Origin of the sequence: Rhodococcus sp. 06-1474-1B, assembly GCF_002258885.1 — a bacterium.
In the GTDB taxonomy this organism is placed as follows: Bacteria; Actinomycetota; Actinomycetes; order Mycobacteriales; family Mycobacteriaceae; genus Rhodococcoides; species Rhodococcoides fascians.
In genome coordinates this window covers 1-56,078 of the sequence record NZ_NOYR01000001.1, presented here as the reverse complement: position 1 = coordinate 56,078, position 56,078 = coordinate 1, and the positions used below count along the sequence as shown (strand labels likewise).

The window sequence follows — 56,078 nt, the reverse complement described above, 5'->3', positions numbered from 1 at the left end:
GGGCAGGACCGGCGCGGTGCCGGCCGTGGTCGTCGCGGTCAGCGGGGCGACCGAGGCGACGGCCAGACCGGGGGCGTAGCCCTCGAGCACCTTCTGGTACTCGGAGCGCGTCACCGGGATGACCGTGCCGTGGCGCGGCTTGCCGCCGTCGGCGTTCTGCGGCAGGCCCGTGCGGAGCTTCGCTCCGAGCGGCTGCCAGGAGTCGCCGTTCGCGAGGTCTTCGGTGACGAACGGGATGTATTCGGTGGCTCCGGCGCTGGTCGCGGCCGTGACGAGTCCTGCGGGGACGAGGCCTGCCAGAGCAATCACCGAGTTCCGTCGAACCTTGGAATTCGATGCTTTTCTGTGACGACCCACGCGCGCTGTACCTCCTGATTTCCCCGGATGATTTCCGGGGCCCGACCTGATGACCGGGATCGAGGGTACCTGATTCGAGACTGTTCCGTTATCGGGCCGTTACCAGGCGCGGAGGGGTGCGCGGTTTATTGCGGGTCGGTCTCGCCCGACGCGTCGTCGGCCAGGCGTGCGGCCGCTTTCTTGCGCGCCTTCTTCGGTGCGTTGGCGGGTTGACCCGTCGCTTGTTCCAGCAACGCCCTGATGTCGTCGAGTTCGCGGCGCAGATAGTCACGGGTGGCGACTTCACCGACGGCGATACGCAGAGCTGCGAGCTCCCGCGCGAGGAACTCGGTGTCGGCCTTGGTCTGCTGAGCCCGCGACCGATCCTCTTCGAGAGAGACGCGGTCGCGATCGTCCTGCCGATTCTGGGCGAGCAGGATCAACGGCGCGGCGTACGCGGCCTGCGTCGAGAAGGCGAGGTTGAGCAGGATGAAGGGATACGGGTCCCACTGCAGATTGACGGCCACGACGTTGAGGAAGATCCAGACGATGACGATGCCGGTCTGAATCGCCAGATAGCGTCCGGTGCCCAAGAACCTGGCGGCTTTCTCACCCGACTTGCCGAGATCGAAGTCGAAGTTGACGTTGAACAGCCGCGAACCGCGTGGCGTGTCCATTCTTTGGCGTGCTGTTTCTTTCACTGTCCGGCCACTTCCTGATCTCGCCAGTCCTCGGGCAGCAGGTGATCGAGGACGTCGTCCACGGTCACGGCCCCGACCAGGTGGTCCTCGTCGTCGACCACCGGGCCGCAGACGAGGTTGTACGTCGCGAAGTACCGCGTCACCGCGGTCAGGCTGTCCTCGGGGGACAACCGCGGGAGTGCGCTGTCCACGACTCCGCCCACCAGACTCGCCGGGGGTTCTCGCAACAGTTGCTGCAGGTGAACACAGCCCAGATATGGGCCGGTCGGTGTTGCGGTCGGCGGCCGCACCACGAACACCAATGAGGCCAGCGCAGGCGTCAGGTCGGGGTTGCGTACCCGAGCGAGGGCCTCGGCCACCGTCGTCGACGCGGTGAGGATCACGGGCTCGGGCGTCATCAGACCGCCGGCGGTGTCGGGGGAGTGTTCGAGCAGGCGGCGGACCGGCGCGGAGTCCTCTGGATCCATCAGTCGCAGAAGCGATTCCGCTTCGGTCTCGGGTAGCTCGCCGAGGAGGTCGGCGGCGTCGTCGGGGTCCATGGCCTCGAGCACGTCGGCACCGCGGTCGACTCCGAGGTAGTGCATCAGCTCCACCTGATCGTCGTCGGGCAATTCCTGGACGACGTCGGCGAGGCGCTCGTCGTCCAACGCCCGCGCAACTTCCATGCGGCGCTTGACGGGCAGCTCGCGCATCGCATTCGCCACGTCGGCGGCGCGCAGGTCCTCGAACTGCATCAACAGCTGCGCCACACCCTGGTCGGGCATCGACAGTTCGTTCTGCGTGAGCCCCTGCACGTGCTGCCAGTCGACGACGTGGATGGCACCGCGTCGCGCAAGGCGTTGGCGCTGCTTACGCACCGCCACGCGTGCGACCTTCCAGTCTCGAGTTCGGGTGAGCTCGATGCCGAGATCGACGACGACGGAATCGGTGTCGTGCAATTCGTCGAGCTCGGGATCGTCGACGCGGACCTTGGAGTCGAGTATCTGCGCGAACACCAGAATCTCGTTCGCGCGCTGAGTGAATCGGCGCAGACTGACGTTTCCGGTGGTGAGCTGAACGGAGTTGGGCTCGATGCTGGTCACCCGCAGCATCGGCACGAAGATTCTTCGGCGCGTTGCCAATTCGACCACGAGCCCTAGGACTCGCGGCTGTGCCCTGCCCACGCGCATGGAGACCACCACGTCGCGCACTCGCCCGATCGATTCGCCGTCGGGGCCCAGGACGCCGAGGCCGGCGAGCCTGGCCGCGAATACCTTGCTCAGTGCTGCCATGATGGCAAGGTTAGAGGCAGGGCAATACAGCGGGTGAATCAGACAGGGGTAGTGCTTTCGATGGGTGCTTCGGGGTTGCGTCGATCGGTACTGGCCGTTCCGGGCAGTTCGGACAAGATGATCGCCAAGGCCAAGGGCCTGCCTGCCGACGCGATCTTCCTCGATCTCGAGGATGCCGTCGCGCCGATCGCCAAGGTCGAGGCCCGCGCACGCATCGTCGACGCGTTGAACTCCGACGGGTGGGGCGATCAGCTCAAGGTCGTGCGCGTGAACGACTGGACGACGCAGTGGACGTACGGCGACGTCATCGACGTCGTTTCCGGGGCGGGTGGAAATCTCGACGCCATCCTGTTGCCGAAGGTCGAGTGCGCGGCGCACGTGCAGGCATTGGATCTTCTTCTCACTCAACTCGAGAAGGAGCACGGTCTCGACGTCGGGGCCATCGGCATCGAACCGCAGATCGAGAGCGCACGCAGCCTGCGCAACATCGACGAGATCGCAACCGCGAGCCCCCGGGTGCAGACGTTGGTGTTCGGGCCGGCCGACCTGATGGCGAGCGTCAACATGCGCACCCTCGTCGTCGGGGAACAGCCGGTGGGATACGACACCGGCGACGCCTATCACCACATTCTGATGACGATCCTGCTGGCGGCTCGGACGCACGGATTGCAGGCAATCGACGGACCGTACCTGCAGATACGCGATCTCGATGCGTTTCGCCGGGCCGCGGGACGGACGGCCGGCCTCGGGTTCGACGGCAAGTGGGTGCTGCATCCGACGCAGATCGAGGCGGCCAACGAGATCTTCGCGCCACGACAGGACGATTACGACAAGGCCGAGCTGATTCTCGACGCGTACGAGTTCCACACCTCGGCGGCGGGCGGCGCTCGCGGTGCGGTGATGCTCGGCGACGAGATGATCGACGAGGCGAGCCGCAAGATGGCGCTGGTCGTCTCGGCGAAGGGCCGCGCGGCCGGTCTGACACGCACGACGACGTTCGAGCCGCCCACCTCCTGATCCACGCAGTGTTCGCGGGACAGAACAATGGGTGTGACGGTGCCGGAGCGGAGCCTGCAGAAGCGACCGGAAAAGTCCGTTTCGGGGCACAATGGAGTCATGACCAATCCCCTCTCACAGCCGGGCCGCCCAGGGCAAGGACTGCCGACGCCGCCGTCCGGTTGGCCCATCGGTTCCTACCCCACCTACGCCGAGGCGCAGCGCGCCGTCGACTTCCTCTCCGACGAGGAATTCTCGGTACAGGACGTCACCATCGTCGGCGTCGATCTGATGCAGGTCGAACGCGTCCTCGGCCGCCTCACCTGGCCCAAAGTTATTGGTGGAGGCATTGTTTCGGGAGCGTGGCTCGGGGTTTTCCTCGGCCTGGTCCTCGGCATCTTCAGCGAGAACATCTTCGGAGCTCTGCTCATCGGCGTCGGCGGCGGCATCATCTTCGGTTTGATCTCGGCGTCCATTCCGTACGCGGCCACCAAGGGGCAGCGCGATTTCGCGTCGAGCATGCAGTTGGTCGCCGGACGTTACGACGTCATCTGCGAGCCTCGGACGGCGGAGAAAGCGCGGGACCTGCTCGCCAAACTGTCGATTTGATCACAACGGTTGGACGACCAGGCAACCGACAGGTAACGGAATAGCCCCAAATCGCCCTCGAGGCCAGTGAGTTCGGTTACGTTTCTCTCGTGCACGGCAGTGCCGACACAAGGGCTGCGCGAGTAACCGAACGTACGGAGGCGGGACAGTGCCGAGACATCGTGGTCGTAGGCGTGGAAAAGCAACGAGGATAGGGGTGTTGGCGGCAGCGGCTCTGGTGACGAGTCCGTTGCTCGCAGCGTGTGGTTCGTCGGACAGTTCGGTTCCGGTTCTGAGTTTCTACACTGCCGCAGACGGCGCAGAGCAATACGCCGCTGCGGCACAGGTGTGTTCGGACGCCTCCAACGGCCGGTATCGAGTGGAGCAGCGGACACTGCCCAAGAGTGCCAACGATCAGCGCCTGCAGCTCGCGAGGCGTCTCGCCGGAAACGACAAGACGTTGGATTTGATGACGCTCGACGTCGTCTGGACCGCCGAATTCGCCGAGGCCGGATGGGCATTGCCCGTTCCGGACGACCTGTCGGCGAAGCTGCGCGACGGTTCCACTCTGGAAGGCCCGCTCGCCACTGCGGAATGGCAGGACCAGCTCTACGCCGTTCCGCTCAACTCCAATACTCAGTTGCTCTGGTACCGGCCCGACGAGGTGCCGGGCGGCACCCCGCCGCAGACGTGGGATCAGCTGATCGACGTGGCCGAGGCCAACGCGGCCGCCGGTAAGCCCGCTCAGATCGGTGTGCAGGCCAAGCAGTACGAGGGCTTCATGGTCTGGTTCAACTCGCTGCTCGAGAGCGCGGGTGGGTCGGTGGTCGCCGAAGACGGAACGACGGTGACCCTCAACGACACTCCCGAGCACCGCGCCGCCACCGAGAAGGCCCTCGAGATCATCAAGCGGGTGGCCACGGCCGACGGCCGCGATCCATCGGTCTCGCAGAGCGACGAGGCGACAGCTCGACTCGGCATGGAGTCGGGACGGATGGCCTTCCAGGTCAACTACCCGTTCGTGCTTCCCGGCCTGAAGGAGAACGCCGTCGCCGGGGCAGTGTCGTTCCTCGATCTGGCGAATGTGCCTGCCGATCAGCAGGATGCACGCATCGCCGAGGTCTTCCGCAGTGCTCCGTACCCCGAGGTGAACGCGGGGGAGCCCGCCAAGGTCACCATCGGCGGCTTCAACATCGGCGTCGCGAAGACCACTCAGCACGAGGACCTCGCCTGGGAAGCCGTCGAGTGCCTCACCAACCAGGAGAATCAGCGCAACAACGCCGTCAACGGCGGCGTGCCCCCGGTGCTGAAGTCGCTGTACTCCGATCCGGAGTTCCAGGCCGTCTATCCCGCATGGGAAGGGGTGCTCGGTTCCATCGAGTCCGCGGCAGTGCGGCCCGTTTCGCCTGCCTACCAGAGCATTTCGATTCTGTTGACCGATGCCCTCAACCCGCCGCAGAACATCGATCCGGTTGCCGACGTGGACAAGCTCGCAGAACTGGTCAGCAAGGCCGTCAATTCCGAAGGGTTGATTCCATGAGCGATCCCACCGAATCGCAGCCGCAGCCCGCCGATCGGCAGGCGGCTCTGAAGAACATCTCCGACGGTAAGAAAGCCGAACGACGCCTGGGATTGCTCCTCGTCGCACCCGCGGCGATCCTGATGCTCGCGGTCACCGGCTACCCGATCGTGTACGCCTTCTGGCTCAGTCTGCAGAAGTACAACCTCGCGTTCCCCGAGGATCGCCAATTCGTCGGCATCTCCAACTACGTGACCGTGCTGTCCGACGGCTACTGGTGGACGGCATTCGGCGTCACCGCCGGCATCACGATCATCTCGGTGATCATCGAGTTCATCCTCGGTCTGGCAGTGGCTCTGGTCATGCACCGCACCATCTTCGGCCGCGGACTCGTCCGCACCGTGGTGCTCATTCCGTACGGCATCGTGACCGTCGCCGCCGCGTACAGCTGGTACTACGCCTGGACCCCGGGCACCGGTTATCTCGCCAACCTGTTGCCCGACGGCAGCGCGCCGCTCACCGAGCAGTTCCCGTCGCTCGCGATCGTGGTTCTGGCCGAGGTGTGGAAGACGACCCCGTTCATGGCTCTGCTGCTGCTGGCAGGCCTGGCTCTGGTGCCCGACGATCTGCTCAAGGCCGCCGAGGTGGACGGAGCGGGTGGCTGGACGCGCCTGATGCGGATCACCATTCCGTTGATGAAGCCGGCAATTCTCGTCGCGGTGCTCTTCCGCACGCTCGACGCGTTCCGCATCTTCGACAACATCTACGTCCTCACCCGAGGGAGCAACGAGACAGGATCGGTGTCGATTCTCGGTTACAACAACCTGTTCGGCGCGTTCAACCTCGGACTCGGGTCGGCGATCAGCATCCTGATCTTCTTCTGCGTCGCGATCATCGCGTTCGTGTTCATCAAGTTGTTCGGTGCCTCGGCACCGGGATCCGACGACGGAGGCCGCAAGTAATGACCACTGTTACGCCTCGCAAGAAGGTCGGTTGGACGGTCGTCAACGTCCTCGTCCTCCTCTACGCGCTCGTTCCGTTGGCGTGGATCATCAGCCTGTCGTTCAAATCGACGGCCACGATCGCCGACGGAAAGTTCATCCCGCAGTCGTTCACTCTGGAGAACTACAAGGGCATCTTCTCCACCAACCAGTTCACCTCGGCGCTGGTGAACTCCATCGGAATCGGGTTGATCACCACGGTGATCGCCGTCGTGATCGGCACCATGGCCGCGTATGCCGTTGCCCGGCTGGACTTTCCGGGCAAGAAGCTCCTGGTCGGTGCGGCTCTGCTGATCGCGATGTTCCCCCAGATCTCGCTGGTGACACCGTTGTTCGACATCTCGCGCTCGCTCGGTCTGTTCGACACCTGGCCGGGTCTGATCATCCCGTACATCACCTTCGCGTTGCCGTTGGCGATCTACACGCTCTCGGCCTTCTTCCGCGAGATTCCGTGGGAGCTCGAAAAGGCAGCGAAGATGGACGGAGCAACGCCTGCACAGGCTTTCCGCAAGGTCATCGCCCCGCTGGCAGCGCCGGGCATCGTCACCGCATCGATCCTGGTCTTCATCTTCGCCTGGAACGACCTCCTGCTCGCCATCTCGCTGACGGCGACGGAACGTTCGGTCACCGTCCCGGCGGCCATCTCGCAGTTCACCGGTAGCTCTCAGTTCGAGGAGCCCACGGGATCGATCGCGGCAGCCGCCGTCGTCATCACCATCCCGATCATCATTTTTGTGCTCTTCTTCCAACGACGTATCGTGGCGGGCTTGACGTCCGGCGCAGTGAAGGGATAACCGTCATGGCCGAAATCGTTCTCGACAAAGTCACCAAGCTCTACCCGGACGGCGCCGCTGCCGTCAGCGACGTCGACATCACCATCGCCGACGGCGAATTCATCATCCTCGTCGGACCGTCCGGCTGCGGAAAGTCCACCACGCTCAACATGATCGCCGGGCTGGAGGACATCTCGTCGGGTGAGCTGCGGATCGCGGGGGAGCGCGTCAACGAGAAGGCACCGAAGGATCGCGACATCGCGATGGTGTTCCAGTCCTACGCGCTGTACCCGCACATGACGGTCCGGCAGAACATTGCCTTCCCGCTGACGCTCGCCAAGCTCTCGAAGACCGAGATCAACAACAAGGTCGAAGAGGCTGCCAAGATCCTCGATCTCAGTCAGCACCTCGACCGGAAGCCCGCCAACCTCTCCGGTGGTCAGCGACAGCGAGTTGCCATGGGCCGCGCCATCGTTCGCACCCCCAAGGCCTTCCTGATGGACGAGCCGCTGTCCAACCTCGACGCCAAGCTGCGAGTCCAGACGCGCGCCGAGATCTCGCGGCTGCAGAAGCGCCTGGGCACCACCACCGTCTACGTCACGCACGATCAGACCGAGGCCATGACCCTCGGCGACCGCGTCGTGGTGTTGCGCGGCGGGCTGGTGCAGCAGATCGGTTCTCCGCAGGAGCTCTACGACAAGCCGCGAAACCTGTTCGTGGGCGGCTTCATCGGATCGCCCTCGATGAATTTCGTTCCGGGACAGCTCACCTCGAACGGAGTGTCCACGGCCCTCGGCGACATCGAGATCCCGCTCGAGCGAATGGACGCGATCAAGGCCAAGAACCCGGGCCGCGAGGTGGTCGTCGGTATCCGTCCCGAGCACTTCGAGGACGCGGCACTGATCGACGGCTACCAGAAGATGAGCGGTGCCACCTTCACCGCAACCGTCGACGTGCTCGAGTCCATGGGCAGCGACAAGTACGTCTACTTCACGCTGAAGGGTGCCAAGGTCGAGTCCAGCGAACTCCAGGAGCTGGCCGCCGATGCCGGCATCGCCGATCTCGGTGGCGCACAGGTGGTTGCGCGTCTGGCAGCCGAATCCAAGGCCGCCGAGGGTGGTCAGGTGGAACTGTGGTTCGACCCGGGCAAGATCTCGGTGTTCGACCAGGCGTCGGGTGCGAACCTGACAATCTGAGCGGCTGCGCCGCATGTGAGCGGAACTTCGTAGCCTACTACGAAGTTCCACTCACATGCCGCAGGCTCTACAGTGGCACGTTCGACGTGGTGTTCGGTTCGGACTCGGCAACCCGCACCGATTGCCGCGCTGCCGGGGTGCTTCTGATGGCCAGGGCTGCCGCGGCGACGACGGCGCAGGCCACGGCACCGGCGACGAAGGCTGCGGTGTACGCGCTCTCGCGGGCCACGTTTGTGCCGTCGATGGTGAACATCGCCAGCACGGTGGACAATGACGCACTCGCGATCGACGTGCCGACGGTGCGCACGATCGAGTTGACGCTGTTGGCCACGCCGGTGTCCGCCGCGCTGACCTCGGCCATGAGCAGGTTGGGCAGGGCCGCGAACGCGAGGCTGACGAACGTGTTGATGACGATGCCCGCGGTGATGAGCTGCCAGGTGTGATCGTGGGCCACCGCGACGAACGCAAATCCGAGAACGCCGACCACCGCACCGCCGACGAGGACTCGGCGCGGCCCGAACGATCCGATGAGGCGACCGCTGATCACCGCGGCCACCACTCCTACCGCAGCACCGGGCAGCAGGTACACGACACTCGCTTCGAGAACGTTGGCGGTGAATCCGTAGCCGGCGACGGCACGTGGGGTCTGCACGAAGTAGGAGCAGGCCAGGAAGTTGGCGAACATTCCGACGCCGACGAACAGGGTGGCGACGTTGGTGGCCAGCAGTGGCCCGTGAGTGAGCATGCGGGGTGCGACGAGCGGGGCATCGATGCGTTTCTCGAAGATCCACCAGACTGTTCCCAGCAGCACGCCCGCGACAGCGCATCCGATGGTGGCCACCGAACCCCAGCCCCACGTGCGGCCCTGGGTGAGGGCCAGGAACAGCAGCAGGAGTGTGCCCGCCAGAAGCACGGCACCCCACCAGTCGACCGACCCGCTGCCGCTACGCGGTCGGGCCGGGACACCGAACCACGCGATGCCGAGTGCAACCACGACGATGGCGACGGTGAGCCAGAAGACGCGGTGGTAGTCGGCACCGTTGGCCGTGAGCAGCCCCGTCAGCACCAATCCGAAGCCGCCGCCCACGCCGAGAGTGCCGGACAGGATCGACATCGAGCCGACGAGTGCGCGCGGTGGCATCTCGTCGCGCAACACCGCCAGGGCGATGGGGAACAGGGCGTACGAGACACCCTGCAGAATGCGGCCGACCAGCAGCCAGGTCAGTGAATCGGTCAACGCTGCCAGCAGCGACCCCGCCAGCACGACGGTCAGGACGCCGATGAGCACGGGGCGTTTGCCGTGCAGGTCGGCGAGTCGGCCGATGACGGGGGTGGCGATGACCGCGGCCAACAGGTTCGCCGTCAGCACCCACCCGGCAGCGGTGGTGCTGACGCCCAGTTGGGTGCCGATGGTGCCCACGATGGGAACGACCATCGTCTGCAGGACGGCGAGGGTCATGACGATGAAACAGAGTCCTGGCAGCAGCGTGCGGCGGGTGGACATGGAAGAGCTACCTCGTTACCTATGACAACCGATAATACGAACCGATCGAACTAAAATGTTGAACGCATCTAATTAATTATCGGGTACCGGTTTCCCCGGTGTGAGCCGAGGTGCCTCGGAGGAGCTACTGCGTCCGGTTGGGCTTCCCCAGGGCCTTCTGCCGGAGTTCACTGACGATCTCGTCGTTCCAGACGTGCTCGCGCACCAGCCGATAGCGCTCACGGCTCATCCACAGATAGGCCTCGGCATCGGTGCGGTCTTCGAGAATCTCGGCCGCCCGGACCATGCGGACCACCGGCAGGTACTCCTCACCGAACCAGCGTCGTGCGACCGTTCCGCGGTCGACGAACTCCCCGAGTTCCTGCATCAGCCGAAATCCCCAGGCCTCCACCGACTCGCTCAGTTGCGCGTAATCGAACGGGTCGGTGACCTGTACCGCCTCGCGTGCGCGTCCCACCAGGGGCACCCGACTCAGGAAGATGCGGCGATGATCCTTGATCAACAGATCGCCGCGCCGGGTGATGCCCTCGGGGGAGATACGCGTGATGATCTCGGTGACGACGGCGTCGATCGTCGTGCGATGCATCGCGAACGCAATCGACACCCGGTGATGCCCGTCGACGACGAAGTGCATGCCGCCGATGCGGTACACCTGGATCGGCGGCATCGCTTCACCGCGGCGCTGCGCCGCCGCCAACCGCTGCCAGCGTTCCCTGATCCGCGCCGAGGTCGGCCTGAAGAACCTGTCGAAGTCCCGGGTGCGGTCGACACTTCCGACGATGGTCTCGACGCGAATGACCTGCAGACCCAGGTGCCGTTCACCGACCTTGCCGAGGGCAGCGACCACCTCGTCGAACGGCAGGATGGTGTTGACGTCGTCGGGTTGACGCCGCAGCCACCCGACGAGTCTCGCCACGTCGGCGCGTCGACGCTGGCGGGTGAAGTCGTTCTCCGCGTCGGCGGCCGGAAATCCGGTGTCACGTGCCATGTCTGCGCCTCACGATCCTCGGTGCTTCGACGTGCTGTCGCTGCCCACCCGGTTCGACGTCGAGCAGGGTGTATCCGACGGTGTTGATCACCGCCGCCCCGTGCAGGGCCAGATCGTCCGGGGTGTGGCCGTGTGGATGAATGTGGCCGTGCAACAACAACTGTGGGGAGAGCCGACGCGTCACCTCGTCCAGGCAGTCGAAGCCGACGTGTGCCGGGTCGGTGTCGTCGCCGACTCCCAGGGGTGGGCTGTGAGTGAGCAGAATGTCCACCGGCCGTACGTCCTTGCGGACGTTGCGATTCCACGCGAATGTTCGAGTGAGGGTGCGTGAGCGTCTGCGCTGCTGACGTTGCGTCCATTGATTGGGGCCACCGTTGTAGCGGATCGACCCGCCGAGACCGGCGATACGCAGACCGGCAGCGGACACGATCCGCCGGTCGACGTTGATCGCACCCACCGGCCCCGGCCAGGTGGCAGGCAGCCCGGCGCGCATCCAGCCGGCCTTCCCGGCCGAATAACCCGTCAGGTCCGCGTCGTGATTGCCGGGCACGAACACGCACGGAGCGTTCAACGCGTCGGTCAGATACTCGAGGTAATCGAACGGAAGGTCACCCGCGCCGAGAATCAGATCGACGCCGAGCGACTTCACCTGCGGACTCCACAGAGATTCGATCGTTTCGTCGGACACAGCGAGAACGGATACCACGGGTACGACGGTACCCACCTCGTCCGCGGTGGCACCTCCGAACGGACTTCTCGGGCACCGGTGGTGTTGGATGGGTCTCGTGAGCGAGAGTGTCATTACCGCGGTACGCGCACACCTGGTGACCGAGATCGGCGACGACAACCCGTCGTCCGCGTCCGTGACGTTCCTCGGCCTGGAGTCACTGGACGTGCTGCGATTCGGAGCGGACTCCGAGGTGGTGCGGTACGTCAGCCTCGGCTGCTCGCGTCATCCCATGGCAGACCCGAACGACATGGTCGCCGATCCGTCCCGTGGCCCTCGCGCCGAACTGGTACTGACCCTTCGCGGTGGCGCAGGCGTGGCGTCGGGCGTCCACAAGAGCTTGGCCGTGCTCGCGGCCTCGCCTGCGGTGGAGGGCGTCGTGCTGGTGGAGGACGCCCTGCTCGATCTCGGTGAGCCGCTGTGGACAAATGCCCCGTTCACGGCCGTGCTGCTCGGGCCGAGCGACATCGCGGACCTGCCGCTGCCGGAGCCTTTCGATCCGGTTCATTTTTTCGCCGCGGTGCCGTTGACCGGAACCGAGGCCGCCTGGGTGCGGTTACGCGGGGCGGATGCGTTGCGCGAGGCCTGGAAGGAAGCGGGGATCGACGTTCGAGACCCCAACCGGTCCGCAGCCAGTCTCTGATCGGGCGCTCCTGCGCACAGGGTGTCGACTTCCGGTGGCTACCCGCTTCTGTCGGAGTTCGTCCCTGGCTGTAGATCTCAGGCGCAGGATCTACAGCCAGTTGTTCTTGTGGAACGTTCGCCACAGACCGACGCACACGCAGGCGACGATCGCGACGATCGTGTGATACCCATAGGTCCAGTGCAGCTCGGGCATGTTGTCGAAGTTCATGCCGTAGATGCCGGCAACCATGGTCGGCACCGCCGCGATCGCCACCCAGGACGAGATCTTGCGCATGTCGAGGTTCTGCTGCATCGTCACCCGAGCCAGGGCGGCGTCGACGAGCGAGCTGAGTACCTCGTCGTATTCGGAGATACGTTCGGCGACGGTGGTGTGATGGTCCTGCACGTCACGGAGGTACCGCCGGACGGACTTCGGAACACTGGGCTCCTGGACCAGCCGTGCGAGCGGCGTCGACAGTGGTGTCACCGACCGGCGTAGTTCCACGACCTCTCGCTTGAGCAGATAGATGTTCTCGATCGGCACGTGGTGATGCGGAGAGAAGACTTCCTCCTCCATGCCGTCGACGTCCCTCTCGATCGAGTCGGTGACGGCCAGGTACTCGTCGACGACGTGGTCGGCCACGGCGTGCAGCACCGCCGACGGGCCGAGTGCGAGCTGCTCCGGATTGTCCTCGAGGCGCTGGCGCACGCCGGCCAATCCGGAGTGTTCGCCGTGTCGGACGGTGATCACGAAATCTCGACCGACCATCACCATGATCTCGCCGCTCTCGACGATCTCGTTCGCCGTCGTCACCGACTCGTGTTCGACGTACTTGACCGTGCGCAGGACGAGGAATGCGACGTCGTCGTATCGCTCGAGCTTGGGCCGCTGATGCGCGTGCACGGTGTCCTCGACCATCAACTCGTGCAGGTCGTAACACTGAGCGATCGCGTTCATCTGACGGTCGTCCGGCGCATGCAGGCCCACCCAGACGAACCCCTCGCCGCGGGCTCGTACTTCGGCGATCGCCGACGTGTGAGTGAACCGGCCGGGTAGTCGGGAGCCGTCGACGTAGACAGCGCAGTCGACGATGGCGCGCGCCGTCGGCACCGGTATTCGTGGACTCGAATCGGGAACGGTCTTGTTTCCTCGTCGGTGCAGCGAGGGCAGTGAGGGACGCGGTGGAAGGGACGGCATGGCGGGCAATCGTACGCCAGGAAAACGACAGAACAGTGGGCCCGGAACATCACGGCGGTACGCCTGGGACACTGTTCTGGTGCTCATCGATCTCCACACCCACTCGACAGCGTCCGACGGTACCGACAGCCCGGCCGAGCTGGTTCGCGCTGCGTCGGCAGCGGGCCTGTCGGTGGTGGCGCTCACCGATCACGACACCACGGCGGGATGGGACGAGGCCGCTGCCGCATCGCCCGCCGGCCTGACGCTCGTGCGCGGCATGGAACTGTCGTGCACCGGTCGTGGGGAGGACGGCACGCCCGTCCCGGTGCACCTGCTGGCGTACCTGTTCGACCCCGAGAACGAGGCATTCGCCGCCGAGCGTGCACGACTGCGCGGTGAGCGGGTGACCCGGCTGCGGGCCATTGCCGAGAACATGGCCGCGGACGGCCTACCCATCGATCCCGACGCGGTTCTCGCCTCGGCCGGGGAGGCCGCCGGTCGTCCCCATTTGGGCCAGGCTCTGATCGAGGCCGGCTACGTCTCGGACATGGACGCGGCGTTCGCCGGTCCGCTGGCAACGGGTGGCAAGTATTACGTGGGCAAGGTCGACACTCCACTCGACGTCGCCGTCGAGATGATCGCCGCCGCAGGCGGCGTCAGCGTGCTCGCGCATGCCCGGGCCCGCAAGCGCGGACGCATCCTGGATCTGGACCACATCCGAGAACTCACCCCGCTCGGGCTCGGCGGTGTGGAAGTCCACCACATGGACCACTCGCCGGAGGACACCGTGGTGATGGCCGAGTTGGCCGCGGAGTTGGACCTCATCGTCACCGGGTCCTCGGATTATCACGGCACCAACAAGACCGTGAAGCTGGGCGAGTACACCACCGACCCGGAGCAGTACGACCGACTGATCGCGGCGGCCCGGTCATGAACTTCGACGTGACGCTGTACCTGACGGTTCTGATCACGCTGTTCGTGATCATGGATCCACCGGGCGCGATTCCGGTGTTCTTGTCCCTGGTGGGACGCAAGAGCAAGGAAGTGCGCAACAAGGCCGCATGGCAGGCACCCGCGGTCTCGCTCACCGTCATCTCGGTGTTCGCGATCGGCGGCCAGGCCATTCTGAGCTACCTGCACATCGGCATTCCGGCACTGCAGGGCGCGGGTGGACTTCTGCTCCTGCTCATCGCGCTGTCGTTGCTCACCGGTAAGGGCGCGGGCGGCGACGCGGCGGCCGAGGACGTCAACGTCGCACTCGTGCCGCTGGGAACGCCGTTGATGGCGGGCCCCGGAGCCATCGCCGCGGTGATCGTCTACGTCAGTCAGGCCGACGGCAACGCGAGCTCGTTGCTCGCAATTGCCTTGGGCATCATCACGATTCACGTCCTGTTCTTCGTGATTCTACGATTCTCCACCGTCCTCATCCGGCTGCTCGGCGAAGGCGGCATTTCGCTGCTGGCGCGCATCGCAGGCCTGTTGCTCGCCGCCATCGCAGTGCAGTTGATCGCGGACTCCGTCCGCGGATTCGTGGCCGGAGCATGAGCGGGGCCGGAGCGGGCGCCGGACTGCGCTTCCTGCGCGGGCTCAGCGGCATCGTCACCGCCGGACTGCTGGTGCTGGCGATCGGCGTCGGCGTCACCCAATATCTCGGTCAGTCCCGCGGCTACCCGGGACCGGGCGCGCTGTCGGTCACCGTGCACATCGTTGCCGCTGTCGTCGCCATCGCAGCGCAGCGGATCGCCGATCACCGACGCGGATTCACCGCATTCCTCGGAGCGATCGTGGTCTTCGTGGTCACCGGTCTCGTCCTGTGGACCCAATGGTGGCAGTAGTTCACGCTGGTTTCTGACTCTGTGGTCAGGTCGGTGGGCGGTATGGCACACTTGGGCCGTTACAGCGATGCGGCTACAGCCCATCGTTGACTGTGCAGGCACACCCGCCGCACGTGCGAGACGCGCTTTTCGGCAGTCGGCAGCCAGTACTGGCGCCCTCCGGTAGTCCGCGACCCTTTCGAGCATCAATCACTTCGTAGACACGTGTTGCCTCGTCGAGGCCGACAGTGCGAGGAGCTTTCACCGTGACGGCAGTCGAAGACACCACAGGAACACCATCGGCAGTTGCGGCCGCGATCACCGACGACGAGATCTTCGCCGGGCATCTCGGCGGCAAGCTTTCGGTCCAGTTGGCCGCGCCGCTCGAGACCCAGCGCGATCTCTCGATCGCGTACACCCCGGGAGTGGCCCAGGTCAGCCGTGCCATCGCCGCCGACCCGGCGCTGGCCAAGCGCTACACCTGGACCGACCGGCTGGTCGCCGTCATCTCCGACGGTTCCGCGGTGCTCGGCCTGGGCGATATCGGTCCGCGCGCGTCGTTGCCGGTGATGGAGGGCAAGGCGGCGCTGTTCAAGAAGTTCGCCGGCCTCGATTCCATCCCGATCGTGCTCGATACCCACGATGTCGACGAGATCGTCGAGACGATCGTGCGGATGCGACACAGTTTCGGAGCCGTCAACCTCGAAGACATCTCCGCCCCGCGGTGTTTCGAGGTGGAACGACGCGTCGTCGAGGCACTGGACTGCCCCGTGATGCACGACGACCAACACGGCACGGCCATCGTCGTCCTTGCGGCGCTGACGGGTGCTGCACGGGTACAGGGCCGGGACCTGGCCGGGCTCCGAGTGGTCGTCTCGGGCGCAGGCGCTGCAGGCGTTGCGTGCGCGAACATGCTGCTCGCCGCCGGCATCTCCGACGTCGTGGTCCTCGACTCCAAGGGCGTCGTCTCGGCCGATCGCGGTGACCTCACCGGCGTCAAGGCCGACCTCGCTGCGCGAACCAACCCTCGTGGACTGAGCGGGGGACCGGGCGATGCGCTGGCCGGAGCCGACGTGTTCCTCGGACTGTCCGCAGGCAAGGTGGACGAGAACGTCATCGCCTCGATGGCCCCCGAGTCCATCGTGTTCGCGCTCTCGAACCCGGATCCGGAGATCCACCCCGAGGTGGCCAGGAAGTACGCGGCCATCGTCGCGACCGGACGCAGCGATTTCCCCAATCAGATCAACAACGTTCTGGCCTTCCCCGGTGTGTTCAAGGGCGCGCTCGACGCCGGCGCACGCCGCATCACCGAAGGCATGAAGCTCGCCGCTGCCGAGGCAATCCTCTCGGTTCTCGGCGACGAGTTGGCCGCGGACAGAATCGTCCCGAGCCCGCTCGATCCTCGCGTCGCCCCGGCCGTTGCGGACGCAGTTGCGGCAGCAGCGCGAGCCGAGGGCGTCGCGTAGGAAAACAGAAAAAGCACCCCGAACCCCGCCCTATCCGGGCCGGTGGTTCGGGGTGCTTTTAGTTTGCGTGAGTCGTCGTCAGACTTTTGCCAGTCCGGTCGGCATGCGCCGGAGGCGACCGGTTCCCGGCACCGACGTCCACACCGCTAGGGCGAGAAGGCCGTCGACGACGAGTGTGAGCAGCGCGACGAGGATCGCCCCGACCAGAACCCGGCCGTAGTCGTAGAGCGCGAGACCGTCGAAGATGTAGCGACCCAGCCCGCCCAGGTTGACGTACGCCGCAACGGTCGCGGTCGCGATGATCTGCAGGGTGGTGTTCCGTAGTCCGCCGAGGATCAGTGGCAGTGCATTGGGGATCTCTACCCGCAGCAGCACCTGTGATTCGGTCATTCCCATTGCCCGGGCGGCGTCGACCACGTGAGCATCGACGTTGGCTATTCCCGAGTAGGTGCCCGCCAGCAGCGGTGGTATCCCGAGCAGGACCAGCGCGATGATCGGCGGGATCAGACCCAACCCGATCACCAGGACCAGGAACACCAACACACCCAGAGTCGGCAGTGAGCGCAGAGCGTTGACCAGTCCGACGACCACCGCTTCGCCGCGGCGCAGGTGACCGATGATCAGTCCGATGGGAATCGCGACAGCGGCCGAAAGCACAACGGCCAACAGCGAATACCACATGTGCTCGAGCAGTCGAGCACCGATTCCCGTCGGCCCGGCCCAGTTGGCACCGTCGAGGATGTACGAGAACGCTTCGGAGAACAGATTCATGCGCGCGCCTTCCTCGTCGACGAGCTGCCCTGCCGGGTCCAGGGCGTGAGTCGACGGCCCACCAGGTACAGGGCGGCGTCGAAGATCAACGCCAAGAACACGATCGAGATGATGCCGGCGAAGATCTGATCGGGATAGTCACGTTGGTAGCCCTGGGTGAACAGCTGGCCGAGACCACCGATACCGATCACCGAACCCACCGAGACCAACGAGATGTTGGTGACCGTGACAACTCGAATATTGGCGATGAGCACCGGCAAGGACAGCGGTAGCTCGACGGTCACCGCCCGCCGTAACGACGAAAACCCCATGGCCTGAGCCGAATCGACGACGGCGAACGGAACCGAATCGAGTGCCTCCGGAACCGCGCGAACGAGCAGAGCCGTGGAGTACACCGTCAGTGCGATCACCACGTTCAGCGGATCGAGCACAGGCAGTCCCACGACAGCAGGAATGGTGACGAACAGTGCCAGTGACGGCAACGTGAACGCAATGCTGGCCACCGTCAACGTGATTCGGCGGACCCACCGCGTGTTGCGAATCAGGGTGCCGACCGGAACCGCGATGAGCAGTCCGATGAGCAGCGGCACGAGCGAAAGATACAGATGTGTCTTCGTGTACCCGAGTACGACGCCGAAGTTGTCGAACAGCCAGGTCACTGTGCGTCGTTCCCGGTCGCGCCGAAGTGGTGGCGATTGCGCTCCTCGTCCTCCGACTTGCGCTGTACGGCCAGGTTTTCGAGAATCTCCGCACCGTCGACGCTACCCACGGCGGCACCGGTCGAATCGACGGCGACGCCGATTCCCGACGGAGACGAGATCGCCGAGTCGAGCGCCTGCCGTAGATCCCCGCCCTCGAGGAACAGCGACCCACCGGCCGCGGTGCTCTCGTCCAGGCTGCCGCCGCCGCGTACCTTCTCGACGCCGGTGGCGTCGATCCAGCCGAGGGGACGACGCTGGGAGTCCACGACCAGAACCCACTGCCCCTGGTCGAGTCTCAGGGTACTCATCTCGTCCTCGGTCGCGGTATGGATCGGATGCATCGTCACCGACTGCGCGGAGCGGAAAGACAGGCCTCGGTAGCCGCGGTCGCGGCCGACGAACGACGCCACGAACGACGTCGCCGGTGCCGCGAGCACGGTCTCGGGCTTGTCGTATTGCTGCAGGCGACCCTGCGGTCCGAAGACCGCGATGTGGTCGCCCAGCCGCACGGCCTCGTCGATGTCGTGCGTGACGAACACGATCGTCTTCTTCAGATCGGCCTGCAGCCTGAGCATCTCGGTCTGCAGATCCTCACGCACCACCGGATCGACGGCGCTGAAGGGTTCGTCCATCAACAGAATCGGTGGGTCCGCGGCGAGCGCGCGGGCAACCCCGACGCGCTGTTGCTGACCGCCGGACAGTTGCGCCGGGTAGCGGGACGCGAGAGCGGGATCCAGGCCCACTCGTTCCAGTACCTCGAGCGCCGCCTTGCGGGCCGCGCGCCGGGATTGACCGTTGAGGACCGGAACCGTCGCGACATTGTCGACGACGGAACGGTGGGGCAGCAGCCCGGCACTCTGGATGACGTAACCGATTCCCCGGCGCAGCTTCACCGCGTCGGTGTCGGCGATGTTGCGGCCGTCGACCGTGATGACACCCGAGGTGGGCGCGATCATCCGGTTGATCATCCGCATCGACGTCGTCTTGCCGCAGCCGGACGGCCCCACGAACACGGTGAACGAGTGTGGCTGGATCACCAGGTCCAACGAGTCGACTGCCGTGGTGCCGTCCGGGTACGTCTTGGTGATGTTCTCGAAGGTGATCATCAGCTGACCGGCTGGTCCAGACCCTTGTCCTTGACCCACGCCGTTGCCGCCGCAGCCGGTTCGACCTTCTGGTCGCCGGACACCGAGGTGTTCAGTGCGATGAGCTCTTCGGTGGTGATCTGCGCCGAGACGGCGTCGAGAACCTGAGTGAGCTTGTCGGACTGCTTGGACGTCCGCAGCACCGGGATGACGTTCTGAGCGGCGAAATTGTTCTCCGGGTCTTCGAGAACCACGAGATCGTTCTGCGCGATGGCAGGCGAGGTGGTGAAGATGTCCGCCGCGACGACCTGGCCCGACACGAGTGCCTCGACCGTGGCCGGTCCGCCGCCGTCGGAGATGGGCACGTAGTTACCGGGGGAGATGTCCAGGCCGTACTTCGCTTTCAGGCCCGGCAGTCCGCCGACGCGCTCCTGGAATTCCGGCGTGCCTGCGAACGTCACCTCCGAGGAGAACGGTGCGAGATCCCCGACGGTCTTCAGATTGCGCTCGGTTGCGGTCGCGCGGGTGACGACGACGGCATCCTTGTCCTCGCCGGGTGCCTGGGCCGTCACCGAGAGGTCGTCGCCGAGTGCAGCGGGCAGTGCCGCCAGCACGTCCTCGGACGAGGTGGCCGTGGCAGATTCGTCCAAGTACTGGAGCAGGTTGCCCGTGTAATCGGGAATCAGGTCGATCGAGCCGTCGCGGACGGCGGGAATGTACGCCTCGCGGCTACCGATGTTGAGCTTGGTGCTCACCTCGAAACCGTTGGCGCGCAATGCTTCTGCGTAGATGTTCGCGACGGTCTCGGACTCCGGGAAGTTGGCCGAGCCGACGATGATCGAGTTCGTGTCGTCGTTGCTCTCGCCGCCTCCGCTCGAGAGCGGATCCGAATTTCCGCCGCAGGCGGTCAGTGCGGTGACCGACAGGGCGAGCGCGGCAACGGCCGCCACTGCCTTCGGGGCGGAGAACGCGCGCGTGATTCGGGAGGTGGTCATGGTGTCCTTCCATCGGTTCGGGCACAGACGAAGCCCCAACTCCGACGGGTGCCGCCCGATCACCGGGGACACCGCCGAACCAGGACTCGGGCTGCTCGGGATGGTAGTCGACGTCGCCGTGCCCATAAGGTTGGTTCGACTACCCTCTCGTTCGCATCTGTGCCCCGCGGTCGGGATCGGTAAACCCCACGGGCAGTGAACAGGAGAAAATGAGAGTGCGTTCGTCGATTCTGGCAGCGGCCCTCGCGGTCACTATTGCAGGTTCCGTCGGTGGGTGCAGTGCGGCCGACCGGGCCGTACCCGGGCACATGCCCGTCGTCGTCGGAGCCGGGAATTCCGACCTCTCCCGGTTGCTCGCACAGATCTACGCGGGAGGACTCCGGTCGACGGGAGCCGAGGTCTCCGTCGCCGAGAACCTGGGGGATCGGACGGCGTACCTCGCGGCGCTGGACCGCGGCGAGGTATCGATGATTCCCGACCTGACCGGGGACCTGTTGCGCACCTTCGACGCCCTGGCCGGGGCAACCGAAGCAGAGGACGTGTTCACCGAACTGAACCGATCGCTGCCCGCCGGACTGTCGGTGGGAGACTACGCAACCGCCGAGGATCGATTGGCCCTTGCTCTCGCTCCAGACGCGACCTCGGACGAGGGCACGACAGTCACAGAATTTCTTCGTCGGGACGATGTGACAGTCGGCACGGTCGATGGCCAAGTCGACCCGATGGACGTCATGAATGCGCCGCGGACGGCTCCGGCCCTCACCAGGGCCCGTTTCTCCGAGTTCATGGTCTACCCGGATGCGCAGTTCGCCGTCGACGACCTGAATTCCGGCGCGGTGGATGCTCTCGCGATTCGGACTGCATCGTTCGGTCCGCTGGCCAAGGATCTGACGACTCTGCCCGACGACGATCACGTGTATCCGGCGCAGAACGTCGTTCCGCTGTACCGCACCGGTGTGTTGGACGAGAGTGCGGTGAAGTCGTTCTCGGTGGTGGCGGGGGAGCTGACGACAGCGGACCTCGCCGACATGATCGGCGAGGTCCGTGGCGGTGCTGCGTCAGGCGATGTCGCCGGCCGCTGGCTCGGCGAGCACAGCCTCTGACCCGTCGGACTTCTGCTCTGCTCTGAGCATGCGGCCCAGGTACGAGCCCATGTGATGGACGGCTTCGGCTGCTTCACGCAGGATCGACGCCTGCAGGTGCGCCACGTGCCAGAGCTTCTTGTACTCGATGTACTCGAGTTCGACGCCGGACAGGCGCAGCTTGTCCGCGAACGCGGTGATCTGCGGATAGAGCACCTCGTCCGTCCCGACGTGCATGACGACCGGTGGCAGCTCGTCCAGGTTGCCCTGGAGCGGCGCGAAGCCCTGATCCAGCGGGTCACCCGCCCCCAGATACGCGTCGGCCGAGGAGTTCGACCACCCGGTGTTGACGACCAGGTCGCGCGGCTTGACCGCGTCGCGTGCGCCCGGATCGACCCACGGTGAGATCAATCCGAGAGCTGCGGGCCTCGCGCCGTCGTCCACCAGCCGCCTCGCCGTCGCGACGGTCAGTCCGCCGCCGGCCGAATCACCGGCGATGGCGATGCGATCCGGGGTGAAGCCGTGCAACCGCACGAGTTCCCGGAACGCCGCCACGGCGTCGTCGAGCGCGGCCGGGTACGGGTTCTCCGGAGCCAGTCGGTAATCGAGCACGTACACCGCGCTGGCCGACTCACGTGCGAGATGGGCGGCAAGAGAACGGTGGGTGTTGATCGAACCGATCGTGAACGCGCCCCCGTGGAGGTACAGGATCGCGGTGTCGCGTTCGGTGGCTCCCACGGTGATGCGCTCGGCCCGCCTGCCCGCAAGCGTCAACTTCTGTGCGACGGTCCCGTGCGGGAGCGTCTGCACCGGAGCCGCAGCCTCGAGAACGGCTCGCTGCGCCCGGAAGGACAGGCGCGGATTCAGCGCGAGGCGGTAAAACGGTTTGAGCGCCGCCGCGACGATCGGCAGGGGAACGTAGAAGGCTTTCACGACGCGACCCGTCTACTTCTTGGTGCGCGGCAGCGCACGCTTGGACACTGCAGCGATGAGGCCCTGGTACCGCGAACCGGTGATGCGTTGCAGCAGATCGAGGGCGATGGCGTCGGAGCCGATGAGCACGCGGCCCCTGCCCTTCTCGACGCCCTTGAGAATGGTCTTGGCCGCGTCGATCGGGGTGGTCTTCGCCAACTTGCTGTCGAAGAACTTCGCGACGTCGGCCTGGTTGAAATTCTCGGCGACGGTGGCGTTGCGGGCGATGGCGGTCTTGATGCCGCCGGGGTGCACCACGGTGACCTTCACCGGTGCCTTGGAGATCAACATCTCCATGCGCAGCGACTCGCTGAACCCGCGGACGGCGAACTTCGCCGCGTTGTACGCGGACTGCGACGGCATGGCCAACAGGCCGAACAGACTGGAGATGTTGATGATGTGGCCATCGCCGGAGGCCTGGATGTGCGGAAGAAATGCCTTGGTGCCGTTGACGACGCCCCAGAAATCGACGTCGACGATGCGTTCGATGTCCTTGAACGAGGACTTCTCCACGTCACCGTGGTAAGCGATGCCTGCGTTGTTGTAGATCTGGTTGACCTTGCCGAAATGCGCGACGACGGCCTCGGCGTAGTCGAGCACGGTCTCGCGCTGCGAGACGTCGAGGAAATCGGATTTCACCTCGGCTCCGAGTGCTTCGACGCGGCGCACCGTCTCGTCGAGTCCGGCGGTGTCGACGTCGGACAGCGCGAGCTTGGCTCCGCGTCCGGCCAGCTCGAGGGCCAGGGCCCGGCCGATTCCCGAACCCGCGCCGGTGACGACGGCTACCTTGCCTGTGAATGTGCTCATCGTGCGGACACCTTGTCTGTGTTGTTGCCGGCGGCCGTGCTCGCCGACGCAGCGGAGGTCAGATCTGCAGTTGCGACGCTACGGTACGCATCGAGATCGAAATGCTTGGTCTGGCGACGGAACTCGAACGTGAACCCGGGCCACAGGGTGGTGTTGTTTCCGTGCTTGTCCAGATACCAGCTGGCGCAGCCGCCGTTCATCCAGACGCTCTTGGCGAGCTGGTCCTGCAGGGTCACGTTGTACTCGTCCTGCACGTCCTTGCGCACTTCGATGGTGCCGATGTCGTGCTTGTCGATGGTGTTCAAGGCGTCGACCAGGTAGTTGATCTGCGACTCGATCATGAACACCATCGAGGTGTGCCCGAGGCCGGTGTTGGGGCCGACGAGGAAGAACATGTTCGGGAAGTTCGCAACCGCAGCGCCCTTGTAGCCCTGCTGTCCGCCGTCGTCGAACGTCTGCGCCAGCGTACGGCCGTCCTTGCCGACGATGCCCTGGTATGCAGGCGAATCGGTGACGTGGAAGCCGGTGGCGACGACGAGTGCGTCGATCGCGCGCTCGGTGCCGTCCTTGGTGACGATCGATCCCTTGCGGATCTCGGCGATGCCGTCGGTCACGAGGTCGACGTTGCTCTGCGCGAGAGCGGGGTAGTACGCGTTGGAGATCAACATGCGCTTGCAGCCGATGCGGAAGTTCGGGGTCACCTTCGCGCGCAGCGCCTTGTCCTTGATCTGCGTACGCAGATGGTTTTCCGACGCCCACTGCAGCGGCTTCATGAACGCGGGGTTCTTCGCCAGTCCGACGACCTGGGTCTCACGCATCGCATAGATGCCGGCGCGGGCGAGGCGCTGGAAGCCGGGCACGTGCTTGAAGGCGAAGCGCTCGAGCTTGGTGTACGGGCGATCGGCGCGAGGCAGGATCCACGGCGCGGTGCGCTGGTAGACGTCGAGGTGCTCCACCTGACCTGCGATGGCGGGGACGATCTGGATCGCCGACGCGCCGGTCCCGATGACGGCGACGCGCTTACCGGCGAGCGAGACGTCGTGGTTCCACTGAGCGGAGTGGAAGACGTCGCCCTCGAAATCGTGAATTCCCTTGATATCGGGCAGGTTCGGCTCACACAGTGCGCCGACGGCCGAGACGACGATCTTGGCGGTGTAGTTGCCGGTGGTCGTCTCGACGTCCCAGCGGCTGGTGGAGGCGTTCCATCGCGCCGACGTCACGTCCGTGCCGAAGACGTGCTTGTCCATGACGCCGTACTTGCGCGCAACTCCGGCGATGTACTTCTGGATCTCGGGCTGGGTGGAGAACGAACGAGTCCACTCCGGGTTCAGCGCGAACGAGTACGAGTACAGATGCGAGGGCACGTCGCAGGCTGCACCGGGGTAGGTGTTGTCGCGCCAGGTACCGCCCACATCGTGGCCGCGTTCGACGACGACGAAATTCTTCTTGCCTGCCTTGGTCAGCTTGATCGCTGCTCCGAGCCCGGCGAAACCACTGCCGATGATCAGCGTATCGACGTGACGCGGCGACGTTGCGCGGTCCGAAGTATCTGTTACGGGAAGACTCATGTAGAGCAGACTAGAAGCTTACTGAGTGTGAGTCAATAGTTATTGACTACTATTCAATAGGATGATTGCATGGCGGATGTGAACCGCGCTGGAGTATCGACGACGAAAAGGACCAGACTCAGTCCGCAGCAACGACGAGCGCAGCTGATCGAGCTCGGCACCGAGATGCTCGCCGATCGGCCACTCGAACAGATCTCCGTCGAGGACATCGCCGATCAGGCCGGAGTCTCCCGAGGTCTACTGTTCCACTACTTCGCGTCCAAGCAGGACTTTCACCTCGAAATAGTCCGCGAGGCGTCGCGGTCGATGATCGAACGGACCGCACCCGACCCCGACCTCGAACCCTTCGAGATTCTGCGCGACTCCATCGCCAACTACGTCGACTACGTCAGCGAGAAACGCGACACCTTCATCTCCCTGCTCCGCGGCACGGCAAGCGGAGACCCCCAGATGCGCGAGGTGTTCGAGCAGACCCGCACCACCATGGCCGATCGCACTCTCGTCCAACTCGCTCAACTCGACGTCGATGTCACCCCCACCATCGACCTCGCCGTGCGCGGGTGGATCGCCTTCGTCGAAGAAGCCACCATCACCTGGCTCAGAAATCCACAGATCACCCGCGACGAGTTGATCGACCTGAACGTCAACGCCCTACCTGCTGTCGCCCTGGCCCCGGGAATGATCTCCGCGCTGCTGGGAGCCGACGCCGACGCCGACGCCTGAGCCCCGCCCCAGTGTGCGTCCCCCCGGTTGGACGTCCTCCCCGGTTGCAGGTCCTCCCCAGTTGCAGGTCCTCCCCAGTTGCAGGTCCTCCCCAGTTGCAGGTCCTCCCCAGTTGGGATCAATGTCCCTTTGTTGCAGTCTGACCGACTGAATCCCGCATTCATCCGAAGTGCGGCCGAGGCCACAGCCGAATGAATGCGGCTCTGTTGCAGTCTGACCGACTGAATCCCACATTGATCCCAACCCGGGTGCGCACAGAAACGACGAAAGCGGCCCACCCCCGAAGGAGTGGGCCGCTTGTCGCTGTCGGAGATTCTAGTCTTCGCCGACCTTGTTGAAGGCCTCGTCGATGATTTCGAGTTGCTCGACGGCGTGCACCTTGCTCGATCCCGAGGACGGTGCGGACATGGCGCGACGGGAAATGCGCTTGATGCCGACCAGCTTTTCGGGCATGAGTTCGGGCAGTGCGAGACCGAAGAACGGCCAGGCACCCTGGTTCGCAGGCTCTTCCTGAACCCAGCGGAATTCCGTTGCGTTCGGGTAGCTCTCGAGTGCTTCCCGGATTCGACGCGTCGGCACGGGGTAGAGCTGCTCGATTCGGACGATGGCGACGTCGTCGCGGTTGTCCTTCTGCTTGCGAGCGAGGAGCTCGTAGTAGAGCTTGCCGCTGACCATCAGCACGCGCTTGACCTTGCTGCGGTCGCCGGTGCCGGTGTCGTAGGTGGGCTCGTCGAACACCGAGTGGAACTTGCCGTCGGTGAAGTCCTCGATGTTGCTCACTGCTGCCTTGTTGCGCAGCATCGACTTCGGGGTGAAGACGATCAGCGGGCGACGGATTCCGTCACGCGCATGCCTACGCAGCAGGTGGAAGTAGTTCGCGGGGGTCGAGGGGAGTGCGACGGTCATAGATCCTTCGGCGCACAGCGTCAGGAAGCGTTCGATGCGTCCGGACGTGTGGTCCGGGCCCTGACCCTCGTGGCCGTGCGGGAGCAGCAGCACGACGTCGGAGAGCTGTCCCCACTTGGCTTCACCGGACGAGATGAACTCGTCGATGATGGACTGGGCACCGTTGACGAAGTCGCCGAACTGCGCTTCCCACATCACCAGTGCGTCCGGGTTGCCCACGGAGTAGCCGTACTCGAAGCCGACGGCCGCGAACTCGCTCAGTGCGGAGTCGTAGACCATGAACTTGCCGGGATTGTCGCTGCCGATGTTCTGCAGCGGCGTGTACTCGGAACCGGTCTTGCGGTCGATGATCACCGAGTGCCGCTGCGTGAACGTGCCGCGGCGGGTGTCCTGGCCCGAGAAACGAATGTTGCGTCCCTCGTCCACGAGCGAGCCGAGTGCGAGCAGTTCGCCGAAGGCCCAGTCGACCTTGCCCTCGTACGCCATTTCCCGACGCTTCTCGAGCACCGGCTTGACGCGGGGGTGCACGTTGAATCCCTCGGGAATGTCGAGGTGCGCATCACCGATGCGGTGCAGGACGGCCTTGTCGACGGCGGTGGTGAGCTTGGTCGGCAACTGCTGGTCGAGTTCGACCGATTCGCTGGGCTCCGGGGTGTACTTCTCGAGTTCGCGTACCTCGTTGAAGACGCGTTCGAGCTGACCCTGGTAGTCGCGGAGCGCGTCCTCGGCTTCCTTGAGCGAGATGTCGCCACGGCCGATGAGCGATTCGGTGTAGCTCTTGCGGACGCTGCGCTTGGTGTCGATGACGTCGTACATCGCCGGCTGGGTCATCGAGGGGTCGTCGCCCTCGTTGTGTCCGCGACGGCGGTAGCAGATCATGTCGATGACGACGTCTTTGTGGAACTTCTGACGGAAGTCCACTGCCAGCTGAGCCACCCAGGCACATGCCTCGGGGTCGTCGCCGTTGACGTGGAAGATCGGCGCGGCGATCATCTTGGCCACGTCGGTGCAGTACTCGGACGAGCGCGAGAACTCCGGCGAGGTGGTGAAGCCGACCTGGTTGTTGACGACGATGTGCACGGTTCCGCCGGTGCGGTAGCCACGCAGATCGGACAGGTTCAGCGTTTCCGCGACGACGCCCTGGCCTGCGAAGGCCGCATCGCCGTGCAGCATCAGCGGCAGCACGGAGTAACCGCCCTGGCCGGTGCCCTTGTCAAGCAGGTCCTGCTTGGCCCGGACGAGGCCTTCGAGGACGGGGTCGACGGCTTCGAGGTGCGACGGGTTCGCCGTGAGCGAGACCTTGATGTCGTTGTCGCCGAACATCTGGATGTACGTGCCCTCGGCGCCGAGGTGGTACTTCACGTCACCGGAGCCGTGTGCGGCAGCCGGGTTCATGTTGCCCTCGAACTCGGTGAAGATCTTCGAGTACGGCTTGCCGACGATGTTGGCCAGCACGTTCAGGCGGCCGCGGTGCGGCATGCCGATGACGACCTCGTCGAGGGCGTACTCGGCGCTCTGGTCGATGACGGAGTCCATCATCGGGATGACCGACTCGGCACCTTCGAGCGAGAAGCGCTTCTGTCCGACGTACTTGGTCTGCAGGAACGTCTCGAAGGCCTCGGCTGCGTTGAGCTTGCTGAGGATGTACTTCTGTTGCGCCACAGTCGGTTTGACGTGCTTGGCTTCGACGCGTTCCTGCAGCCACGAGACCTGCTCGGTCTCGAGGATGTGGGTGTACTCGACGCCGACGTGGCGGCAGTACGAGTCGCGCAGGACGCTGAGCACGTCGCGCAGCTTCATCTTGTCCTTGCCGTGGAATCCGCCGACCTTGAACTCGCGGTCGAGATCCCACAGCGTCAGGTCGTGGCTGATCACGTCGAGGTCCGGATGCATCCGGAACTTGTCCTTGGTGAACTGCAACGGGTCGGTGTCGGCCATCAGGTGACCGCGGTTGCGGTACGCCGCGATGAGCTCGAGCACGCGGGTGTTCTTGTCGACGGTGCCCTCGGGCAGATCCTTGCGCCAGCGGATCGGCTCGTACGGGATCTTGAGCGAATGGAACAGCTCGTCGTAGAACTCGTCGCTGATCAGCAGATTGTGGATCGTCTTGAGGAAGTCGCCCGACTCCGCACCCTGAATGATGCGGTGGTCGTACGTCGAGGTCAGCGTCATGAGCTTGCCGACGCCGAACTCGGCGAGACGCTCGTCGCTGGCACCCTGGAATTCCGCCGGGTACTCCATGGCACCGGCACCGATGATGGCACCCTGGCCGTTCATCAGGCGCGGGACGGAGTGGACGGTGCCGATTCCGCCGGGGTTGGTCAGCGAGATCGTGACGCCCTGGAAGTCCTCGCCGGTGAGCTTGCCGTCGCGGGCACGCCGGACGATGTCCTCGTACGCGTTGTAGAACTGCGTGAACGTGAAGTCCTGCGTGTTCTTGATGGCCGCGACGACGAGGGAACGGTTGCCGTCCTTGCCGGGAAGGTCGATCGCCAGACCGAGGTTGATCGACGCCGGAGTGACGGCGTTGGGCTTGCCGTCGACCTCGGCGAAGTGGCGGTTCATGTTCGGGAACGCCTTGACGGCCTGCACGATGGCGTAGCCGAGCAGGTGCGTGAACGAGATCTTGCCGCCGCGGGTACGCGCGAGGTGGTTGTTGATGACGAGGCGATTGTCGACCATGAGCTTGGCCGGGATGGCTCGCACGCTGGTAGCTGTCGGAATCTGCAGCGAAGCGGACATGTTCTTGGCAACCGCTGCAGCTGCGCCGCGCAGAATCTTGCTCGACTCTTCACCGAATTCGGCAGCGGCGGGCTTGGCCGGGGCTGGCTTCTTCTCGGCCGGCTTGGCCGGGGCCGACTTCGCCGGAGCAGGCTTGGTTTCAGCAGCCTTGGGAGCTGCGGCCTTCGCGGGGGCTTCGGTCTTCTTGGGAGCTTCGGTTTTCGGGGCTTCGGTCTTCGCGGCCGAGGCGGCGGGCTTCGTAGGAGGCGCGGGTGCTGCGGGAGGAGCGGACTTGGCCGAGCTGCCGTTCGAGGCCGAGCCGTTGGAACCGGACTTACCGTTGGAGATGGGGTTCTCGTCGATCACGGCTTCGGGGTCGTAATCGGTGAGGAACTCGTGCCAGCTCGCGTCGACGGAGGACGGGTCCTGCTTGAACCGCTGGTACATCTCGTCGACCAGCCATTGATTTTGTCCGAATTGGGTAGTAGAGCTGCTGCTCACGGCAGTAGTTCGCCTCGTTTCTGTCTTCGTTCCCGATCAGCGCGCGTACGACTCCAGGCTAGACCTCCGGTCGAGATCGCGTGCGTCCGGGACGTAGCTGTGATATGTACTCACCGGTAACCATCGGCCTCGTTGTCGATGACCCCGTTGACTATCGAATTATTCCCCCGGTTCGTTTCGGCTGCAGCCCACAATGTGGCGTAGAAGCCGTCCCGTTTGCGAAGTTCGGAATGTCGTCCGACTTCCACGATACGACCACCGTCGACGACCACGATCAAATCCGCTCGTGCGGCGGTGGCCAATCGGTGCGCGACGACCACTGCGGTGCGGGTTCGCGCAACGGCGTTGCTGGCTTCGAGGACCTTGCGTTCGGTGGCCGGATCGAGGGTCGCGGTCGCTTCGTCGAGCAGGAGTAGATCGGGATCCACCAGTTCGGCGCGGGCCAGTGCGATCAGCTGTCGCTGGCCGGCCGACAACCCTTGGCCGCGTTCGCCGACAGGTTGCTGCATACCGCCGCGAAGTGCAGCGATGGTGTCGAGGGCCCCGACCGAGCGTGCCGCGTTCTCGATGTCGGCCCGGCTGGCGTCGGGCCTGCCGTACGCGATGTTCGACGCGATGGTTCCGGTGAACAGGTGGGCTTCCTGCGGTACGACGCCCAGCCGGTGGCGGTAGTCGGACAACCGGTAGTCGCGGAGGTCGTGGCCACCTACGCGTACCGATCCCGAGGTCGGGTCGTAGAACCGAGCGAGCAGCTTCACGACGGTGGATTTGCCTGCTCCGGTGCGGCCGACCAATGCGACGGTGGTGCCGGCCGGGATGCTGAGAGATACCTCACTGAGCGCGTCGGAGTGAGCTCCGGCATACCGAAAGCTGACGTCGACGAGGTCGATGTCGGCGTGCAGGCGATCGCCGACGACTGCACCGGACCCGGTCGCTGTCGCTGTTTCGATCGAACTCGTCGTGCGTAAGAGGTCTCCGATTCGGCCGACGCCGACGCGGGCCTGCTGGTAGCCGTCGAATACTTGCGAGAGTTGCTGGATCGGGCCGAAGAGGAGTCCGAGGTACAACACGAACGCCACCAGGGTGCCCGCGGTGGCGGTGCCCGTGGCGATCTGATGCGCACCGACGAAGACGACGACGGCCAACGCGACATCCGAGAGCAGTGTGATGAACGGGAAGAACACCGAGATCGCGGTCTGCGATCGCATGCGGCTCGCTCGGTAGCGGTTGCTGCGTTCGGCGAAGCGGGAGGCTGCGTACTCCTCACGTCGGTATGCCTGCGCTGCGCGCAGTCCGGTGACGTTCTCCTGGAAATCGGCGTTGACGATGGAGATGCGTTCGCGCGAGGTCGAGTACGCAGCCGAGGAGATGCGTCGGAAGACGACGGTTGCGACGGCGAGCGGCGGCACGACCGCCAGGGCGACCAGCCCGAGTGTCGTATCCGTGACGAGCAGTGCGATCGCGATGCCGACGACGGTCAGCACGCTGACCACGGCCGTGGACGCGCCGGTCTGGATGAACGACGACAGCGCATCGACGTCGGTGGTCATTCGCGTCATGATGCGCCCGGACAGCTCGCGCTCGTAGTAGTCCAGCCCGAGTCTCTGAATGTGCGCGTAGCTGCGTACTCGCAATCCGAACAGCACCCGCTCGCCGGCTCGTGCGGTGAGCACGGTCGTCGCGCAGACCACGAACCAGCTGGCAGCAGCCAGGGCGACGCCTATCGATGTTGCGATCCACAGGGTGGCGGAGTCCCCGCGGGCCACGCCGCTGTCCACCGCGTACCGAACGAGTGAAGGGAAGGCGATGGAGGCGATCGAGTCGAGCGCCAGCAGCACCACGACACCTGCCAGCAGCAGCCGGACAGGACTCAGCAGTCGTGAGAGCCGGAATTCCGGGTCGGGTCGACGCAACTGTTGTCCCGATCCGCCTGGTTCCTCCGTTGCCGGTGGCAGGGCTGCCACCGCGTCGGAGATGGCCTGCGTCGGTGCCAACGAGCCGAATGCGCCGGCCATCGCTGCGCCGTGGGTGCCTCCGCCTCCGGCACCTGCGGGCGGCATCGCGCCACCGGGGTTCGATGCGGCTTCCAGACCATCGTCCGGCCAGAGCATCGCCGCCGACGGTTCCGTGCGCGCTTCTGGTGCGGCGTCGCTGTGTTCGTTCTCGTCTCCGCCGGCGAGGAGAGCGCGGAACAATGGGCAGCGCTCGTCGAGTTCGTCGACTGTGCCGGTGTCGATGATGCGTCCACCGTCGAGGACGGCTACTCGGTCGGCCAACGTCAGTGTCGATCGGCGGTGTGCGAGGACGAGGGTCGCCCGGGTACGCACGCCGCGCAGTGCGTCGAAGATGGCGGCCTCGGTCTCGGCGTCGACGGCGGAGGTGGCGTCGTCGAGGACGAGAATCCGCGGCTTGACCAACAGGGCGCGAGCCAGGGCGATGCGTTGGCGTTGCCCGCCCGAGAGGGTGAGGCCGCGTTCGCCGACGAGACTGTCGTAGCCCTCGGGCAGAGCGTCGATGAAGGTCGAGGCCTGAGCCAGCCGAGCCGCGTGTTCGATCTCCTCCGCGCTTGCTTCGGGCCTGCCGAGCGCGATGTTGGCGGCGATGGTGTCGGAGAACAGAAACGGCTCGTCGAAGACCAACGACACCGCTTCGCGCAGTGACGCGGAATCCAGGTCGTCGATGTCGATGGACGTGTCCCCGGAGGTCACCGCGATCCGGCCGCGAGTAGGGCGATAGAAGCGGGGGAGCAGCAGGGAGAGCGCGGTCTTTCCCGAGCCCGCGTGTCCCACGACGGCCACCGTCTCGCCGGGGGCGATGCTCAGGTCGAGGCCGTCGAGGACGGTGCGCTCTGCCTCGAATCCGAACGTGACGCCGGTGAGGTGGACGCCGAGGGGGCCGTCGGGCAGTGCGATGGGGTGCGCCGGTTCCGGTGCGGTCGGCTCGGTGTCGACCACCTCGTAGACGCGCTCGACGGCCGCGCGGGAGAGCTGCGCCATGATCACCACCGACGACACGGTTCGGGTGACGGCGGACAGCGTGGCCACGTAGGTGGCGAAGGCGAGAAAGGTGCCGATGGTGATGTGGCCGTGCAGTGCCAACCAGCCGCCGAGAGCGATGACGCCGACCAGTCCGAGCTGAGGAATGGTTGCCATGGTCGGTGCGAACCGTGAATTGATGCGGGCCGAGCGCATGCGTTCGGCGAACAGCCTGCGCCCGAGAGCTTCGATGCGATCCACCGCACGCGCTTCCTGCCCGAAGCCCTTGACCACCCGGACTCCGGTGACGGTCTCCTCCACGTGCTGGGCCAGATCGGCGGCGCGCTGTTGTGCGGACCAGGTGGCAGCGAAGAGGGTGGGTCGCATTCGGTAGACGACGACGCTGACCGCGGGAACGATGACGACCGCGACAAGGGTGAGCAGCGGTGAGAGGTAGGCCATCACGACCAGGGCCAGGACGAACTGCAGAATTGCCCCGGCCGACAGCGGCACCATGGCGAGCAGACCCTGCACCAACTGCAGGTCGGTGATCGATCTCGACACGACCTGGCCGGTTCGGATTTCGTCCTGCTTGCGACCGTCGAGCCGCTGCAGCGATGCCAGCAGGTCCATCCGCAGATCGTGTTGAACATCGATCGACAGGCGACCGGCGAGCATGCGCCGACCGAACTGGCAGGCGAATCGCAGAGCACCCAGCAGTGCGATGGCTATCGCGACTCCGGCGATCACGTCGTTCTTGCCTGCGCTGGCGTCGTCGATCGCGAGGCGCGTCAGCAGCGGAAACGAGATGTCGATGAGGGCGGCGATCATCGTCACGCCCAGTGCGCCGAGTGCCGTCCGCCGGTGCAACATGCACTGCGCGAGCAGACGTCTGATCCAGCCACGCCGTGTGATCGACGACGCGGTGATCGACGACGCGGTGGTCGGCCGGGAGTCGGTGGGTACGCCGGACGAGCCGGGGTCGGTTTCCAGCAGACGGGTACTGCCCGTATTGCTGCCCGACCCTGCTCGATCCTTCACGTATTCGCTGTGTGCCATCGATTCACACGGTAGACCCGGCTACCGACAGCAGGATCGGGCGAACATCCCCACCGATGCGGTGGTCAGTCGATGTCCCGGGTACGGGCGAGGAACCAACCGCCACCGGTGAGGATCACGGCCCACAGGGCAAGTCCGAGCGGAGCCCACGGCCACGACGCGAGGTCGCCCGCATCGTCCAATTGTGTCGCTGCCATCGTCGGCAATGTCAGGTTCGACGGCAGCGCGGTTGCCACCGGTCCGAAACCGACTCCGAACAGAATCAGGGACAGCAGTCCTTCACCGAACGGCAGCCAGGCGACGAGCACGATGGCGGCCCAGGTCGGGGATTTGAGCAGCAACCCCAGCCCGGCTCCGATGAGCGACCACAGCACCACGGCGAGCAAGCACGACGCGACGACGCCGATGAAAGCGCCGTCGAGGACGATTGTTCGTTGGCTGAAGATCAGCAGACACACCAGGCTCGCCAGGAGCACGACGAGGCCGTACCCCAGGCCGAACAGGGCGGTGACGATGAGTTTGGCGGCAATGACGCCGTCCCTGCCGCGGGCCGTCAGGAAGCTGGTGGTGATGGTCTTGTGTCGAAACTCGGTTCCGGCGTTGACCGCGCCGAAGATGCCGGCGAACAGGATGGCGGCACCCGCGGCGACGTACAGGCCGATGGAGGCGACACCGCCGGCGATCTGAAGATCTTCCTCGAACTCGCCCAGCTGGTTCGCGATCACCGAGGTGATGACGGACGCGAACACGCCGACAACGATCGGTGCGATCGCCAGCGCCCACCAGAACTTCAGTGTGGTGACCTTGCGGATCTCTGATGTCAACAGCGCGTTCATCGCGAACCCCCGGTCCAGTTCTGCGGTGGTCCGTAGTTCTGTGGCGGCGGTGAGTACCCCTGGTTGTGACCAGGCGGCGGCCCGTATCCAGGCGGTGGTCCGTATCCCGGCGGCGGTCCGTACACAGTGGGTTGGACGGGTGCTGCGGTGTACTGACCGGCGGTCATCGACAGGAACACCTGCTCGAGGTCGACGTGTTCGCTGGTGGTGCCGAAGACCGTGACCCCAGCGTCGGCCGCGATGCGCGTGACGGTGGCAGCGTCGGCACCCGCGACGCCGATGCGGCCGTCGGGCAGCAGTTGGGTGTCGGTGAGTCCGGTGGACGCCAATGCCAGGGCTAGTTTCGCCGGGTCGGACGCGGCGACGAGCACGCGGCTCGGGCGGGTGGATCGCAGCTGAGCGATGGATCCCTGGTACATCAGGGTGCCGGCGCTGACGATGACGAGAGTGTCGACGGTCTGCTCGATCTCGCGCAGGATGTGGCTCGATACCAGGACGGTTCTCCCCGATGCCGCGAACGCTTTGAGGAAGTCTCGAAGCCAGGCGATCCCCTCGGGATCGAGGCCGTTCGCGGGTTCGTCGAGTACGAGGATCTCGGGATCGCCGAGTAGAGCTGTTGCCAAGGTCAGTCGCTGACGCATGCCGAGAGAGAACCCGCCTGCTGCGCGGTGTGCGGCGTCGCCCAGACCGACGAGGTTCAGGACGTCGAGGGCGCGGCTGTCGGGTACCCCGATCGCCGCGGTGTAGATCTTCAGGTGGTGCTCGGCGCTGCGTTTGGGGTGCAAACTCAGCGAGTCGAGAACGGCCCCGACGGTACGGGCCGGGTGGGTCGCCGTACGAAACGGAACGCCGTTGACGAGGCCGACGCCCGAGGTCGGGGCGACGAGGCCGAGCAGCATCCGCAGTGTAGTGGACTTGCCGGAGCCGTTCGGCCCGAGAAAGCCGGTGACGGTTCCGCGTGGAACGACGAAGCTCAGGTCCGAGACCGCGCGAACGGTACCGAATTGTTTCGTCAGAGCCTGCGCTTCCAGCGCCGGAGCCGAGTAGCTGGTCATCTGTGCGGTGTCCCCCTGGCCGTCGGTGCACCTCGTGTGCCGGTTGCTTGGCGGCAACCGGTACACGAGGTTACGGGGTGGAACCGACGGGCGGGATGACCCCGGTTTCAGCGATGCAACGCCGCAGCGATCTCCCGGTACGTCTCGAGCGGGTCGGCGTCGTCGGGCAGCGCGTGCAGCGTCACGTGCGACGCGCCGGCGGTGAGGTGTTCGTCGAGTCGAGCAGCGATGGCGTCGGCATCGCCGTGTGCGACGAGCGCGTCGATCAGTCGGTCACTGCCGCCGTCGCCGATTTCCTCGTCCGAGTAGCCGAGCCGGTTCAGATTGTTGGTGTAGTTGCGCAGATGCAGGTAGGGATTGTTCACCGGTGGCCGACCGATCGCGCGTGCCTTCTCCGGATCGGTCTCGAGCACCACCTTGTGCTCGGGAGCGAGAATCTTGTTCGGCCCCACTGCTTCTCGGGCTTCACGGGTGTGTTCGGGAGTGGTCAGATAGGGGTGCGCGCCTGCGGTACGGCTCGCGGCCAGCGCGAGCACCTTGGGGCCGAGCGCGGCGAGGACCCGACGCTTCATCGGGACTCCGGCCTCGTCGAGGTCGTCGAGGTAGCTCACCAATGCGTCGTACGGCTTCTGATACTCCTGGGTGGCCTCGGGGTGACCGGCACCGATGCCCAGGACGAACCGTCCGGGGTGCTTGCTCTCGATGCGGTGATACGACGCGGCGACGTCGGCGGCTGCATCGGACCAGATGTTGACGATGCCGGTGGCGACGACGATGGTGTCGGTGGCGTCGAGGATCTCCTCGGTGGTCGTCAGGTCTGCGGGCGGGGATCCGCCGAGCCAGATGGTCCCGTAGCCGAAGGACTCGATGGCGCGGGACAACTCCGGCGTGAACGCCGAGTGCAGTCGCCAGACGCCGTACTTGCCGAGTTCAGGTGTGGAAGTCATGTTCGAAGTCAACGCAGCAGCCTCTCGAAGATTCCGAACATTCTCATTCGTCCGGTTCGATGATGCGATTTTCCGGGAACCGTGCGGGCGGCGGGCCGAAGGCGTCACGGGCGTTCTTGATGACGCCTTTGCCGACCACTCGGTTGCCCGCGCCGCCGATCGCCGCGCCGATTCCGGCGGGAAGCATCTTGCCGACCAGCAGTGCGCTGCGCTTGGCCAGGTATTTGGTGACGAACTTCTTCACCAGCGATTTGTTCATGCTGGCCATCGAGCCGCCCGGAATGCGTGAGGTGATGAGCGGGCCCCAGTTCTTGGCTGTCTTGCCCACTGTTCGTTGAACGATCTGCATGCCCGATTCGCCCAGTGCCACCGAGAGCACCAGCGCGCGTCGCTGCTGGTGATTCTCGACGGGAATGCCGTGCACGGACGCGACCGACAGCGTCAGCAGAGCCGACGACTCGATGAAGAACGCGGTCTCGGCACCGACGGCGGCGAGCGATGCGACCGTACCGATTCCGGGGACCGCCGCTGCGCCTCCCACTGCCGATCCGCTGCCGGTGACCGCCAGCAGGAATCGCTTCTCGAGCCGTTCGATGATCTGGGCCGGGGTGTCGTACGGGTGTGCTCGACGCACGTGCGCGACGTATTTGTCGACGGCGGGTCCCTGTAGGCGGCTGGCGTTGTCCAGGATGTTGACCAGGGCCCGTTCGAGCTTGCCTCCGCTCGAGATCTCGACCTGAGCGTCGTCCTTCTTGCCTGCCATCGATACCTCTTTCGGTTGCGAGCGTCGGTGACGCTGGTCGGGGGAGTTACCCGCGAATTCCTCGTTGCACACGTTCGGGGCAATTTAGACTGGTGGCGTGCAGATTCCTCCGAGCGAGGTGGTGTCCGGTGGCGCGCGCCGCGTCGGGGTGCGGGCATGTTCGAGACTCTGTCGAGCGGCGTTGCCGGTGACGGTCCGCGCGTCCGACGAGGAAGGTATGACGTCATGACGACACACGTTTGGCCCACTCTGAAGTACGAGAACGCACGCGACGCAATTCGGTTCATCGTCGACGTGTTGGGATTCGAGGAGTGCGCGGTTCACGGCGAAGGCGACCGCGTCGATCATGCGGAACTGCGCTGGCCGGACGGTGGCGGGGTGATGCTGGGCAGTGTTCGCGACGGGAGTGCCATCGGCGAACTGCCGCCGGGTGTCGGGTCGATCTACATCGTCACCGACGACCCCGACGGCATCCACGATCGCGTCGTCGCGGCGGGCGGCACCGTCACGCAGGGCCTGCGCGAGGAGGACTACGGCAGCCGCGGCTTCACCTGCCGCGACGCCGAGGGGGTCTACTGGAGCTTCGGTACCTACGCCGGGGCATAGCCGTACCTGTCGGACCCAGTGGTTGTCAGACCCAGTGCTCGGGCGGGACCAGTTCGTCCGGCTTCGGCGGCTGCGGCGCGGTGCCGTCGCCGAAGGGCGATCCGCCGAGTGATTCACGTCCGTGCGGTTCGAGCCAGCCGGCCAGATCGGGCCCGTTCGGCACGATGCCCGACGGATTGATGTCGGTGTGCACCTCGTAGTAGTGCCGCTTGATGTGATCGAAGTCGACGGTGTCACCGAATCCGGGAGTCTGGAACAGGTCGCGTGCGTAGTTCCACAGCACTGGCATCTCGGTGAGCTTGCTGCGGTTGCACTTGAAGTGGCCGTGATAGACGGGATCGAAACGGACGAGGGTGGTGAACAGTCGCACGTCGGCCTCGGTGATGTGCTCGCCGACGAGATACCGCCGGGTGGACAGCCGTTCGACGAGCCAGTCGAGGCGAGCGAACAGGCGGTCGTACGCCTTCTCGTAGGCCTCTTGCGAGCCGGCGAATCCGCAGCGGTAGACGCCGTTGTTCACATCCTTGAACACCAGATCGGCCACCTCGTCGATCTCGCCGCGGAGCGCCTCCGGGTACAGATCGGGCGCGCCCTCGCGGTGGTACTGCGTCCACTCGGTGCTGAGGTCGAGGGTGATCTGTGGGTAGTCGTTGGTGACGACCTGGCCGGTGGGAACATCGACGATCGCCGGCACGGTGATGCCTCGTTCGTAGTCCGGGAACCGTGCGAAGTATGCGTCCTGCAGCCGAGGGATCTGTAGAACCGAGTCGACGCCGCCCGGCTCTTCCTGGAAGTTCCAGCTGCGCGGGTCGTGGGTCGGACCCGGAATGCCAAGGGACAGAACATCTTCGAGTCCGAGGAGTCGACGCACGATGATGGATCGATGGGCCCACGGGCAGGCCCGCGCCGCGATCAACCGGTAACGCCCGGGCTCCACCGGGTATCCGTCCCGGCCGTCGGCGGTGATGCGCGTCGGGATGTAGTTGGTATCGCGCTTGAATTCCTCGCCCGGCTTCACGTAGGTGGCGTCCTCGGCCATGATCGAACTCCTCACATCGGTCGGTCTCACGAAACGCTACCCAGTCCGGACCGGATTCAAGCGCCTAGGTTCGACGCACGGCGGTGTGGCAGGCGCCGATCTCCACGTAGTCGAGCCGGGCGGCAAGGCGTCGAGCGGTCGTGTTCTCCGGTCGCGCTCGCCACTGCGGTATCAGGCCGTCGTCGATGGCATCGTTGGTCGCGAGCCGCCCGACGACCGAGGCGTGTCCGTGTCGTCGGTGGTCCGGGTCGGTGAGAACGCGCATGTCGGCCAGGATCATATTTTCTTCCGAGTACCCGGCCGAGGCCAGGGATCGCGCCGAATCCGCGGGTCGGTCGTCTCCGAGCAAAGTGAACCAGTGCCGCGACACCGGCTCGCCGAATGCCTCCGTCACGTCGGCCTCGCTGCAGTGCTCCGCCAGAGCGCGGGCGTGCTCTGCGTGGTGGGAGATCAGCGGATCGTGGACGTCGATGGTGTGGCCGATCTCGGATCCGTAGGCCAGCGTGTGGGAGTCGATATCGTACTGCTCGACGCGATCGCCCAGCAGCGTCGACAACCACGTCCGACCGGTGTCTGCCTGGCCCTCGATGCCGCGTGCGGCGTCCACGGCCCAGGACGGCCCGACGATCAGAGTGGTCTGCGCCAGTCGGAGTACGACGATGTTCTCGGTGTCGGTCCGATGTTCGACGCGGTCCGCGGTGGTATCGAGGGCACGGTCGTCCAACGACAGCCGTCGGCACCAGGCGAGTCGGACGATGTCGAGTCGGTGGGGATCGAATCGGTCGGCATCGTAGGCAGGCAATTCCACGGTTCGACAGTAGCGACGGCACCGGAACCGACGGGCTGCGGCAGCTGTGGCGGCATTTCTGTTTCACCGTCCCAAAGCAATCTTTCGAACTTTTTCGCCCCCGGTGTTTCGCTCAGCGCCAATAGATGGCAGACTCGGTTTTGAGATTAGAGCTTCGACGTGAAGATCTAGCTCGCTTACAGAAGGTTTACAGAATGACGCAGGGCAGTGTGAAGTGGTTCAACGGCGAAAAGGGCTTCGGCTTCATCGAGCAGGATGGTGGCGGACCGGACGTTTTCGTTCATTACTCGGAGATTCAGGGTAGCGGCTTCAAGTCGCTCGACGAGGGCCAGCGCGTGGAGTTCGAGGTGGGCCAGGGTCAGAAGGGCCCCCAGGCTACCGGCGTCCGCGCCATCTGATTCAAGCTTCGTAACCCGATTTCTCCTGGTGGACTGAAACTCTAGACTTTTTCAGCACCAGAAACTCGGTGACAAGGCCGGATACACGGAAGTAATTCCGAGTATCCGGCCTTCGTCTGTTCGGTGAGGGCATCGACCGCGGTCGGTGCCCATTCTGCGTCGAAAGACGCCTTTGTCCTCTGGTGGGCGCATTGTCCGGGTTGCTCCGAGGCTACCGCCGGCCCTATATTCCAGTTGGAATAATTCGCGCGGGATAGGTGACAGGGGGATCGATGCGAGCTGGAACCGTCAATCCGCTGGGCGTCTCGATTCTGGCTCTGCTCTCGGAGGGCCCGATGCATCCCTACGAGATGTATCAATTGCTGCTCTCCCGCAAGGAAGATCGAATCGTCAAGATTCGCCCGGGTTCGCTCTATCACGCGGTCGCACGTCTGCACGAGCAGGAACTGGTCGACGAGGTCGGAACCGACCGGGGTGGCAACCGTCCGGAGCGCACCACCTATCGGATCACCTCGGCCGGACGGCACGTGCTGACCGATCGGCTGACCGAAATTCTGAGAACCCCGGTGCGTGAATACCCGCAGTTCGTCCTCGGCCTGTCCGAAATGCACAACCTACCCGCATCCGACGCGACCGCCCTGTTGCGGGAGCGAATCGTGGACCTGACCGCGGACATCGACGAACTGTCGGGCTATCAACAGCTCGCAGCAGATCGCCAGATATCCGAAATCTATTGGGCCGGAATTGATTACATTCACCACATGCTGCGCGCAGAAGTGCAGTGGCTGACGCGCTACCTCGATCGGATCGACAGCGGCGAGCTCGACTGGCCGCATCACATCTCCGCACATCACACGAACCCGACTTCGGGGATAGGGAGCGCTACATGAATTCCGTCGAGACTGCCCCGTCGCAGCACGAGATCAGACCGTGGCCGGCGCTGTGGGCACTGTGCTTGGGCTTCTTCATGATCCTGGTGGACACGACGATCGTCGCGGTCGCGCAACCTGCGATCCTCACCGGGCTGAACACCGACATCAACAACGTCATCTGGGTCACCAGCGCGTATCTCCTCGCCTACGCCGTTCCACTGCTGGTCACGGGCCGATTGGGTGACAAGTTCGGTCCGCGGAATCTGTACATCGCCGGCCTGGTGCTGTTCACTCTCGCATCGGTGTGGTGTGGACTGTCGGGATCGATCGAGATGCTCATCGCGGCGCGCGCGGTTCAAGGTCTCGGCGCGGCGATGATCACCCCGCAGACGATGGCGGTGATCACTCGTGTGTTCCCGGCGGAGAAGCGTGGAACGGCAATGGGGGCATGGGGCGCCGTCGCAGGCGTCGCTACGCTCGTCGGGCCGATTCTCGGCGGTGTGCTGGTCGACTCGCTCGGCTGGGAATGGATCTTCTTCATCAACGTGCCGGTGGGCATTCTCGCAATTGCGTTGGCGCTGAAGTTCGTTCCGGTGCTGCCGACCCACGATCACAAGTTCGATCTGCTGGGCGTTGCGCTCAGCGCTGTCGGACTCTTCTGCATCGTCTTCGGTATCCAGGAAGGTCAGAAGTACGACTGGGGTACCGGCGTGTGGATCCTCATCGGTGTCGGTCTGCTGGTCTTCGCGGGGTTCGTCTACTGGCAGTCCGTGAATACCAGCGAGCCGCTGGTGCCCTTGGCCCTGTTCCGCGACCGCAACTTCTCGCTGTCCAATATCGGTATCGCCGCAATGGGTTTCGCGATGTCCGGCATGATGCTGCCGATCATGTTCTACGCGCAGAGCGTCACCGGTCTGACGCCCACCCGGTCGGCACTGCTGTTCGTTCCGATGGCGCTGCTGACCGGACTGCTCGCACCCAATATCGGCAAGCTCGTCGACAAGACGCATCCGCGGTACATCGCCGGATCGGGACTGTTCATCCTCGCCGCGTCGCTGCTGTGGTTCGCATACGAGATGACGCCCACGACGGCCATCTGGAAGTTGCTGCTCCCCGTCGCTGCAATGGGTGTGGCGAATGCGTTGATCTGGTCTCCGTTGGCAGCGACGGCCACTCGCAATCTTCCGATGAGCCAGGCGGGTGCAGGTTCGGGAATTTACAACACCACCCGCATGATCGGGTCCGTGCTCGGCAGCGCGGGCATCGGCGCGCTCATTCAATCGCGCTTGGCCGCCGAACTACCTACCGGTGGATCGGCTTCGGGGGCAAACGAATTCGCCGGCCGAGTGCCCGAGATGCTGCGTGACGACTTCACCACCGCGATGGCGCAGTCGCTGATCCTCCCCGCCGTCGTGCTCCTGGTCGGCATGATCGCGGTCTGCTTCTACGCCCGGCCCGCGTTCGAGAAACCCATGTGAGTGGAACCTCGACCCCTGCTACGAAGTTCCACTCACATGCGGCGAAGCCGCTCTCATATGGAGGTCGGCCTGTCAACGACGGCATGGTGAAGCGGTGGCACGCACCGTCGTGTGTGCCACCGCTTCCTGTTGCCGGGATGGTGATCGATGCGAGTGGGAGGTGAGCGTGTCGTAGTGTTCGACGCGTCGTCAACTCTCATATACGCGGGTTGGTTACCGCAGGACGGACTGTTTCGGCTGGAGTGGATCGCAAGTCTATGAGTCGAGCGTGATCCCAACGCGCAGTTGAGGATTGCTCATAGGCGGCTAGCGGGTCACTCCCAGACGCTCGGCCACATCCCACGTCGTCGTCGACCGTTCATTCCGGACATCTATCCCGACGCAGATCGCTACTTCGGCGTCGGAGCTTCAGTCATTCCTCGAGCGTGGCCAACGACCAGCACCAGCCGGCCAGCTCTCGTGCGATCCCGGCATTGGCGACCACCGCACGTTTACCGCGTTCGTCGAAATGTTCCCACCGTGCGTGCAGGCACCGGTTCGCTTGATGCCCTCGCGCTTTGGCTTTGGGAGTCGACGCCTTCCACCGTGCCACCAGTTCACGCCCCGGCCGATACGGCTTGCGATGATGCCAGGCAGCCTCGACCAGCAGTCGGCGTACGTGAGCATTGCCGGTTTTGCTGACACCGCCCTGCGACCGGGATTCACCGGAAGAATGCTCGGTCGGGATCAACCCGACGAACGCACCGATCGAGCGGCCGGTCAACCGGTCCCACTCACCGATCTCCGTCGCCAGACCGAACGCTGTCAACGTCGCCACCCCACGAAGGCACCCCAGCCGGGTCACCACCGGAGTGAACGACGAATGCGCAGCCATGTCCGATGGCGGTATCGAGACGATTCCGGCGTTCGGTGGTGGCGATGACGGTGTCGTAGGTGATCTGCAGTGCACGTGAATCAAACCGCTGGCGACGTAACCACAGATCGTGGGCTGCGGTCCAGGGTTTGCCGCCGCTGTAGATGATCCCTTGACGCAGCAGCACATGTGTCAGGCGATGCTGTGCGGACACCAGATCGCCGCGGCAGTCCTCCCTCGCTCGCACCAGATCACGAGCGGACTCCTGCTCGGTACTCGGAATCAGAACCGGCACAATAGAACTTAAATGAAGCAACCGGGCCAAATGCCGGGCATCACGGGCATCGGTCTTGATGCGGTCACCAGGGGGACGCTGAATTCTCGACGGTGCCGCCACCACACAATCGACACCGGCGGCCAACAGAAAACGGGCCAGACCGAAACCGGTCGGGCCCGCCTCGTAGACGACATGCACCAATCCTGGCAGCGAACGAATCCACTCCAGGATTTCTTTGTGATCAGGCGACATGCGACGCTCGAACAACTCGCCCGTCTCGCCATCCAAACCGCACGCCACCACCGATCGTGCGTGCACATCCAAACCAACACTCGTACGATGATTCTTCACTGGGGCCTCCCACATCTGTGGCTCTACCGGCCAGGACCCACTCCTGTCGGCAACCCACGCTTACATGCGGAGGGGCCCCAGCCAAGACCTCCATACCGTCTACAGCCCCAGATCCCGGCCGATCAGTTCCTTCATGATTTCGTTCGATCCGGCCCAGATCTTGGTCACGCGAGCGTCTTTCCACGCGCGGGCGGCGCGGTATTCGTTCATGAAGCCGTAGCCGCCGTGCAGCTGGACGCAGTGGTCGAGGATTTCGTTCTGCACCTGCGAGCTCCACCACTTGGCCTTGGCTGCATCGATGGCCGTCAGCTCGCCCTGGCCGTGGGCGACGATGCAGTTGTCGATGTATGCCTGTGCCACATCGAGTTTGGTGACGAGCTCGGCGAGCAGAAACTTGTTCCACTGCAGCGAGCCGATCTGCTGACCGAATGCCTTGCGGTCCTTGGCGTACTGCAGCGTCTCTTCGAGAATGGGCCGTACGTGTCCGAGGTTGGCCACCGAGCAGCTGATGCGTTCCTGGGGGAGCAGCTGCATCATGTGGATGAAGCCGCCGTCGAATTCGCCGATCATGTTGGCGCTGGGTACTCGCACGTTCTCGAAGAACAGTTCCGCGGTGTCGGATTCGGGCTGGCCGACCTTGTCGAGTTTGCGGCCGCGGGTGAATCCTTCGGTTCCGTTCTCGACGGCGAACAGCGTGATGCCCTTCGCCTTCTTCTCGGGCGTGGTGCGCGTGGCGACGATGACGAGGTCGGCGGAATTACCGTTGGTGATGAACGTCTTCGAGCCGTTGATGATGAAGTCGTCGCCGTCCTTGACGGCGGTGGTCTTCAGCGCGGCGAGGTCCGAGCCGCCGGAAGGTTCCGTCATGGCGATGGCGGTGAGGATCTCGCCGCTGCAGAACCCGGGCAGCCAGCGCTTCTTCTGCTCCTCGGTGGTGAGCTTGACGAGGTAGGGCGCGACGATGTCGACGTGGATACCGAAGCACGACGCCACCGCGGCACTCGAGCGAGCGAGTTCCTCACCGAGGACGGCGTTGAATCGGTAGTCCTCGGCTCCGCTGCCGCCGTATTCCTCGGGTACTTCGAGGCCGAGGAATCCGTTGCGTCCTGCTTCGAGCCAGATTTCACGGTCGATGTATCGCTGTTCGACCAGCTTCTCCTCCACCGGCGTGATGGTCCTGGTGACGAACTCGCGTACCGATGCGCGGAAGTCGTCGTGGTCGGACTCGAACAGGCTGCGCTTCACTTACTTGTTCCTCTCGGTAACGGCTAATACGCGAACAATACTCGTTGGTAACAACGCCCCGGAACGCGTGTGGCACTATGCGAGGATGGCTGACGCACCTACCTCGCTCGTTCGATCGACCACTGCGGCCGGTGCCGAGGTCGCTGTCCTGACCTTCGATCACGGCCCCCTCAACCTGTTCGATCAGGCGATGTTCGACGCGGTGGCCGCGAATGTCGCCGATCTGGCCGCGAATCCGCCGCGTGCGGTGCTGCTGCGTGCCGAGGGCAAGGTCAACTCCGCGGGCGTCGACGTGCACGTGTTCGAGGGATTGTCTGCGGCCGAAGGCGCCGATCTGTGGCGTGGTTTGTTCGCCGGCATCATTCATCCGCTCGAGGCGTTGCCGTGCCCGGTGATCTACGCCGCGCACGGTTTGACGCTCACCGCGGCGTTCGAGATCTCGCTGGCCTGCGACATCGTTCTCGCCGGGCCCAAGGCCAAGTTCGGTCTGGTCGAGACCGTGGTCGGATTGACGCCGTCGATGGGCGGACCGCAGCGTTTGGCCGAGCGGGCAGGGTCGGGTCGGGCACGTGAATTCGTCATGACCGGTGATCTGTACGACGCCCAGACGTTGAAAGAGTGGGGCGTGGTCAATCAAATCCACGACGACGTCGATGCCGCGGCGCTCGCGTTGACTCACCGACTGGCCGACGGCCCTACCGTCGCCCATGCGGCGACGAAACAGATTGTGGCGGCGTGGCGTTCGGGCGGGGTGGCGCATGCGGACGAGATCACGTCGGAGGTGTCGGGCGCATTGTTCGAGACCGAGGATCTGCGCGGTGCGGTGACGAGCTTCCTCGAGGTCGGCCCGGGTAAGGCGACGTACACCGGCAAGTAGAATCGTATGAGTGAGTAACGATCAACTGGCCGAACTGCACCTGCACATCGAAGGGTCGCTCGAACCGCCGCTGATCTTCGATCTCGCCGAGCGCAACGCAATCACGCTGCCGTACAACGATATCGACGAACTGCAGGCGAAGTACGAGTTCACCGACCTGCAGTCCTTCCTCGATCTGTACTACGCGAACATGGCCGTGTTACGCACCGCCGAGGACTTCGCTGATCTGGCGCGCGCGTACTTCCGCCGCACCGCGCAGGCCGGGGTGACGCATGCGGAGATCTTTTTCGATCCACAGGCGCACACCGAGCGCGGTGTACCGCTCCAGGCCGTCGTCGAGGGATTGGCCGACGCCTGCGCGACCAGTGAGCGCGAATTCGGCGTCACCAGCGGGTTGATCGCGTCGATCCTGCGAGACAAGCCGGTGCTGCACGCCAACCAATTGCTCGACGACCTGTTGGCGATGAAGGCACCGATCATCGGCCTCGGTCTCGACTCCGCCGAGGTCGGCTACCCGCCGTCGCTGTTCGTCGACGTGTTCGCCAAGGCACGCGCCGAGGGCCTGCACGTGGTCGCCCACGCCGGTGAGGAAGGCCCGCCCGACTACATCTGGCAGGCACTGGATCTGCTGAAGGTGGAGCGCATCGATCACGGCGTCCGGTGCCTGGAAGACGAGGCGCTGGTGAACCGACTTGTCGAGGAACAGATTCCGCTCACCGTCTGCCCGTTGTCCAACGTTCGGCTCAAGGTGATCGACGACGTCGCGCAGTTGCCGCTACGGCAGATGCTCGAACGTGGGTTGTCGGTGTCGATCAATTCCGACGACCCCGCTTATTTCGGCGGGTACGTCGACGACAACTTCGTCGCGCTGGAAGAGGGCATGGGTCTGACCGCGGACGAGCGGAAGCAGTTGGCGGAGAACTCGGTTCGCGCCAGCTTTCTTTGCGACAACCTGAATCAGTTCGCCGTCACCGAGATCTTCGGGTAGCCGGTTGCTCCGTCGGGGACGGTGTCTGCAGTCTTGTTGGTCTGCAGCTCCCCGGCGGAGTTGGTAGCCCGGGCGCGGATCGCGTGCTGTCCCGTCGGCAGGTCGAGCTCGATCATCCACTGCCTCCACGTGTCCTTGGAGTACTCCTCGGACAGGGTTGCCGGCACCCAATCGCCCTCGTCCACTTGTACTTCGACGGCTTCGATGCCGGTGTGCTGATCCCAGGCGACGCCCGCGAACACGGTCTTTCCCGCGGACACGGAGCTGCCCGAGCGCGGGGTGTCGATGCGGGCAGCGGTCTTGATCGGACCGAGTACGCCCCAGCCGCGGTCGGTCCAGTATGCCGTCACCTTGTCGAATCGGGTGATCTCGATGTCGGTGACCCACTTGGTGGCCGAGACGTATCCGTACAGACCGGGGACGACGAGCCGGGCCGGGTAACCGTGCTCCACGGGTAGCGGGTCGCCGTTCATCCCGACGGCCAACAGTGCGTCCCGGCCGTCGAGCAGTACCTCGAGGGGAGTGCCTGCGGTGAAGGCGTCGCTGCTAGACGACAGGGCCATGTCGGCGTCGGGGGAGATCCCCGCTTCTTCGAGGATGTCCTTCAGTGGGTAGCCGATCCACGTCGCGTTGCCGACGAGGTCGCCGCCGACGATGTTGGACACGCACGTCAACGTGACTGTTTTCTCCACCGCCTGACGCTGCGCCAGATCGGCGAACGTCAACTCGATCTCGCGGTCCACCATGCCGTGGATCCGCAGCGACCACGTATCCGACGCCACGCGTGGCACGACCAACGCGGTGTCGATGCGGTAGAAGTCCTCGTTCGGGGTGATGTACGACGCGAGGCCGTCGATCTTCAGGTCCGCCCCCGCCGGTATCGGCGTTTGTGGCGTCGGGGTCGGGAGCATGAAGCCGAGTCGATCGGCGGTGACCGCTCGCGCCGAGGTGAGCATTCGTCCGGCGGTCCCTGCGACGACTCCGAGTACTGCGGCACCGGCGGCGAGGGTCAGAAAACTGCGTCGGTTCATCCCGTCGGTCGCCGGGGTGGCGGATCCGATGAGGGCGTGCAGCACGACGATGCCGACGATGACGCCGCCGATGGTCGGGACTGCATAGAACACCGTCGCGTCGGGTCGGGTCACCGCGGCGAGGACGCCGATTACGCCCAAGGCGGCGAACACCGCGGCCCCGATCGGTTTGCGAGCGATTCCTGCCGCGGCGGCGATAGCACCGATGACCACGGCCATACCGATGAACAGGGCGAGCTTGTCGGAGGTGCCGAACGTGTCGATGGCCCATTCACGGACCGGCGCCGGACTGTTGTCGACCGCCGAGGAGCCGACGGCGGTCAGTGGTGACGAGTTCGGTCCGATGGGGACGGCGATCAATTCGCCGACGCCGAGGACGACTCCGGCGGCGATGATGCCGGACAGCGCGCGTTTTCCTGTGCTCACCGAGTCCAATGTAAGCGAACTCGTCGTGCGCGGTATTTCGTAGCAGGGTACGAGATACCGCTCACGACAGCAGGTGGTCCAGGTAGTCGTTGCGGAACAGCTGCGTCGGGTCGAGGGAATCGCGGATGCGCAGGAAGTCGTCGAAGTGCTCGTAGGAATCACGCAGCTCGGCGCTGCCGAGAGAGTGCAGTTTGCCCCAGTGCGGCCGACCCCCGACGCTGCGGCAGATGGCTTCGACAGCGTCGAAGTACTCGCGGTGATCACGCCGGTGGTACTGGTGTACGGCGATGTAGGCCGTCGGGCGTCCATAGGCCGTGGAGAGCCAGATGTCGTCGGCGGCGGCAAATCGTACTTCGACGGGGAACGCGATGGATATCGAAGACTGCTCGAGCCAGCGATCCACCTCGCGGAGCACCCAGGCGATCTCGGAGACGGGCACGGCGTATTCCATCTCGACGAACTTGACCGTCCGCGACGACGCGAACACCCGGTACGAGCGGTCGGTGTACTCGCGAGCCGACAGCGCTCGGGCCGAGACCGCGTTCACCCTGGGAATCAACGCAGGCACTCGCGTCACCAGTCGGTTGAGGCCCTCGAAGACCGTGTTGGACAGCAGTTCGTCGTCGAGATACGAGCGCACCTTGCCCAGCGGACGCAGATCGGTGTCACCGGGCAGGCGGGTGTTGCGTTTGGTGAGCACACGATCGGTGTGCGGAAACCAATAGAACTCGAAATGGTCGACGCCGGCGACGGTGGCATCGAGGTCGCGCAGCGTCGCCGTCAGCGTCGACGGCGTCTCGACGGCCTGCAGCGCGAACGCCGCGACGCAGTTCAACGTCACACGCGTGATGACGCCGAGAGCGCCGAGACCGATGCGGGCCGCGTCGAACAGTTCGGTGTTCTCGTCTCGGGAGCACTGCACCGACTGTCCGTCCGCGGTCATCAGCTCCAGCGCGTGCACCTGGGTGGCGATGCCGCCGAACCGGGCACCGGTTCCGTGAGTGCCCGTCGAGATGGCCCCGGCGACGGACTGCTCGTCGATGTCGCCCAGATTGGTCATCGCCAGACCGAGCTCCCACAACCGCGCCGACAACTCTCGGAGTCGGATGCCGGCCAGTACCGTCACCTGGGCAGATCCGTCGTCGTCGCGTTCGACGGATTCGATACCGCTCAGCGCATCCAAGCCGATCTGGATACCGTCGGTGACGGCAATGGGAGTGAAGGAATGCCCTGCCCCGACGCAGCGCACCGGCAGAGACCGTTCGGCGGCATCGCGCAGAATCGCACGCAGCTCCTCGACCGACGAGGGCTCGGCTCGACGCGCCGGGAATGCATGTTGATTTCCCGCCCAGTTCTGCCACGACCGCTCGATCATCGAATCACTATCTCGCAGCGCGCTCCCCTGGGGCAATCCAAGGCACAGATGTCGACCGCGACCTAGTATCGGGTCATGCAATCGAGGCTGCCCGCCGACGTGCGCCGCGCACAACTGGTGCAGTCGGCAATCGACGTCGCCGAGCGGGTCGGTATCGAGTCGCTCACCGTTCGGGCGCTGTCGGAATATGCCGACGTCACCAAAGGCATCGTGCAATACCACTTCGAGACCAAGCAGGATCTGGTGATCGCGATGGGCGAGCACCTCATCGTCGACGTCACCGAGATACTGCACGCCGCGTTGGACAGCGCGGTCGGAACACACGAACTACCCGGTGTTCGGGGGCTGCGCGAGCTGGTGCACAGCGGGCTGAGCGCGGTGTGGCTGCTGATCGAGAAATCGCATGGTCGGCAGCTGTTGGCGTACGAGATCAAGACGTATCTGTTGCGGCATCGCGCACTGGGTTCGGCCACGGCCGCCGAGATCGCCAGCGGGCAGTATCGAATCCGGGATTCCGAGGCGCAGCTGTTCTTCGAGAATTGTTCCGACCACACCGGCACGCGGTGGCTCGAACCAGTGGAGTCGATCGCCCGCTTCGGGATGGCGACTCTCGACGGTTTGGTCCTGCGGTGGTTGGTCGACGGCGACGATCTCGAAGTGTTGGCCCAGATCGACGACCTGTCCGGGCTGATCGCCGCGAAGGCAGAAGATCGCTGAGTGGAAAACCGCTCGACGGGACTTCTCGGCTGCGGAGTGTTTGACTGTGTCGGCCCGGCAACGACGACGAAGGAATGTGCCGAATGAGTTCGATCGCCGGTGACACCACCACCGCTACGACCCCGCTGTCCCGCATTGTCGCAGCCACCGAGGGTCTCGAATCTCCTTCGGCAGCAGTCGATCTGACAGCTCTCGATGCCAATGCTGCAGCACTGCGCGCACGCGCGAACGGTGTACCGATCAGGATCGCCAGCAAGTCGGTGCGGTGCCGAGCCGTGTTGAATCGGGTCCTCGCGGCGCAGGGTGTATCCGGAGTGATGGCCTATTCGCTGCGCGAAGCGATCTGGTTGGCGCAGTCCGGCGTCGACGACATTCTGATGGGGTACCCGACGGTCGATCGAACAGCACTCGCCGAGGTGGTCAACGACCGCGTGCTGTCGGGACGCATCACGTTGATGGTCGACGACGTCGCGCAACTGGACCTCGTCCGAGACGCCGCTCGGAGCGACCTGCTCAAGCCCCGCATCTGTATCGACGTGGACGCATCGTTGCGGGTGGGGCCGCTGCACATCGGGGTCAGGCGCTCTCCGCTTCGGGATCCCGAGCAGGTAGCGCAGTTCGCCCGTCAGGCTCGCTCGCGGGGGTTCCGGGTGGTGGGGTTGATGTTCTACGAGGCGCAGATCGCCGGTGTTCCCGACGCCAACATCGCAGTCGAGCTGATGAAGTCGCTGTCGTCTCGCGAGATCGGTGCGCGGAGAACAGCAGTGGTGGACGCCGTGACCGCGGCGATCGGGCCGCTCGAGATCGTCAACAGCGGTGGTACCGGGTCGATCGATTTCTCTGCCGCGGATCCGGCCGTCACCGAGGTCACCGCGGGCTCCGGTCTGTTCGCGCCGACCCTGTTCGATCGGTATCGCGCGTTCTCGGCAGAACCCTCGCTGTTCTTCGCACTGCCGGTGGTGCGCAAGCCGACTCCGCGGATCGCCACCGCGTTCGGCGGCGGCTACATCGCGTCGGGCCCGGCATCCTGGTCGCGGTCACCCCGACCTGTCGGCTGGTCCAGAAGGGCAGCGGGCGTTGTCACGTCGGGCCTGAAACTGCTGCGCAACGAGGGCGCGGGGGAGGTGCAGACCCCGGTGAGCGGGGCCGAGGAGGTACGCATCGGCGATCGAATCTGGTTCCGCCACGCCAAGGCCGGGGAGTTGTGCGAGCGGTTCGACACTCTGGCTCTGGTGCATTCCGACGGATCGGTCGACGCCGTTCCCACCTACCGCGGCGAGGGTATGGCGTTCGGCTGACGTGCGTTCTCGCACAGCCGCATGAACGTGCCGAGCGTGACGAGTCCGTCCGGGGTCGACGGCAGATAGTGGGTCAGCGCGCGCGAGCGCACCAGGATCGCGGCCCACTGGCCGCGGGAGATGGCGACGTTGAGTCTGTTGCGCGACAACAGGAATCCCATTCCGCGGGGCACGTCCTCGATGGCCGACGCTGCCATGGAGATGAGGACCACGGGCGCTTGACGGCCCTGGAATTTGTCGACGGTTCCCACCGACACCTCGTCGAGCCCGGCGGCTGCGAGTTGCTCGACGATGACGGCGACCTGCGCGTTGTAGGCCGCGACCACCAGAAAGTCGGACTGCTGCATCGGGCGCGGGTCGCTGCCGTGTGCGGGGTCCACCCACGGCCGACCGAGCAACGACCGGACCCGCGTGACGATCTCGTCGGCTTCCTCGATCGAGTCGGTGGAATTGCCGTGGTGGTCCAGAAGGGCGACGTGCAGGCCCGGTTCCAGACCCGACAGCGAACGTGACTGTGTCACATCCTTGTTCGATTCGAGCTTGCCCTCGTACGACAGCGTCGACACCGGCGCGCACAGATCCGGATGCATCCGCCACGTCGTCGCCAGGAAGTAGCCGCAGTCGGCGGGCAGGGTGGCGTGCCCGGTCGTCAGCCATCCGAGGGCCGATTCGTCGACGGGCTCGGGGTGGGTGCCCTGACTGACCTGGGGGAGCTGCGCCGGGTCGCCGAGAAGCAGCAGATTGCGCGCCGATACCGAGACGGCGATGGTGTTGGCGAGGGAGAACTGACCGGCCTCGTCGACGACGAGTAGATCGAGGGAGCCGGGTGGAATTCGGCCGGGGTTGGAGAAATCCCAGGCGGTGCCGCCGATGACGCAGCCCTCGTCGGCCTCGGTGACGAAGTGCGAGTATCCGGTGATGTCCACGACGGTGTGTGCGGTCGGGGCCTTCTTGCCCACCTTCGAGGCGTCGACCCCGGCCCCGACGATGGTGTCGAGAAGGTTGTTCACCACGTGATGCGACTGGCCGACCACTCCGATCCGCCAATGATGTGTGTTCACCAGGTGTTCGATGACGCGCGCCGCCGTGTAGGTCTTCCCGGTGCCGGGCGGGCCCTGCACCGCCACGTACGAATTGTCGAGATCGAGCAGCGCGGCCGTGATCGCATGTGCGTAGTCGTTGTCGTGGACCACGGGAAGGCCGGCACCGGAACGGGTTCGAGGCGTCGAGCGCGTCAGCAGATCGGCGACGGCCGTACGCGGTAGTTCCGGCAACCCGCCGAGAACCTCGGTCGCGACGGAGACGATCGCCTGCTCGAGATGCTTGGTGTTCGGGGGCGGCTCGGGCGCGGTGGCAACCGGGAAATCGGTGTACTCCTCCACGCCCTTGCGTAGATTCTCCTGTACGACAACCACATCCAGGGTTCCCTCGTACCCGGTCTGCACGATCTCGACCGATGTGGTGGCCCGATGCGTCGGTTGCTGCTTCGTCAACCCCTCCGGCGCCGGGTTCTCGTACAGCAGCTTCACCTTCGAGCCGGACAGCACGCCGTTGCTCAGGTGCCCGACCAGTTTGACCTGACGACGCAGCACCCGTTGTCCGGGTGCAGTTTTCATCCAGTCGTGCACCAGCTCGGCGCGCTCGACCTTCAATACGTCCGCGGCGTCGGCCCATTCGTCGAGCGGATGGGTCAGGCGGTCGTAGTGGCCCCACCAGAACGGCTTGTTCTCTCGTCGGTGATATCCGATGGCACCGGCGAACAATCCGAGCGCGTGCTGCGTCGGCGTGCGATCCCACGGCAGTCCGGCGTGCTCGGCCAGTTCGAGTTCGAGTGGGGTCGCGGTGCGGTCGACGACGTCCTCGAGGTCCAGCTGCTGCGGGGACCGCGGTGCCACCCCGGCGTCCGATGCCCGATCGAGCAGCCAATCACGCAGTCGCAGTGTCGATTCGCAGTCGGTGCGGTTGTACTCGGCAATGTCGGCGAGCAGAGCTGCCGCCTCGGCGTCCTTGCCTCGGTCGCGCAGTTCGCACCAGTGCGCGTATTCGACGATCGACGCCGCCGCGTCGGTGACGTCTCCGTCACGGGCCGCGGGCATGTACAACGGTTCGAGTTTCTTGATGCTGTACGAGCGGGCACCGATCCGAACAGCCGACCGTACGACGGGGTAGAGATCCACGAGAACGTTCTCCCGCAGCAGATCGTCGACGGCGTCCTCGCCCACTCCGTACCGGCCGGCCAGCCGCAGCAGAGCCGTCTTCTCGTACGGCGCATAGTGATACACGTGCATCTTCGGATACTCGACTCGGCGGGCGGCGACGTAGTCGAGGAAGTCGATGAGCGCACGACGTTCCTGCGCGCGGTCGTGTGCCCAGAACGGCAGGAAGTCGCCGTCCGCGGTGTAGACGCCGAACAGGTACTCGAGACCCCAGTCGGACGAACCGCATTCCGCGTACAGCGGATCTCCCTCGAAGTCGAAGAAGATGTCCCCGTCGTCGGGCTCGGGAATCACCCCCAGTGCCTCGGCGTCGAAGATCTCGAATTCGGCTGCCCCGCTGCGCTCTTGGCGTACCTGCAAGGCCGCCTGCGACCGCAGGTTCTCCAGTGTCCGGGAGGACATGCCGTCCACCGGGGTACTCGACTCGGCGAGCTCGTCGATCGATGAAATACCTGCGTCCAGTAGGCGGTCCCTGGTGCTGCCGCGCATGCCGGCGACGAGCACCAGATCGCGATGCTGCTCCACCTCGGCGGTGCAGGCATCGCATTGCCCGCATCCCGAATACCGCGGATCGAACCACTCGACGACGGAGCCCTCGGCGTGATGCTCGTCGAGAATGTGCTGCAGGTGTGCTCTCGACTGCCGGTAGACCGGAAGAATGTCGGCCAGCGCGTGCGCGGAGTCGCTGCCGTCGCCGAGCATCAGATGCACCTGTTCGCTCGGAGTGATACCCCCGGCCTGCAGCGCGTCGGCGTACGCGGCCAACTGCAGCAGCGCCGGCACCTTTGCATGTCTCGACAGTTTCGTGTCGTAGACGGTGTAACGAGAACCGTCGGCTACCAAGAAGTCGCAGAAACCGAGAAATCGTCCGTCGAAGAAGGTGGCCTGATAGAGCACCGGCGTGCGTGAGGTCAGGGCGGTGAAGGTCGCCCACGCCGCGTCCGCCAGTTCCTGTGCGGTGCGGCCCGGTCGGTCCATGGTCAGGACGCCACCGGGAAAACGCTGCTCGAACGCCTCGAGTTGGCGTCGTTCGTGCTCGAATCCGAGCGTGGACGTGCGGTCGAGCATCGGATCGGCTGCGACGCTCTGCCGGGGGATCAGGCCGGATACAGCGTCCAGTCGTCGGAGCAGGCCGAATTCGCAGGACGCCGCCGCGGCGAGGTCGCTGGCGCTGTAGACGACCTGATCGCCGAGGAGGAACACAAGCGTCCACCCTAGCGACCCACGACAGCGGCACCGGTCACGTTGCGCGCGGAAGCCGGCGGGAACAGGCAAAATGATTCAATGCCTTTTTTCGACGGAGCCACCGGTGCTGTCCACTATCGAACCTGGACCGTCGCCGACGCTCGATTCGGTCTCGTTTTCCTGCACGGTCTCGGCCAGAACAGCGCCCATTACCACCGCTTCGCGCGGCTGCTGAACGAGCGTGGGGTGGACGTGTGGGCGGTCGATCACGTGGGGCACGGCCTGACCGAGGGTGAACTGACCGACGCAGCGCAGATCCCCGGTCTCGCACAGAACGCGCTGCAGTTGATCGACATCGCCGAGGCCGAGCACCCCGAACTGTCGTTCGCCCTGATGGGCCACTCGCTCGGTGCCGCGACGGCCATCGCAGCGCTGGGCGCGCATCCCGAGGCCGTCCGATGCGCAATCCTGTGCGGCACGCCCAAGTCCGTGACCGGTTCTGCCGACGACCTGTCCGACAACGTCATCCCGTTGCTGGCCGTGCACGGGGTCGACGATCGTCTGGCACCGGTCGATGCCGTGCGTGAATGGATCGGACGCGTTCCGCAGGCGAGCCTGCGCGAGTTCGAGGACGGCGGACACGATCTGCTGCACGAAAAGATTCACCAGGCCGTGACCACGGTGGTCGCCGAATTCCTCGACGACCACATGCACTGACGATGACATGCACTGACGATCACATGCACTGACGATCACATGCTGTACGACGAAGGGCCCGGCGCGATTGCGGCGGATTCTAGGGGTCCTCGCAACACCTGATGGTCAGATGCCTGTCAGTAGATCACGTAAACGCTCGGCTGGAGTTTTCCAGCCGAGCGTTTTGCGTG

General features: G+C 65.0%; 48 protein-coding genes and 2 pseudogenes. 23 read left to right on the top strand and 27 right to left on the bottom strand.

The annotated features are described in order from the left end of the window. From CH266_RS25675 to CH266_RS00235, 3 genes and pseudogenes are all read right to left on the bottom strand, one after another. A pseudogene (locus CH266_RS25675) lies at positions 1–357 on the bottom strand (hypothetical protein); the annotation flags it as partial. A gap of 125 nt (positions 358–482) precedes the next feature. After that, positions 483–1,013, bottom strand: coding sequence for a DUF1003 domain-containing protein (locus tag CH266_RS00240; RefSeq protein WP_045840756.1), 531 nt, complete (start codon positions 1,011–1,013; stop codon positions 483–485). A 20-nt stretch (positions 1,014–1,033) separates the two neighbouring features. Next, positions 1,034–2,308, bottom strand: coding sequence for a magnesium transporter MgtE N-terminal domain-containing protein (locus CH266_RS00235; RefSeq protein WP_027498042.1), 1,275 nt, complete (start codon positions 2,306–2,308; stop codon positions 1,034–1,036). A gap of 60 nt (positions 2,309–2,368) precedes the next feature. On the opposite strand from CH266_RS00235, the gene CH266_RS00230 reads away from it, so the two are divergent. The 6 genes from CH266_RS00230 to CH266_RS00205 all read left to right on the top strand — a co-directional run bounded on the left by CH266_RS00230 (position 2,369) and on the right by CH266_RS00205 (position 8,381). Then, positions 2,369–3,325 carry an HpcH/HpaI aldolase/citrate lyase family protein gene (locus CH266_RS00230; protein ID WP_032369628.1) on the top strand — a complete coding sequence of 319 codons (957 nt, stop codon included), beginning with the start codon at positions 2,369–2,371 and terminating at the stop codon, positions 3,323–3,325. Between the two features lie 99 nt (positions 3,326–3,424). Beyond that, on the top strand, positions 3,425–3,913 hold the full coding sequence (locus tag CH266_RS00225) for a general stress protein (protein ID WP_027498040.1): 489 nt from the start codon (positions 3,425–3,427) through the stop codon (positions 3,911–3,913). Positions 3,914–4,109: 196 nt separating this feature from the next. Further along, complete coding sequence (locus CH266_RS00220; protein ID WP_027498039.1) at positions 4,110–5,432, top strand: ABC transporter substrate-binding protein; 1,323 nt, start codon at positions 4,110–4,112, stop codon at positions 5,430–5,432. Next, on the top strand, positions 5,429–6,373 hold the full coding sequence (locus CH266_RS00215) for a carbohydrate ABC transporter permease (protein WP_027498038.1): 945 nt from the start codon (positions 5,429–5,431) through the stop codon (positions 6,371–6,373). The genes CH266_RS00220 and CH266_RS00215 overlap by 4 nt, the downstream gene beginning before the upstream one ends. Continuing rightward, positions 6,373–7,206 (top strand): carbohydrate ABC transporter permease, encoded by an 834-nt coding sequence (locus tag CH266_RS00210; RefSeq protein ID WP_027498037.1) that lies wholly within the window; start codon positions 6,373–6,375, stop codon positions 7,204–7,206. Before CH266_RS00215 ends, CH266_RS00210 begins: the two co-directional genes overlap by 1 nt. Positions 7,207–7,211: 5 nt before the next feature. Next, entirely contained in the window at positions 7,212–8,381 is a 1,170-nt protein-coding gene (locus tag CH266_RS00205; RefSeq protein ID WP_032369626.1) for an ABC transporter ATP-binding protein, read from the top strand. Positions 8,382–8,448: 67 nt separating this feature from the next. Here CH266_RS00205 and CH266_RS00200 read toward each other — a convergent pair whose 3' ends face one another. The 3 genes from CH266_RS00200 to CH266_RS00190 form a co-directional block, all read right to left on the bottom strand. Then, the gene (locus tag CH266_RS00200) at positions 8,449–9,885 is read right to left on the bottom strand and encodes an MFS transporter (protein WP_052054798.1); all 1,437 of its coding nucleotides are present in this window, start codon (positions 9,883–9,885) and stop codon (positions 8,449–8,451) included. 124 nt (positions 9,886–10,009) lie between these two features. Next, complete coding sequence (locus tag CH266_RS00195; protein WP_027498035.1) at positions 10,010–10,873, bottom strand: hypothetical protein; 864 nt, start codon at positions 10,871–10,873, stop codon at positions 10,010–10,012. Continuing rightward, on the bottom strand, positions 10,863–11,579 hold the full coding sequence (locus CH266_RS00190) for a metallophosphoesterase family protein (protein ID WP_027498034.1): 717 nt from the start codon (positions 11,577–11,579) through the stop codon (positions 10,863–10,865). Before CH266_RS00190 ends, CH266_RS00195 begins: the two co-directional genes overlap by 11 nt. A gap of 70 nt (positions 11,580–11,649) precedes the next feature. Between CH266_RS00190 and CH266_RS00185 the strand changes: the two genes are divergently transcribed. Continuing rightward, positions 11,650–12,243 carry a suppressor of fused domain protein gene (locus tag CH266_RS00185; RefSeq protein ID WP_174557311.1) on the top strand — a complete coding sequence of 198 codons (594 nt, stop codon included), beginning with the start codon at positions 11,650–11,652 and terminating at the stop codon, positions 12,241–12,243. Positions 12,244–12,333: 90 nt separating this feature from the next. On the opposite strand, the gene CH266_RS00180 is transcribed toward CH266_RS00185, so the two are convergent. Then, positions 12,334–13,422: a magnesium and cobalt transport protein CorA gene (locus CH266_RS00180; protein ID WP_032371671.1), complete on the bottom strand. Its 1,089-nt coding sequence runs from the start codon at positions 13,420–13,422 to the stop codon at positions 12,334–12,336. Positions 13,423–13,501: 79 nt separating this feature from the next. Between CH266_RS00180 and CH266_RS00175 the strand changes: the two genes are divergently transcribed. The 4 genes from CH266_RS00175 to CH266_RS00160 all read left to right on the top strand — a co-directional run bounded on the left by CH266_RS00175 (position 13,502) and on the right by CH266_RS00160 (position 16,684). Continuing rightward, a complete protein-coding gene (locus tag CH266_RS00175; RefSeq protein WP_027498031.1) occupies positions 13,502–14,338 on the top strand; it encodes a PHP domain-containing protein in 837 nt (278 codons plus the stop codon). Beyond that, positions 14,335–14,949 (top strand): MarC family protein, encoded by a 615-nt coding sequence (locus tag CH266_RS00170; protein WP_027498030.1) that lies wholly within the window; start codon positions 14,335–14,337, stop codon positions 14,947–14,949. The genes CH266_RS00175 and CH266_RS00170 overlap by 4 nt, the downstream gene beginning before the upstream one ends. Continuing rightward, positions 14,946–15,239 carry a hypothetical protein gene (locus CH266_RS00165; RefSeq protein WP_052053095.1) on the top strand — a complete coding sequence of 98 codons (294 nt, stop codon included), beginning with the start codon at positions 14,946–14,948 and terminating at the stop codon, positions 15,237–15,239. Before CH266_RS00170 ends, CH266_RS00165 begins: the two co-directional genes overlap by 4 nt. 245 nt (positions 15,240–15,484) lie before the next feature. After that, on the top strand, positions 15,485–16,684 hold the full coding sequence (locus CH266_RS00160) for an NAD(P)-dependent malic enzyme (protein WP_032375496.1): 1,200 nt from the start codon (positions 15,485–15,487) through the stop codon (positions 16,682–16,684). Between the two features lie 78 nt (positions 16,685–16,762). On the opposite strand, the gene CH266_RS00155 is transcribed toward CH266_RS00160, so the two are convergent. From CH266_RS00155 to CH266_RS00140, 4 genes are read right to left on the bottom strand one after another with little or no spacing between them, the layout of a single operon-like run. Beyond that, complete coding sequence (locus CH266_RS00155) at positions 16,763–17,455, bottom strand: ABC transporter permease (protein WP_027498027.1); 693 nt, start codon at positions 17,453–17,455, stop codon at positions 16,763–16,765. Then, entirely contained in the window at positions 17,452–18,114 is a 663-nt protein-coding gene (locus tag CH266_RS00150; RefSeq protein WP_032365390.1) for an ABC transporter permease, read from the bottom strand. The genes CH266_RS00155 and CH266_RS00150 overlap by 4 nt, the downstream gene beginning before the upstream one ends. After that, a complete protein-coding gene (locus CH266_RS00145) occupies positions 18,111–19,262 on the bottom strand; it encodes an ABC transporter ATP-binding protein (RefSeq protein ID WP_032365391.1) in 1,152 nt (383 codons plus the stop codon). Before CH266_RS00145 ends, CH266_RS00150 begins: the two co-directional genes overlap by 4 nt. After that, positions 19,262–20,236, bottom strand: a complete 975-nt coding sequence (locus CH266_RS00140) for an ABC transporter substrate-binding protein (protein ID WP_032365502.1) — start codon at positions 20,234–20,236, stop codon at positions 19,262–19,264. The genes CH266_RS00145 and CH266_RS00140 overlap by 1 nt, the downstream gene beginning before the upstream one ends. A gap of 209 nt (positions 20,237–20,445) precedes the next feature. On the opposite strand from CH266_RS00140, the gene CH266_RS00135 reads away from it, so the two are divergent. Next, a complete protein-coding gene (locus tag CH266_RS00135) occupies positions 20,446–21,339 on the top strand; it encodes a glycine betaine ABC transporter substrate-binding protein (protein WP_094714438.1) in 894 nt (297 codons plus the stop codon). Here the strand turns inward: CH266_RS00135 and CH266_RS00130 are convergent. Genes CH266_RS00130 through CH266_RS00120 form a run of 3 tightly spaced genes read right to left on the bottom strand, consistent with a single transcriptional unit; the run spans position 21,295 to position 24,665 of the window. After that, positions 21,295–22,251 (bottom strand): alpha/beta hydrolase, encoded by a 957-nt coding sequence (locus CH266_RS00130; RefSeq protein WP_094714437.1) that lies wholly within the window; start codon positions 22,249–22,251, stop codon positions 21,295–21,297. The two genes, CH266_RS00135 and CH266_RS00130, sit on opposite strands and share 45 nt — an antisense overlap. A gap of 12 nt (positions 22,252–22,263) precedes the next feature. Beyond that, entirely contained in the window at positions 22,264–23,097 is an 834-nt protein-coding gene (locus tag CH266_RS00125; RefSeq protein WP_094714436.1) for an SDR family NAD(P)-dependent oxidoreductase, read from the bottom strand. Further along, positions 23,094–24,665: a flavin-containing monooxygenase gene (locus CH266_RS00120; protein WP_094714435.1), complete on the bottom strand. Its 1,572-nt coding sequence runs from the start codon at positions 24,663–24,665 to the stop codon at positions 23,094–23,096. The genes CH266_RS00125 and CH266_RS00120 overlap by 4 nt, the downstream gene beginning before the upstream one ends. Before the next feature lie 69 nt (positions 24,666–24,734). Here CH266_RS00120 and CH266_RS00115 point away from each other — a divergent pair, with 69 nt between their 5' ends. Next, a complete protein-coding gene (locus tag CH266_RS00115) occupies positions 24,735–25,388 on the top strand; it encodes a TetR/AcrR family transcriptional regulator (protein WP_094714434.1) in 654 nt (217 codons plus the stop codon). A gap of 315 nt (positions 25,389–25,703) precedes the next feature. On the opposite strand, the gene CH266_RS00110 is transcribed toward CH266_RS00115, so the two are convergent. The 6 genes from CH266_RS00110 to CH266_RS00085 form a co-directional block, all read right to left on the bottom strand. After that, on the bottom strand, positions 25,704–29,516 hold the full coding sequence (locus CH266_RS00110; protein WP_080731904.1) for a multifunctional oxoglutarate decarboxylase/oxoglutarate dehydrogenase thiamine pyrophosphate-binding subunit/dihydrolipoyllysine-residue succinyltransferase subunit: 3,813 nt from the start codon (positions 29,514–29,516) through the stop codon (positions 25,704–25,706). A gap of 110 nt (positions 29,517–29,626) precedes the next feature. Continuing rightward, positions 29,627–33,364: an ABC transporter ATP-binding protein gene (locus tag CH266_RS00105; protein ID WP_094714441.1), complete on the bottom strand. Its 3,738-nt coding sequence runs from the start codon at positions 33,362–33,364 to the stop codon at positions 29,627–29,629. Positions 33,365–33,615: 251 nt separating this feature from the next. Then, on the bottom strand, positions 33,616–34,374 hold the full coding sequence (locus tag CH266_RS00100) for a hypothetical protein (protein ID WP_230591712.1): 759 nt from the start codon (positions 34,372–34,374) through the stop codon (positions 33,616–33,618). Positions 34,375–34,382: 8 nt separating this feature from the next. After that, entirely contained in the window at positions 34,383–35,441 is a 1,059-nt protein-coding gene (locus CH266_RS00095; protein WP_094714433.1) for an ATP-binding cassette domain-containing protein, read from the bottom strand. A 107-nt stretch (positions 35,442–35,548) separates the two neighbouring features. Continuing rightward, positions 35,549–36,388, bottom strand: coding sequence for an LLM class F420-dependent oxidoreductase (locus CH266_RS00090; RefSeq protein WP_094714432.1), 840 nt, complete (start codon positions 36,386–36,388; stop codon positions 35,549–35,551). 43 nt (positions 36,389–36,431) lie between these two features. Further along, entirely contained in the window at positions 36,432–37,151 is a 720-nt protein-coding gene (locus tag CH266_RS00085) for a hypothetical protein (protein WP_032365401.1), read from the bottom strand. A gap of 97 nt (positions 37,152–37,248) precedes the next feature. On the opposite strand from CH266_RS00085, the gene CH266_RS25670 reads away from it, so the two are divergent. After that, positions 37,249–37,380, top strand: coding sequence for a hypothetical protein (locus CH266_RS25670; RefSeq protein ID WP_255175791.1), 132 nt, complete (start codon positions 37,249–37,251; stop codon positions 37,378–37,380). Then, positions 37,377–37,757, top strand: coding sequence for a VOC family protein (locus tag CH266_RS00080; protein WP_094714440.1), 381 nt, complete (start codon positions 37,377–37,379; stop codon positions 37,755–37,757). Before CH266_RS25670 ends, CH266_RS00080 begins: the two co-directional genes overlap by 4 nt. Positions 37,758–37,782: 25 nt before the next feature. Here CH266_RS00080 and CH266_RS00075 read toward each other — a convergent pair whose 3' ends face one another. Both CH266_RS00075 and CH266_RS00070 read right to left on the bottom strand, forming a co-directional pair. After that, positions 37,783–38,796, bottom strand: a complete 1,014-nt coding sequence (locus CH266_RS00075; RefSeq protein ID WP_094714431.1) for a glutathione S-transferase family protein — start codon at positions 38,794–38,796, stop codon at positions 37,783–37,785. 64 nt (positions 38,797–38,860) lie between these two features. Continuing rightward, positions 38,861–39,604: a GNAT family N-acetyltransferase gene (locus CH266_RS00070; RefSeq protein WP_094714430.1), complete on the bottom strand. Its 744-nt coding sequence runs from the start codon at positions 39,602–39,604 to the stop codon at positions 38,861–38,863. A gap of 194 nt (positions 39,605–39,798) precedes the next feature. On the opposite strand from CH266_RS00070, the gene CH266_RS00065 reads away from it, so the two are divergent. From CH266_RS00065 to CH266_RS00055, 3 genes are all read left to right on the top strand, one after another. Continuing rightward, on the top strand, positions 39,799–40,002 hold the full coding sequence (locus CH266_RS00065) for a cold-shock protein (RefSeq protein ID WP_008714360.1): 204 nt from the start codon (positions 39,799–39,801) through the stop codon (positions 40,000–40,002). Between the two features lie 272 nt (positions 40,003–40,274). Continuing rightward, positions 40,275–40,892, top strand: coding sequence for a PadR family transcriptional regulator (locus CH266_RS00060; RefSeq protein WP_052054800.1), 618 nt, complete (start codon positions 40,275–40,277; stop codon positions 40,890–40,892). Next, positions 40,889–42,352 (top strand): DHA2 family efflux MFS transporter permease subunit, encoded by a 1,464-nt coding sequence (locus tag CH266_RS00055; RefSeq protein ID WP_094714429.1) that lies wholly within the window; start codon positions 40,889–40,891, stop codon positions 42,350–42,352. The genes CH266_RS00060 and CH266_RS00055 overlap by 4 nt, the downstream gene beginning before the upstream one ends. Positions 42,353–42,764: 412 nt before the next feature. On the opposite strand, the pseudogene CH266_RS00050 reads toward CH266_RS00055, so the two are convergent. Both CH266_RS00050 and CH266_RS00045 read right to left on the bottom strand, forming a co-directional pair. Beyond that, a pseudogene (locus CH266_RS00050) lies at positions 42,765–43,833 on the bottom strand (IS110 family transposase). Between the two features lie 99 nt (positions 43,834–43,932). Further along, entirely contained in the window at positions 43,933–45,078 is a 1,146-nt protein-coding gene (locus CH266_RS00045) for an acyl-CoA dehydrogenase family protein (protein WP_027498008.1), read from the bottom strand. 85 nt (positions 45,079–45,163) lie between these two features. Here CH266_RS00045 and CH266_RS00040 point away from each other — a divergent pair, with 85 nt between their 5' ends. Next, a complete protein-coding gene (locus CH266_RS00040; protein WP_094714428.1) occupies positions 45,164–45,955 on the top strand; it encodes an enoyl-CoA hydratase/isomerase family protein in 792 nt (263 codons plus the stop codon). 10 nt (positions 45,956–45,965) lie between these two features. After that, on the top strand, positions 45,966–46,943 hold the full coding sequence (locus CH266_RS00035; protein WP_094714427.1) for an adenosine deaminase: 978 nt from the start codon (positions 45,966–45,968) through the stop codon (positions 46,941–46,943). Here the strand turns inward: CH266_RS00035 and CH266_RS00030 are convergent. Both CH266_RS00030 and CH266_RS00025 read right to left on the bottom strand, forming a co-directional pair. Next, the gene (locus CH266_RS00030; protein WP_094714439.1) at positions 46,913–48,400 is read right to left on the bottom strand and encodes a molybdopterin-dependent oxidoreductase; all 1,488 of its coding nucleotides are present in this window, start codon (positions 48,398–48,400) and stop codon (positions 46,913–46,915) included. The genes CH266_RS00035 and CH266_RS00030 overlap by 31 nt on opposite strands. A gap of 61 nt (positions 48,401–48,461) precedes the next feature. Continuing rightward, entirely contained in the window at positions 48,462–49,775 is a 1,314-nt protein-coding gene (locus CH266_RS00025; protein ID WP_094714426.1) for a D-arabinono-1,4-lactone oxidase, read from the bottom strand. A gap of 75 nt (positions 49,776–49,850) precedes the next feature. Here CH266_RS00025 and CH266_RS00020 point away from each other — a divergent pair, with 75 nt between their 5' ends. Together CH266_RS00020 and CH266_RS00015 are read left to right on the top strand one after the other, a co-directional pair. Further along, a complete protein-coding gene (locus CH266_RS00020; protein WP_027498003.1) occupies positions 49,851–50,492 on the top strand; it encodes a TetR/AcrR family transcriptional regulator in 642 nt (213 codons plus the stop codon). A gap of 83 nt (positions 50,493–50,575) precedes the next feature. Continuing rightward, complete coding sequence (locus CH266_RS00015) at positions 50,576–51,790, top strand: alanine racemase (RefSeq protein WP_051365244.1); 1,215 nt, start codon at positions 50,576–50,578, stop codon at positions 51,788–51,790. On the opposite strand, the gene CH266_RS00010 is transcribed toward CH266_RS00015, so the two are convergent. Next, the gene (locus CH266_RS00010; protein WP_094714425.1) at positions 51,760–55,209 is read right to left on the bottom strand and encodes a TM0106 family RecB-like putative nuclease; all 3,450 of its coding nucleotides are present in this window, start codon (positions 55,207–55,209) and stop codon (positions 51,760–51,762) included. The genes CH266_RS00015 and CH266_RS00010 overlap by 31 nt on opposite strands. Positions 55,210–55,290: 81 nt before the next feature. On the opposite strand from CH266_RS00010, the gene CH266_RS00005 reads away from it, so the two are divergent. Next, positions 55,291–55,908: an alpha/beta hydrolase gene (locus tag CH266_RS00005; protein WP_032375181.1), complete on the top strand. Its 618-nt coding sequence runs from the start codon at positions 55,291–55,293 to the stop codon at positions 55,906–55,908. Positions 55,909–56,078 lie beyond the last annotated feature (170 nt).

Coding starts and splice junctions, on each gene's coding strand:
- CH266_RS00135 (WP_094714438.1), top strand. CDS start 20,446: ATGAGAGTGCGTTCGTCGATTCTGGCAGCGGCCCTCGCGGTCACTATT.
- CH266_RS00180 (WP_032371671.1), bottom strand. CDS start 13,422: ATGCCGTCCCTTCCACCGCGTCCCTCACTGCCCTCGCTGCACCGACGA.
- CH266_RS00165 (WP_052053095.1), top strand. CDS start 14,946: ATGAGCGGGGCCGGAGCGGGCGCCGGACTGCGCTTCCTGCGCGGGCTC.
- CH266_RS00195 (WP_027498035.1), bottom strand. CDS start 10,873: ATGGCACGTGACACCGGATTTCCGGCCGCCGACGCGGAGAACGACTTC.
- CH266_RS00120 (WP_094714435.1), bottom strand. CDS start 24,665: ATGAGTCTTCCCGTAACAGATACTTCGGACCGCGCAACGTCGCCGCGT.
- CH266_RS00145 (WP_032365391.1), bottom strand. CDS start 19,262: ATGATCACCTTCGAGAACATCACCAAGACGTACCCGGACGGCACCACG.
- CH266_RS00225 (WP_027498040.1), top strand. CDS start 3,425: ATGACCAATCCCCTCTCACAGCCGGGCCGCCCAGGGCAAGGACTGCCG.
- CH266_RS00025 (WP_094714426.1), bottom strand. CDS start 49,775: ATGATCGAGCGGTCGTGGCAGAACTGGGCGGGAAATCAACATGCATTC.
- CH266_RS00115 (WP_094714434.1), top strand. CDS start 24,735: ATGGCGGATGTGAACCGCGCTGGAGTATCGACGACGAAAAGGACCAGA.
- CH266_RS00055 (WP_094714429.1), top strand. CDS start 40,889: ATGAATTCCGTCGAGACTGCCCCGTCGCAGCACGAGATCAGACCGTGG.
- CH266_RS00040 (WP_094714428.1), top strand. CDS start 45,164: ATGGCTGACGCACCTACCTCGCTCGTTCGATCGACCACTGCGGCCGGT.
- CH266_RS00240 (WP_045840756.1), bottom strand. CDS start 1,013: ATGGACACGCCACGCGGTTCGCGGCTGTTCAACGTCAACTTCGACTTC.
- CH266_RS00155 (WP_027498027.1), bottom strand. CDS start 17,455: ATGAATCTGTTCTCCGAAGCGTTCTCGTACATCCTCGACGGTGCCAAC.
- CH266_RS00230 (WP_032369628.1), top strand. CDS start 2,369: ATGGGTGCTTCGGGGTTGCGTCGATCGGTACTGGCCGTTCCGGGCAGT.
- CH266_RS00185 (WP_174557311.1), top strand. CDS start 11,650: ATGGGTCTCGTGAGCGAGAGTGTCATTACCGCGGTACGCGCACACCTG.
- CH266_RS00080 (WP_094714440.1), top strand. CDS start 37,377: ATGACGACACACGTTTGGCCCACTCTGAAGTACGAGAACGCACGCGAC.
- CH266_RS00015 (WP_051365244.1), top strand. CDS start 50,576: ATGAGTTCGATCGCCGGTGACACCACCACCGCTACGACCCCGCTGTCC.
- CH266_RS00060 (WP_052054800.1), top strand. CDS start 40,275: ATGCGAGCTGGAACCGTCAATCCGCTGGGCGTCTCGATTCTGGCTCTG.
- CH266_RS00020 (WP_027498003.1), top strand. CDS start 49,851: ATGCAATCGAGGCTGCCCGCCGACGTGCGCCGCGCACAACTGGTGCAG.
- CH266_RS00090 (WP_094714432.1), bottom strand. CDS start 36,388: ATGACTTCCACACCTGAACTCGGCAAGTACGGCGTCTGGCGACTGCAC.
- CH266_RS00200 (WP_052054798.1), bottom strand. CDS start 9,885: ATGTCCACCCGCCGCACGCTGCTGCCAGGACTCTGTTTCATCGTCATG.
- CH266_RS00005 (WP_032375181.1), top strand. CDS start 55,291: ATGCCTTTTTTCGACGGAGCCACCGGTGCTGTCCACTATCGAACCTGG.
- CH266_RS00095 (WP_094714433.1), bottom strand. CDS start 35,441: ATGACCAGCTACTCGGCTCCGGCGCTGGAAGCGCAGGCTCTGACGAAA.
- CH266_RS00140 (WP_032365502.1), bottom strand. CDS start 20,236: ATGACCACCTCCCGAATCACGCGCGCGTTCTCCGCCCCGAAGGCAGTG.
- CH266_RS00075 (WP_094714431.1), bottom strand. CDS start 38,796: ATGGCCGAGGACGCCACCTACGTGAAGCCGGGCGAGGAATTCAAGCGC.
- CH266_RS00210 (WP_027498037.1), top strand. CDS start 6,373: ATGACCACTGTTACGCCTCGCAAGAAGGTCGGTTGGACGGTCGTCAAC.
- CH266_RS00235 (WP_027498042.1), bottom strand. CDS start 2,308: ATGGCAGCACTGAGCAAGGTATTCGCGGCCAGGCTCGCCGGCCTCGGC.
- CH266_RS00125 (WP_094714436.1), bottom strand. CDS start 23,097: ATGAGCACATTCACAGGCAAGGTAGCCGTCGTCACCGGCGCGGGTTCG.
- CH266_RS00215 (WP_027498038.1), top strand. CDS start 5,429: ATGAGCGATCCCACCGAATCGCAGCCGCAGCCCGCCGATCGGCAGGCG.
- CH266_RS00085 (WP_032365401.1), bottom strand. CDS start 37,151: ATGGCAGGCAAGAAGGACGACGCTCAGGTCGAGATCTCGAGCGGAGGC.
- CH266_RS00170 (WP_027498030.1), top strand. CDS start 14,335: ATGAACTTCGACGTGACGCTGTACCTGACGGTTCTGATCACGCTGTTC.
- CH266_RS00205 (WP_032369626.1), top strand. CDS start 7,212: ATGGCCGAAATCGTTCTCGACAAAGTCACCAAGCTCTACCCGGACGGC.
- CH266_RS00065 (WP_008714360.1), top strand. CDS start 39,799: ATGACGCAGGGCAGTGTGAAGTGGTTCAACGGCGAAAAGGGCTTCGGC.
- CH266_RS00105 (WP_094714441.1), bottom strand. CDS start 33,364: ATGTTGCACCGGCGGACGGCACTCGGCGCACTGGGCGTGACGATGATC.